Source organism: Hymenobacter frigidus (genome assembly GCF_014640435.1).
In the GTDB taxonomy this organism is placed as follows: domain Bacteria; phylum Bacteroidota; class Bacteroidia; order Cytophagales; family Hymenobacteraceae; genus Hymenobacter; species Hymenobacter frigidus.
The window spans coordinates 1-57,671 of sequence record NZ_BMGY01000025.1 but is presented as its reverse complement, the minus strand read 5'-3'; the positions used below and the strand labels follow the sequence as shown (position 1 = coordinate 57,671).

The 57,671-nt window shown below is 65.0% G+C and carries 45 protein-coding genes, 3 pseudogenes and 1 riboswitch (1 of these 49 running past the window's edge); of the genes and pseudogenes, 32 read left to right on the top strand and 16 right to left on the bottom strand.

Annotation, left to right across the window (positions count from 1 at the left end):
- On the top strand, nucleotides 1-466 hold the end of the coding sequence (locus IEW17_RS13525) for an alpha/beta fold hydrolase (protein WP_188562583.1). 488 nt of this gene lie to the left of the window's left edge; the window shows 466 of its 954 coding nt (coding positions 489-954); its start codon lies off the left edge, out of view; it ends in the stop codon at nucleotides 464-466.
- A gap of 595 nt (nucleotides 467-1,061) precedes the next feature.
- Here the strand turns inward: IEW17_RS13525 and IEW17_RS13520 are convergent.
- From IEW17_RS13520 to IEW17_RS21595, 4 genes and pseudogenes are all read right to left on the bottom strand, one after another.
- A complete protein-coding gene (locus tag IEW17_RS13520) occupies nucleotides 1,062-2,645 on the bottom strand; it encodes an FAD-dependent oxidoreductase (protein WP_188562582.1) in 1,584 nt (527 codons plus the stop codon).
- A 258-nt stretch (nucleotides 2,646-2,903) separates the two neighbouring features.
- Nucleotides 2,904-3,242: a hypothetical protein gene (locus tag IEW17_RS13515; protein ID WP_188562581.1), complete on the bottom strand. Its 339-nt coding sequence runs from the start codon at nucleotides 3,240-3,242 to the stop codon at nucleotides 2,904-2,906.
- 121 nt (nucleotides 3,243-3,363) lie between these two features.
- Nucleotides 3,364-3,708 carry a hypothetical protein gene (locus IEW17_RS13510; protein WP_188562580.1) on the bottom strand — a complete coding sequence of 115 codons (345 nt, stop codon included), beginning with the start codon at nucleotides 3,706-3,708 and terminating at the stop codon, nucleotides 3,364-3,366.
- A 221-nt stretch (nucleotides 3,709-3,929) separates the two neighbouring features.
- Nucleotides 3,930-4,422 (bottom strand): annotated as a pseudogene (locus IEW17_RS21595) (IS701 family transposase); the annotation flags it as partial.
- Between the two features lie 263 nt (nucleotides 4,423-4,685).
- Nucleotides 4,686-4,880: riboswitch (cobalamin riboswitch) on the top strand.
- 126 nt (nucleotides 4,881-5,006) lie between these two features.
- Between IEW17_RS21595 and IEW17_RS13500 the strand changes: the two are divergent.
- The 12 genes from IEW17_RS13500 (at nucleotide 5,007) to IEW17_RS13445 (ending at nucleotide 17,379) form a co-directional block, all read left to right on the top strand.
- On the top strand, nucleotides 5,007-5,312 hold the full coding sequence (locus IEW17_RS13500; RefSeq protein WP_188562578.1) for a (2Fe-2S) ferredoxin domain-containing protein: 306 nt from the start codon (nucleotides 5,007-5,009) through the stop codon (nucleotides 5,310-5,312).
- Between the two features lie 12 nt (nucleotides 5,313-5,324).
- Entirely contained in the window at nucleotides 5,325-6,215 is an 891-nt protein-coding gene (locus tag IEW17_RS13495; protein WP_188562577.1) for an NAD-dependent epimerase/dehydratase family protein, read from the top strand.
- A complete protein-coding gene (gene cobA, locus IEW17_RS13490; RefSeq protein WP_188562576.1) occupies nucleotides 6,202-6,981 on the top strand; it encodes a uroporphyrinogen-III C-methyltransferase in 780 nt (259 codons plus the stop codon). Before IEW17_RS13495 ends, cobA begins: the two co-directional genes overlap by 14 nt.
- Before the next feature lie 18 nt (nucleotides 6,982-6,999).
- Complete coding sequence (locus IEW17_RS13485; protein ID WP_188562575.1) at nucleotides 7,000-7,938, top strand: sirohydrochlorin chelatase; 939 nt, start codon at nucleotides 7,000-7,002, stop codon at nucleotides 7,936-7,938.
- 3 nt (nucleotides 7,939-7,941) lie between these two features.
- Complete coding sequence (gene cobI / locus IEW17_RS13480; protein WP_188562574.1) at nucleotides 7,942-8,670, top strand: precorrin-2 C(20)-methyltransferase; 729 nt, start codon at nucleotides 7,942-7,944, stop codon at nucleotides 8,668-8,670.
- Nucleotides 8,661-10,049 carry a precorrin-3B C(17)-methyltransferase gene (cobJ, locus tag IEW17_RS13475; protein WP_188562573.1) on the top strand — a complete coding sequence of 463 codons (1,389 nt, stop codon included), beginning with the start codon at nucleotides 8,661-8,663 and terminating at the stop codon, nucleotides 10,047-10,049. Before cobI ends, cobJ begins: the two co-directional genes overlap by 10 nt.
- Nucleotides 10,046-11,233, top strand: a complete 1,188-nt coding sequence (cbiE, locus tag IEW17_RS13470; protein ID WP_188562572.1) for a precorrin-6y C5,15-methyltransferase (decarboxylating) subunit CbiE — start codon at nucleotides 10,046-10,048, stop codon at nucleotides 11,231-11,233. Before cobJ ends, cbiE begins: the two co-directional genes overlap by 4 nt.
- Nucleotides 11,234-11,390: 157 nt before the next feature.
- On the top strand, nucleotides 11,391-13,277 hold the full coding sequence (gene cobM / locus IEW17_RS13465; protein WP_188562571.1) for a precorrin-4 C(11)-methyltransferase: 1,887 nt from the start codon (nucleotides 11,391-11,393) through the stop codon (nucleotides 13,275-13,277).
- On the top strand, nucleotides 13,277-14,077 hold the full coding sequence (locus IEW17_RS13460; RefSeq protein WP_188562570.1) for a precorrin-6A/cobalt-precorrin-6A reductase: 801 nt from the start codon (nucleotides 13,277-13,279) through the stop codon (nucleotides 14,075-14,077). Before cobM ends, IEW17_RS13460 begins: the two co-directional genes overlap by 1 nt.
- A complete protein-coding gene (locus tag IEW17_RS13455) occupies nucleotides 14,055-15,218 on the top strand; it encodes a cobalt-precorrin-5B (C(1))-methyltransferase (RefSeq protein ID WP_188562569.1) in 1,164 nt (387 codons plus the stop codon). The genes IEW17_RS13460 and IEW17_RS13455 overlap by 23 nt, the downstream gene beginning before the upstream one ends.
- Nucleotides 15,215-15,919, top strand: coding sequence for a hypothetical protein (locus IEW17_RS13450; RefSeq protein WP_188562568.1), 705 nt, complete (start codon nucleotides 15,215-15,217; stop codon nucleotides 15,917-15,919). The genes IEW17_RS13455 and IEW17_RS13450 overlap by 4 nt, the downstream gene beginning before the upstream one ends.
- Before the next feature lie 401 nt (nucleotides 15,920-16,320).
- Entirely contained in the window at nucleotides 16,321-17,379 is a 1,059-nt protein-coding gene (locus IEW17_RS13445; protein WP_188562567.1) for a DUF1259 domain-containing protein, read from the top strand.
- A 156-nt stretch (nucleotides 17,380-17,535) separates the two neighbouring features.
- Here IEW17_RS13445 and IEW17_RS13440 read toward each other — a convergent pair whose 3' ends face one another.
- The 8 genes from IEW17_RS13440 to cobN form a co-directional block, all read right to left on the bottom strand.
- On the bottom strand, nucleotides 17,536-18,870 hold the full coding sequence (locus tag IEW17_RS13440) for a cobyrinic acid a,c-diamide synthase CobB (protein ID WP_188562566.1): 1,335 nt from the start codon (nucleotides 18,868-18,870) through the stop codon (nucleotides 17,536-17,538).
- Nucleotides 18,871-18,896: 26 nt separating this feature from the next.
- The gene (locus IEW17_RS13435; RefSeq protein WP_188562565.1) at nucleotides 18,897-20,897 is read right to left on the bottom strand and encodes a magnesium chelatase subunit D family protein; all 2,001 of its coding nucleotides are present in this window, start codon (nucleotides 20,895-20,897) and stop codon (nucleotides 18,897-18,899) included.
- 139 nt (nucleotides 20,898-21,036) lie between these two features.
- Nucleotides 21,037-22,245 carry a beta-ketoacyl synthase N-terminal-like domain-containing protein gene (locus IEW17_RS13430; protein WP_188562564.1) on the bottom strand — a complete coding sequence of 403 codons (1,209 nt, stop codon included), beginning with the start codon at nucleotides 22,243-22,245 and terminating at the stop codon, nucleotides 21,037-21,039.
- Nucleotides 22,242-23,540, bottom strand: coding sequence for an adenosylmethionine--8-amino-7-oxononanoate transaminase (gene bioA, locus IEW17_RS13425; RefSeq protein WP_188562563.1), 1,299 nt, complete (start codon nucleotides 23,538-23,540; stop codon nucleotides 22,242-22,244). Before bioA ends, IEW17_RS13430 begins: the two co-directional genes overlap by 4 nt.
- Before the next feature lie 16 nt (nucleotides 23,541-23,556).
- Complete coding sequence (gene bioD / locus IEW17_RS13420; protein ID WP_188562562.1) at nucleotides 23,557-24,225, bottom strand: dethiobiotin synthase; 669 nt, start codon at nucleotides 24,223-24,225, stop codon at nucleotides 23,557-23,559.
- Nucleotides 24,226-24,375: 150 nt separating this feature from the next.
- A complete protein-coding gene (locus IEW17_RS13415) occupies nucleotides 24,376-25,518 on the bottom strand; it encodes an aminotransferase class I/II-fold pyridoxal phosphate-dependent enzyme (RefSeq protein ID WP_188562561.1) in 1,143 nt (380 codons plus the stop codon).
- Nucleotides 25,519-25,540: 22 nt separating this feature from the next.
- Nucleotides 25,541-26,545 carry a biotin synthase BioB gene (gene bioB / locus IEW17_RS13410; protein WP_188562560.1) on the bottom strand — a complete coding sequence of 335 codons (1,005 nt, stop codon included), beginning with the start codon at nucleotides 26,543-26,545 and terminating at the stop codon, nucleotides 25,541-25,543.
- 191 nt (nucleotides 26,546-26,736) lie between these two features.
- Nucleotides 26,737-31,032 carry a cobaltochelatase subunit CobN gene (gene cobN / locus IEW17_RS13405; RefSeq protein WP_188562559.1) on the bottom strand — a complete coding sequence of 1,432 codons (4,296 nt, stop codon included), beginning with the start codon at nucleotides 31,030-31,032 and terminating at the stop codon, nucleotides 26,737-26,739.
- A gap of 263 nt (nucleotides 31,033-31,295) precedes the next feature.
- Here cobN and IEW17_RS13400 point away from each other — a divergent pair, with 263 nt between their 5' ends.
- From IEW17_RS13400 to IEW17_RS13360, 9 genes are all read left to right on the top strand, one after another.
- Nucleotides 31,296-31,928, top strand: coding sequence for a sulfite exporter TauE/SafE family protein (locus IEW17_RS13400; protein ID WP_188562558.1), 633 nt, complete (start codon nucleotides 31,296-31,298; stop codon nucleotides 31,926-31,928).
- 300 nt (nucleotides 31,929-32,228) lie between these two features.
- Nucleotides 32,229-32,762, top strand: a complete 534-nt coding sequence (locus IEW17_RS13395; protein ID WP_188562557.1) for a hypothetical protein — start codon at nucleotides 32,229-32,231, stop codon at nucleotides 32,760-32,762.
- A gap of 527 nt (nucleotides 32,763-33,289) precedes the next feature.
- Nucleotides 33,290-34,585, top strand: coding sequence for a PQQ-dependent sugar dehydrogenase (locus tag IEW17_RS13390; protein ID WP_188562556.1), 1,296 nt, complete (start codon nucleotides 33,290-33,292; stop codon nucleotides 34,583-34,585).
- A gap of 290 nt (nucleotides 34,586-34,875) precedes the next feature.
- The gene (locus IEW17_RS13385; RefSeq protein WP_188562555.1) at nucleotides 34,876-35,838 is read left to right on the top strand and encodes a tyrosine-type recombinase/integrase; all 963 of its coding nucleotides are present in this window, start codon (nucleotides 34,876-34,878) and stop codon (nucleotides 35,836-35,838) included.
- Entirely contained in the window at nucleotides 35,835-36,446 is a 612-nt protein-coding gene (locus IEW17_RS13380) for a murein L,D-transpeptidase catalytic domain-containing protein (protein ID WP_188562554.1), read from the top strand. The genes IEW17_RS13385 and IEW17_RS13380 overlap by 4 nt, the downstream gene beginning before the upstream one ends.
- Nucleotides 36,398-36,784 (top strand): hypothetical protein, encoded by a 387-nt coding sequence (locus IEW17_RS13375; protein ID WP_229748999.1) that lies wholly within the window; start codon nucleotides 36,398-36,400, stop codon nucleotides 36,782-36,784. Before IEW17_RS13380 ends, IEW17_RS13375 begins: the two co-directional genes overlap by 49 nt.
- 377 nt (nucleotides 36,785-37,161) lie before the next feature.
- Nucleotides 37,162-38,196 (top strand): 2Fe-2S iron-sulfur cluster-binding protein, encoded by a 1,035-nt coding sequence (locus tag IEW17_RS21355; protein ID WP_188562552.1) that lies wholly within the window; start codon nucleotides 37,162-37,164, stop codon nucleotides 38,194-38,196.
- A 12-nt stretch (nucleotides 38,197-38,208) separates the two neighbouring features.
- Complete coding sequence (locus tag IEW17_RS13365) at nucleotides 38,209-39,252, top strand: FAD binding domain-containing protein (RefSeq protein WP_188562551.1); 1,044 nt, start codon at nucleotides 38,209-38,211, stop codon at nucleotides 39,250-39,252.
- A 20-nt stretch (nucleotides 39,253-39,272) separates the two neighbouring features.
- Nucleotides 39,273-41,528, top strand: a complete 2,256-nt coding sequence (locus IEW17_RS13360) for a xanthine dehydrogenase family protein molybdopterin-binding subunit (RefSeq protein ID WP_188562550.1) — start codon at nucleotides 39,273-39,275, stop codon at nucleotides 41,526-41,528.
- A 20-nt stretch (nucleotides 41,529-41,548) separates the two neighbouring features.
- On the opposite strand, the gene IEW17_RS13355 is transcribed toward IEW17_RS13360, so the two are convergent.
- A complete protein-coding gene (locus IEW17_RS13355; RefSeq protein ID WP_188562549.1) occupies nucleotides 41,549-41,791 on the bottom strand; it encodes a hypothetical protein in 243 nt (80 codons plus the stop codon).
- A 127-nt stretch (nucleotides 41,792-41,918) separates the two neighbouring features.
- Here IEW17_RS13355 and IEW17_RS13350 point away from each other — a divergent pair, with 127 nt between their 5' ends.
- The 3 genes from IEW17_RS13350 (at nucleotide 41,919) to IEW17_RS13340 (ending at nucleotide 46,888) form a co-directional block, all read left to right on the top strand.
- Entirely contained in the window at nucleotides 41,919-45,644 is a 3,726-nt protein-coding gene (locus IEW17_RS13350) for a PAS domain-containing protein (RefSeq protein WP_188562548.1), read from the top strand.
- Nucleotides 45,645-45,661: 17 nt separating this feature from the next.
- Entirely contained in the window at nucleotides 45,662-46,087 is a 426-nt protein-coding gene (locus tag IEW17_RS13345; RefSeq protein ID WP_188562547.1) for a response regulator, read from the top strand.
- Nucleotides 46,088-46,234: 147 nt separating this feature from the next.
- Nucleotides 46,235-46,888: a hypothetical protein gene (locus IEW17_RS13340; RefSeq protein WP_188562546.1), complete on the top strand. Its 654-nt coding sequence runs from the start codon at nucleotides 46,235-46,237 to the stop codon at nucleotides 46,886-46,888.
- 105 nt (nucleotides 46,889-46,993) lie between these two features.
- Here the strand turns inward: IEW17_RS13340 and IEW17_RS13335 are convergent, their stop codons facing one another.
- Both IEW17_RS13335 and IEW17_RS13330 read right to left on the bottom strand, forming a co-directional pair.
- On the bottom strand, nucleotides 46,994-48,196 hold the full coding sequence (locus tag IEW17_RS13335; protein ID WP_188562545.1) for a PAS domain-containing sensor histidine kinase: 1,203 nt from the start codon (nucleotides 48,194-48,196) through the stop codon (nucleotides 46,994-46,996).
- Nucleotides 48,197-48,511: 315 nt separating this feature from the next.
- Nucleotides 48,512-48,694 carry a M15 family metallopeptidase gene (locus IEW17_RS13330; protein WP_229748996.1) on the bottom strand — a complete coding sequence of 61 codons (183 nt, stop codon included), beginning with the start codon at nucleotides 48,692-48,694 and terminating at the stop codon, nucleotides 48,512-48,514.
- A 101-nt stretch (nucleotides 48,695-48,795) separates the two neighbouring features.
- Between IEW17_RS13330 and IEW17_RS20960 the strand changes: the two are divergent.
- From IEW17_RS20960 to IEW17_RS13295, 7 genes and pseudogenes are all read left to right on the top strand, one after another.
- Nucleotides 48,796-48,921, top strand: a pseudogene (locus tag IEW17_RS20960) (type II toxin-antitoxin system YoeB family toxin); the annotation flags it as partial.
- Nucleotides 48,922-49,363: 442 nt separating this feature from the next.
- Nucleotides 49,364-51,055: a T9SS type A sorting domain-containing protein gene (locus IEW17_RS13320; protein WP_229748995.1), complete on the top strand. Its 1,692-nt coding sequence runs from the start codon at nucleotides 49,364-49,366 to the stop codon at nucleotides 51,053-51,055.
- A gap of 741 nt (nucleotides 51,056-51,796) precedes the next feature.
- Entirely contained in the window at nucleotides 51,797-51,994 is a 198-nt protein-coding gene (locus IEW17_RS13315; protein WP_188562543.1) for a hypothetical protein, read from the top strand.
- Between the two features lie 154 nt (nucleotides 51,995-52,148).
- On the top strand, nucleotides 52,149-52,472 hold the full coding sequence (locus tag IEW17_RS13310; RefSeq protein WP_188562542.1) for a transposase: 324 nt from the start codon (nucleotides 52,149-52,151) through the stop codon (nucleotides 52,470-52,472).
- A complete protein-coding gene (locus IEW17_RS13305) occupies nucleotides 52,469-52,822 on the top strand; it encodes an integrase core domain-containing protein (RefSeq protein ID WP_188562541.1) in 354 nt (117 codons plus the stop codon). Before IEW17_RS13310 ends, IEW17_RS13305 begins: the two co-directional genes overlap by 4 nt.
- 101 nt (nucleotides 52,823-52,923) lie before the next feature.
- On the top strand, nucleotides 52,924-56,145 hold the full coding sequence (locus IEW17_RS13300; protein ID WP_188562540.1) for a WD40/YVTN/BNR-like repeat-containing protein: 3,222 nt from the start codon (nucleotides 52,924-52,926) through the stop codon (nucleotides 56,143-56,145).
- A gap of 136 nt (nucleotides 56,146-56,281) precedes the next feature.
- Nucleotides 56,282-56,884, top strand: a pseudogene (locus IEW17_RS13295) (DUF6572 domain-containing protein).
- Nucleotides 56,885-56,977: 93 nt separating this feature from the next.
- On the opposite strand, the gene IEW17_RS13290 reads toward IEW17_RS13295, so the two are convergent.
- Complete coding sequence (locus IEW17_RS13290) at nucleotides 56,978-57,589, bottom strand: hypothetical protein (RefSeq protein WP_188562538.1); 612 nt, start codon at nucleotides 57,587-57,589, stop codon at nucleotides 56,978-56,980.
- Between the last annotated feature and the right edge of the window lie 82 nt (nucleotides 57,590-57,671).

The following is a 57,671-nucleotide window of genomic DNA, read 5'->3' as shown; positions in this document are numbered from 1 at the left end:
CAGCAACCTCAACACCCTCGTGCACCTGTTCGGGGAGGTGTTCCCGGAAACGATGGCCGCCGAGAAGCAGCAGAAACAACCGCCGGTCGGCGGGCAGGCCGCGGCCGAGGCTGGCTTGCGCACCCATTTTGGCTTGCTCTTTTACTCGGCGGCGCAGCGCGACGCGTACTTTAAAAAGCTCGGCCCCATCCACAACGTCGGCTTAGAGCCGGCGGTGGGGGCGGCCGTGGGAACGGATGCCAGCAAGGCGGACTTTACGCCGAAGCTGGCCGGCTTCACGTTTCCTACGCTGGTGCTGACGGGCCGCTACGACATGAACGTGGCGCCCCTCACCGCCTGGCGCCTGCAACAGGCGATTCCGGGGGCCAAGATTGTGTTTTTCGAGCAGAGCGGGCACTTCCCTTGGTTTGAGGAGCCGGTTAAGTACCGCACGGTGGTGGAGCAGTTTCTGAACGGCCCGCGCTAGCGCCGTTTCAGCCCCGGCGTACTTGGACCGGCCCCGTGAGCAGTTGTGGTCCCGGCGCACTGGACCGACGGGAGACGCACGTTTTTTCTGCTGTCCGTCGTTCCTAAACCGTTCGGCTTCGGCAACTGAAGCCGAACGATTTGGCTTTCTCATAGCAGCCGGGGGATAACCTTACGCTAAGCACTTTGCGATGGAGTCCAGAAAGCCGTAACTTATTCGCCAGGGCCTGCCAATCTAATAACTCAAGAAAACGAGGTTCAGAAAAGCAGGCCATAAGTAAGCAGCCATTTGGTTTATTGGACCTAATTTTTTGACCCGAACTAAAACAGCAATTTTCTCAAAGTGAGCCACATACAATGCAGATTTTATCCTTAGAGCAAGTTTATCTGCCCGCAGCTATAAGAAGGCTCAATAGATGACTTAATGAGATAAAAATGACTTCTAAACGCTGACCTCTGACACCCTAAAAGACCTGCCGGGAATTTCTGTTCTTACGCTTGCGCCAGCCCATACACTCGCCATAAAGTGAGTGGCGACGCGCACAACTAAGGAAGGGACCACAGCGCACCCCCGCATCCCGAGCCGGTCGCGGGCGCTACCGGCCGGCCGGCGGAGCAGGTGTCGGGGGCCGCGGCTGGCCGATGGCGGCCTCGTCGGGCGCCTCCAGCGCCGCTTCGGCCCGCAGGTTGTCTTGGTCGCGCTGCACGCTGGCCACCGCCCGGGTCTGGCCCTGCCGAACGAAGGCCACGTTCCCCGCCCGCTGCGCCAGCGGGCCGTCCACTGCCAGCGTATCCCACTGTTCGGCGTGGCCGGAGTAGCGAATCGAGAGGTCGTAGTGCTTGCTCCAGAAGAAGGGCACCGCGTCGAACCGCTGCCGTTGGCCCAGCAGGTTGCGGGCGGCCGTCTGGCCTTGGCGCTGCGCCACCACCCAGTGCTCCACCCGAATGCGCTCGCCGGTGTGCGGGTCGGGCCAGCGGGCAATATCGCCGGCGGCGTAGATGCCGGGCACGCTGGTTTGCAGGTACTCGTCCACCACCACGCCTCGGTCTAGGGCCAAGCCGGCGGCCTCGGCCAGCGCCAGGCGGGGGCGCACCCCGATGCCCACCACCACCAGGTCGGCGAGCAGCCGTTCGCCGTTTTTGAGCACCACCGCGTCGGCTTCGATGGCGGTGGCGGTCTGCTGCAAATGAAACACGACGCCCTTTTCCTGGTGCAACGCCTGCACCATCGCGCCCAGCTCCGGGCCCAGCACCTTGGCCAGCGGCACTTCGTCGGGGGCCACCACGTGCACTTCCAGCCCCAAGCCCCGCAGCGCGGCCGCCACTTCCAGCCCGATAAAGCTGGCCCCCAGCACCACGGCCCGCCGGGCGTGGGCGGCCCCGGCCATAATCGCGCGGTGGTCGGCCAGGGAGCGCAGTACGTGCACGTGGGGCCGGTCGTGGCCGGGAATGTCCAGCCGCACCGGCTCGGCCCCGGTGGCCAGCAGCAGCGCTTCGTACGGATGGGCGGAGCCGTCGGCCAGCAGCACGCGGCGGCCGCGGACATCCAGGGAGAGTACTTCGCCCTGCACTAAATCGATGCCATGGTCGGCGTAAAAGCCCGCCGGACGCAAAGGAATGTGTTGTTCGTCGTCGGGGGAAAAGCTCTTGGAGAGGTTCGTGCGGTCGTAAGGCACCTCCGCTTCCCCGTCGAGGAGCGTCAGGCGGCCCCGGTAGCCTTCGCGGCGCAGCATCTCGGCGGCGGCGCTGCCGGCCCCACCGGCTCCGACAATCACGATGGTTTTGGGGTGGCCGTTGGGCGCAGCCGTGGCAGGCGACAACGGAGCCAACGGGTCGCGCTCCTGCTTGCCGGTGACGTAGGCCCGCCCGTCGCGGCGCGCCACCGTCCAGCAGGCCAGCGAGTCGAGGGCCGGGGCCCGCAGGGCCTCGCCGGTGCGCAAATTGAAACAGGCGTGGTGCCAGGGGCAGCGCACCGTGTCGCCCACGAGCAGGCCCGTTTCCAGCGGCGCGCCGAAGTGGGTGCAAAGTGCCCCAACGGCCAGCAGCTCGTCGCCGCGCCGCACCAGCAGCACCGGCTCGCCGTGGGCGTGGCCGCGGATTAGGGCCCCTTCGGCCAGGTCGGTGAGGGCGATGCCGGCTGTCCCGAAATCGGGGCCGGGGAGCGGGGGAGTTGCATCCATAAAAAGGGAGGTTGGGAGACGGAGCGGGGGAAATCCGCCGGGAAGAACTGCTGGCTGCTTGCCACGCAGCTAAGCATTTGGGAAGGCGCTCAGATGTGTCAGTGGACCCGGGCCACTATCCCGTCGCGGTAAATGAGATTAAATTCGTGCACGCTGGCACGGTGGCAGCAGCTTTTCAGCTGCCGATGCAGTAGGCCTACGGGCAGTGCACCGGAATGAGGCGGGGCAGGTGGTGGTTCTGCTTCGTGCCCGGCGGGCTTAGCCGAACACGTACACCAGCAGCGTCACGAGGCCGCTCACGGCCAGCAGCGCGTGCAGCCCGGCAATGGGAATCGGCTTGGCTTTGTCGGGCCCGCTGGTGAGAAACATGTAGATGCCGCCCAGGGCCGCGGCGATGAACAGGCCGATGGCCAGCTTGGGGTAGGCCGCGGGATGGGTAAAGGCATAGTACAGCAGCACGAGCAGCCCCGATACGGCCAGCAGCCCGTGGCTGTACACCACCGCTTTCGGCGCGTTTTTCTTCCGGAGCCAGGTGATGAGAATTGTCGCGCCGAGTGTGGCGGCGAGGACGAACAGGGCAATGCTTGCGTACAACATGAGCATGAGGGTTGGTGAAGGGTTGAGTTACTCCTCGGAGTATACCCGGGTTACCACCCTTGTACGGCCGCCGTTACTAAACAGTAATTTTCGGTTCACGAAGCGACGTCCAGGCTGTTTTTCAGCTCTTCGGCAAGCTGGCAGACGAGGCACTAGTGCCCTGGTGGGCGGCAGCCTTGCGCCGGCTGCACGCCGCGCAGCTGGCTCCCGTAGGCCGGCTGCCGGTGGGCAACAGCAGCACCGGGATGCGCAGACGATACGCCCGGGGTTGGGGGTGGTGCGGGTGGAAGAAGCGGCGGGTCAAACAACTCCCGGTAGTGGCCCGCACCAGCAGTTGCGCGGCCTGCTGGTCACAAAACTCGCTGAGGCCTTTGAGGACATCGGCTTCGGGCAGCAATTGGGCCCGGGCGGCGGGAATCTGCGCGCAAGCCGCGCGCAGGTCTTCTTTCAACGGGGCCGGGCCCACGGGGGTGGGTTGGTAAAATTGGTCTTGGTTAAAAGTTTGGTGCCGAAGTTAAGCGAGTAGCTTCCAAACGTGGCATCCACACGCTGAAATCCTGCATTTATAGGTTGTAAGGGCTGTTTGGTCAGGGAAACCTCCCTATTTATGTACATTATGACTCGGCGTCCAGTACGGAGCAAAATGAGCAGAAAACGCGCTAGCTGGGGTTGCGTTAGTAACTGATGTTACGCACGGAGTTGACCGAGTTGGTGGTACATGCCTTTCAGGCCGACGGTATAGAGCTGGGCTTTGAGTCGGAAATGCCCGATGCCGCATTTGAGCTTGAGCACCTCCAGTTTGGTGTAGGCCAGCACGGCGGCAAAGAAATGGGTGGCCTGCGTGGCCAGCGTTTTGGTGGGCGCCTTGCTCATGGACGCATTCTGTTTGAGCGACTTGTGGTATTCTTCCACACAAAAAGCTTGATGCGCTTTTCCACCGTCTCTGGTAAATCGTGGTCAGTTGGGCCTGGTCCAGGTCGGTATCGCTGCTGACCAAATACAACATGCCCTGGCTACCGTCCTGGTTTGCAAAGACTTGCCTGGTGACGAGCACCGCCTGCTGGACGGCGCGCAAATAGACGCGCAGGGGTTGCGTAGCGGGAAACACCAGCGACTACACGGGCTGGAACCGGCTGGCTCCCGCCGAAATCAACCGCGTGGCCCGGCTCAACCATGCCGTGTGCGCGGCGGTGGTCGCCGGGGTTGTGGATTGGCTATGGTGGCAAAGTCGCCGCGCCCGACCGGAGCGGTAGGTCGGTAGCCGCCCGCAGCGGTAGGTTTTGGTCGGCGGTCACGGCGTTGGCGGCCCGCGCTCGTTCAGCTCAGTATGGCCCTCCGTCCGGACCGGTCCCTGCGGTGCTTCGGGAAGCAGTAGCAGCCCGGGACACCGCTGTTTCCAAAAGAAGTAGGGTCAGCATCTCAAAAAAGCCTGGGCCGCCGCTTACCTTTGGGGCGTTCATTGGTGTGCTTTTCTTCGGGAAAGCGCTTAAAAGGGAATCCGGTGCAAATCCGGAGCAGTTCCCGCTGCTGTAAGTTCATGTATTGCATTTGATACCCCAAGCCACTGCAGCCCACCGGCTGCGGGGAGGCCTCACTTGCCGAACGAGTCAGAAGACCTGCCTACGAACTGTACCTCCGCATTGCTTTCGGGAAGAAAGGCCGTGGGGTTACCAGCCCCCGCTCAGCGGGCGGTGCCGGTTGCCTATTGCCTTTTCCCGTGAGTGCGCCCGCTCGATTTTCGAGCCGGGTTAATCTGTACCTGCCATGGGAAAAGACCTCTCTATCGTCCAACGCATTGCCTTCGTCTGCAACGGCGATTCCTGCCTGAAAAAAGGCGCGGAAGACACCACGAAGCAGCTGCGGGCCGTCATTACGACTCATGGGGCGCAGGCGCGGCTGCACACCATCCGCACGCGCTGCACCGACCAGTGCACGCACGGCCCGGTGGTGTTCATTCATCCCGAAGGCACCTGGTACCAACACGTAACGCCCGAGTTGGCCACCCAGCTGGTGGCCCAGCATCTGCTGGCGGGTGAGCCCGTGGCCGAATCCGTTTTTCACCAGGACTAAGCGCGGGGCCTCTTGAACAACGTTTCTGAACATAGTGCCCACTGGCCTACTCAAGCCCCGCCGCCCGCCGACCTCGGGCGAATCAGCGTGCTCGGGGCCGGGTGGCTGGGGCTGCCCCTGGCCCAATACCTGCGTGCCCAGGGCTACTCGGTGCATGCGTCGCGAACTACCGAAGCTGGCGTGGCCGAGCTGGCGGGCCTGGGCCTGAACGCTTTTCAGCTGGTGCTCGACGCCGCCACGGCCCTGCCCGACGGCCCGTTTTGGCACTCGCCCACGCTGGTCGTGACCGTGCCGCCGCAACGGGGCCGGACGGCGGCGGAGCAGCTGGCGCAGTATGCGCCGCTCATTCCCCGGTTGCGCGACAGCGGCGTGCGGCACGTGCTCTACATCAGCTCCACCTCGGTGTATGGTGAGTACAACCAGGTGGCCACCGAGGCGGACCCGGTGGCTCCCGTGCGGGCCGGCGGCCACATCGTGTACCAGCTGGAGCAGCTGCTCCGGGGCGAGCCGGCTTTTCAAACTACGGTGCTGCGCTTTGGCGGGCTGATTGGCTACGACCGGTTGCCCTACAGCGGGACGGCCATCCTGGGCCGCAACCGGGCGCTCGACAGCCCAATGAACGTCATTCACCGGGACGACTGCGTGCGAATCTGCGGCGAGATTGTGCGCCAGCAGGCCTGGGGGCAGGTATTCAACGCCTGCACCGATGAGCACCCCATCCGGCGGGAATACTACGCGGCCGCCGCGCACGCCCAGGGCTTCGCCCTGCCCGACCTGGGGCCCGCGCAGCCGCTGCCGTACAAGGTAGTGAGCTCGGAAAAGCTGAAGGCCGCGCTGGGCTATGAGTTTTTATACCCCAATCCCCTAACCCTTTTTCAGGAGCTTGCCCGTGAGTCCAACTAACGACATCCTGCTGCCCCTGGTTAGCATTGTGGGGGCCGGGCCGGGCGCGGTCGACCTGCTCACGCTGCGGGCGCTGCGCCGGCTCGAGCAGGCCGACGTGGTGCTCTACGACAACCTGGTGTCGGCCGAAATCATGGCTTTGTGCGCGCCCGGGGCCGTGCTCGTCTACGCCGGCAAAAAATACGGCGACCAGCTCGACCCCGAGCAGCGGCAACAGGCCATCAACGAGACCATGGTGGCGCACGCCCGCCAGGGCAAGCGGGTGGTGCGGCTGAAATCCGGCGAGCCGTTCATCTTTGGCCGCGCAGCCGAGGAAATCCGCTACCTGCGTGAGCAGCAAGTGCCCTACGAGGTGGTGCCGGGCCTGACGGCCGGCATCGCGGCCGCCAGCCTCACGCACATTCCCCTCACCGAGCGCAACCACAGCAACGCGGTGCTGCTGTGCACGGCCCATACGGCCAACTACGATTTTGAGCAGCTCGACGCCCTGGCCAACATGCTGCACACGGGCACGACCCTGGTGATGTACATGGGCCTGAGCAACCTGGGCCGCGTGGTGGAAACGCTGCGGGCGGCGGCCGGCCCGGCCGCCATCTACGTGTCGGCCATCTCGGAGGTGTCGGGGCCGGGGCAGCGCCTGGTTACGGCCCTGCTCCCGGACATTGAGGCGGCCCTAGCCGAGGCCAAGCTCCCCATGCCGGTGGTTTTCATCATCGGAAAATACGCCTGCTCGCTCGACGAGGCCGCCGCTTACCTTATTCCTTAACCCTAGTTCCACTACCCCATGTCAAGCAAACAAGGTATTTTGATTTGTGGCCACGGCAGCCGCGACAAGGAAGGCACGACCGGCTTCCAGGAGCTGGTGGCGGGCCTGATTCCGCGCTACCCCGACCGGGTCATCGACTACGGCTTTCTGGAGTTTGCCCACCCGGTGTACGCGGCGGCCGTAGAGCGCATGTACCAGCAGGGCGTGCGCCAAATTACGGCCATCCCGGCCATCCTATTTGCCGGCGGGCACGCCAAGAACGATATCCCGTTCGAGATGAACTCGCTCCAGCAGCAGTACCCGGACCTGAAAATCACCCTGGGCCGGCACCTGGGCATCACGGCCCCGCTGTTGCAGCTTGCCCGGCAGATGGTGGCGCAGGCCGAAGCCGCCCACGCCCCGGTGCCCCGCGAGGAGTGCTGCCTGCTGGTGGTGGGGCGCGGCACCAACGACCCCGACGCTAATTCGGAAGTGGCCAAGCTCACCCGTCTGCTCTGGGAAGGCCTGGGCTTCGGCTTTGCTACCACGGCCTTCATCGGCGTCGCCAAGCCGCTGTTGCAGGACACGCTGCCGCTGCTCGAAAACCTGCCCTACCGGCGAGTGGTGGTGCTGCCCGTGTTTCTCTTTACCGGCGTGCTGCTCAAGCGCATCTACAGCCAGGTGGAAGCCCACGGCGCCACTTCGGCGAAAGAATATCTGTACACCAGCTCCTTCGGCAGCGATGAGCTGCTGCTGCGGGCCGTGGACGAGCGCATCGCCGAAGTCGAGTTCGGCAGCCCCAACATGAACTGCCAGCTCTGCAAGTACCGCACGCAAATGATTGGCTTCGAAGACGAAGTGGGCAAAGAACAGATGGGCCACCACCTCAACGTGAAGGGTATTCTGTTCGAAGAAGAACAGAAGATAGGTGCCAAAAAAGGGCTGCTCCCGAAGCTCAAAAACCTGCTCGGCATCTAGTTCATGGTCCCTATTTCTATTCATCCAGGCAAAATCTACGGCGTCTCGCTCGGTCCCGGCGACCCGGAACTCATCACGGTGAAGGGCTTGCGCGCCTTGCAGCGGGCCGACCTCATTTACTACCCTGGTTCCCAACTGGCCGACGGGCAGCAGAGCAGCTATTCGCTGGCGATACTCCGTCAGCTGGACCTGGACGAAACCCGATTCCGGGGTCTGTTCCTGCCCATGTCTACCGACCGGGCGGCTGCGCTGCAAGGCTACGAGCAGACGTTTCGGCTGGTGCAGGCCGATTACGAGGCGGGCCGCACGGTGGCGTTCGTCAGCGAGGGCGACATTACCTTTTTCAGCACCTTCGCCTACCTGCTCAAGCACCTGCACGCCCACCGGCTGCCGGTGGAAATCATCGCCGGCGTGCCGTCGTTTCTGTTGGCCACGGCCGCGCACCAGGTACCCCTAGCGGTGCTGCGCGAGAAGGTGGCCATCATCCCGCTGCTGGCCAGCGCCGCGGCGCTGGACCAGTACCTGCGCACCTTCGAAACGGTGGTGCTGATAAAGGTGCGCGGTGCCCTGGCCCACGTGCGCCCGGCGGTGGCGGCGGGCCACGCCACGCTGCTCTACGCCGAGAAGCTCGGCACCCCCGACCAGTACCTCAGCACCGACCTCGCGGAGGTGGCGGCGCGGGAGCTTCCCTATTTTTCCCTGCTCATCCTCAAGAGTCTGCTATGCAATTAAGTGTCGTTGGAATTGGCCCCGGCTCAGACGCGTACCTGGTGCCGGCGGCCCTGCACGTGCTGGCTGATGCCGATATCGTGATTGGCTACCACTATTATTTTCAGTTCGTTAGCCACCTGCTCAAGCCGGGCTGCGAATGCATCGGGCGGGAGCTTTCGGAGGAAGAAGCCCGGGCCGAACTGGCCGTGAACAGCTGCCGGCCGAATACCCACGTGGTGGTCATCAGCTCCGGCGATGCCGGCATTTACGCCATGGCTTCGCTGGTGTACGAGTACGCCGCCCGGCAGCAGCGCACCGATATTCAGCTGCAAACCGTGCCCGGCATCAGCGCCTTTCAGGCGGCGGCGGCCCGGCTGGGCGCGCCCATCGGCCACGACTTCTGCTGCCTCTCGCTCTCGGATTTGATGACGCCCTGGGCCACCATCGAAAAGCGCGTGACGGCCGCCGCCACCGGCGATTTTGTGACCTCGCTCTACAACCCGCGCAGCCAGAAGCGCAACTGGCAGCTGGCCCGCCTGCGGGAAATATTCCTGCTGCACCGCGCGCCCGAAACGCCCGTGGCCATCGTGCGGCAGGTCACGCGCCCCGAGGAAACCGTCACCCTCACCACCCTGACCGACCTGACCGTGGAAACTGTGGACATGTTCTGCCTGGTGCTGATTGGTAACTCCCAAACCTACCGCTTCGGCGAGTTTCTGGTGACGCCCCGCGGCTACCTGGCCCGCAAGCCCGTGAGCGGCGAGGAGATTCAGGAGGAGAGCTTTCGGCAAATCCGGGCCCAGCTCCAGCGCGCTGATTTGTCGGCCGCCGACCAGTGGGCGGTGCTGCGCTGCATCCACAGCACCGCCGATTTTGAGTACGAGCAGCTGTATTTCGCGCAGGGCCAGCCCCTCGAACACTGGCAGGCCTACCTGGCCGGGGGCGGCACCGTGGTGACGGACGTGACCATGGTGCAGGCCGGCATCACCCGAGCTTTTCGCGAAAAGTTTGGCGTGTCGGTGCTGTGCTACCTCAACGATGAGCGCGTGGCCGGGCTGGCGGAGCGCGAAGGGCTCACCCGCAGCCAGGCCGGCATGCGTTTGGCCATCGCGGAGCACCCCACCGCGCTGTTCGTGGTCGGCAACGCGCCCACGGCCCTGTTCGAGTTGGTCGACCAGTACCAGGCGGGCCGCTGCCAGCCGGCGGGCATCATCGCCGCGCCAGTCGGCTTCGTGAATGTGGTGGAAGCCAAGCTTCGGCTCAAGAGCATTAAAACCCTGCCGACCGTCATCATCGAAGGGCGCAAGGGCGGCAGCAACGTGGCCGCCAGCATTGTGAACGCAGCCTTTACCCTGCCGCAGGGCGTGGAGCAGGCAGCAACTGCTTTGTTAAACGGATGAGGCATTACACCGTGGTCGGGCTGCCGAATCGGGCGGACGTGGATTTGTCGCTGGAGCTACGCCAGCGGCTGACCGAGCACGCCGTGTTTTCGGGCGGGCGGCGGCATTATGCGCTGGTGCGGCACCTGCTGCCCGCCGGTCACACCTGGATTACCATCGGTGGCGACATGCCGGCGCTGTTTGCGCAGTACCGGGCGGCCCCTGGCCCGATTCTGGTGTTCGCCAGTGGCGACCCGCTTTTTTATGGCATCGTGCGCACCATTCAGGCCCACGACCCGGGGGCTCACCTCGCGATATATCCGTCGTTCAGCAGCGTGCAACGGTTGTGCGCCCACATCTGCCAGCCCTACGAGCAGGTAAAAAATACCTCGGTGCACGGCCGCGACTGGCAGGAGCTGGACCAAGCCCTGCTGCACCAGGAGCCACTTATTGCCGTGCTCACCGATGCCGTGCGCGGCCCGGCGGCCATTGCCGAACGGCTGCTCACTTATCAGTTCGACCATTATGAAATGGTGGTGGGCGAAGACCTCGACGGCCCGCAGCAGCGGGTGGGGTGCTACGCGCTGCCGCAGGTGGCAGCGCGGGATTTTCACGCCCTGAACTGCGTGTTGCTGCGCCAAACCACCGCCCGGCCCCGCCACTGGGGCCTCGACGACTCGCTGTTTGCCGGCCTCCCCGGCCGGCCGGGCATGATGACCAAAAAGGCCATCCGCCTGCTGAGTCTGGCGCAGCTGCAGCTCGCCGGCAAGCGCGTTTTCTGGGACATCGGCTTTTGCACCGGCTCGGTCGCCATCGAGGCCCGGTGCCTGTTTCCGCACCTGCACGTGGTGGCGTTTGAGAAGCGGCCCGAATGCGAGGCCCTCATTGAAACCAATGCGCGCCGCTTGTCGGCCCCCGGCCTGGAGGTGGTGATGGGCGATTTCTTCGCCCTGGACCTGGCCGCTCGCCCCGCCCCCGACGCCGTATTTATCGGCGGGCACGGCAACCGGCTCCCCGAGCTGCTGACCCTGCTCGACGCGCACCTGCCGGCCGGCGCCGCCATCGTCCTCAACGCCGTGCTGGAGCGCAGCCACGCGCAATTTGTGGCGCAGGTGCCCGCGCTGGGCTGGCAGCTACTGCCCCCCGAGCGCATTCAACTCGACCAGCACAACCCAATTTGGGTGTTAACGGCTATTAAACAATAAATAAAAAGAGAAAAGAACGTCATGCTGAGCGCAGCCGAATCATCTCTACTGCTTCGTCCTCACGATTGGGTTACTGCTGCACGCGAGATGCTTCGGCTGCGCTCAGCATGACGTTCTTATTGCCTAAAAACTTGATTTTAAAAACGTAGTAATTCTAATGAAGAAGCCTACCGCCACCGCCATCCTGGCCAGCACCGACCGCGGCGTGCTCCTGGCCGAGCAGCTCCGCCGCGAGCTGGCCGGCAGCCTCGTGTTTTCGACCCGGCCGGCCGTTGGGCTGCCGGCTGTGCAAGCCATTGCGTCCATCGCAGACTTTCTGGCCACCGAATTCGCGAATTACGAAGCCTTTGTTTTCATCGGCGCTCTGGGCATCTGCGTGCGCAGCATTGCGCCCTACGTGCAGGATAAGGCCACCGACCCGGCCGTCATCAACCTCGACGACCACGGGCAATTCGTGCAGCCGGTGCTGTCGGGGCACGTGGGCGGGGCCAACGCGCTGGCCCAGCGCCTGGCGCGGGTGCTGGGAGCGCAGGCCGTCATCACCACGGCCAGCGACTTGCAGGACCTTTGGGCGCTCGACACGCTGGCCGCGCAGTTTCGGTGGCGGGCCGTGCCCAGCGAGCCGCTCAACCAGCTGGTTTCGCGGTTCGTGAACAACGGCCGGACGGCGCTTTTGCTGGAAATTCAGGACGAGGGCACCCGTTGGCTGGAAAAGAGCCGGCCGCCCTTCGTGGACGTTTTCTACAGCCGCGAGGGGGTCGACTGGAGCCCGTACGCGCTGCTGCTGGCCGTGACCTACCGCCCGCTGGCGGTGCCCATCCCGGCGCTCTGCTTTTACGCGCCGGTACTGCACCTGGGCCTGGGCTGCTCGCGCGACATTGAAACCGACCTGCTCGACGCCTCGGTGCGCGAGCAGCTGGCCGCGCACCAGCTGGCCGTGGAGTCGGTGAAGTCCATCGGCTCCATCGACATCAAGTACGACGAAACCGCGTTTATCGCGCTGGCGCAGCGCCTGGACGTACCTCTGCTGACCTACCCGGCCGAGGCGCTCAACTCGAAGACGACGCCCAATCCTTCTGACGTGGTGCTCAGCAAGCTCGGGGTGCCCAGCGTGGGCGAGGCGGCCGCCCTGCTCAGCAGCAGCAACGCGGTACTGCTGCTCGAAAAGCAAAAAGTTACGGTGGCTTCGGGCAAGAAACACACCCTGGCCGTGGCGCTGGAAGCGGCCGCCGAGCGTCGTGGCGTCATTGCCATCGTGGGCGCGGGGCCGGGCGATGCCAGCCTCATCAGCGTGAAGGGCAAGGAATTGCTGGAAGCGGCCGACCTGATTCTCTACGCCGGCAGCCTGGTGCCCGAGCGCCTCACGCACTACGCCAAGTCCGGCGCGGTGGTGCGCGACTCGGCCAGCATGACGCTCGAAGAGCAGCTCAAACTTATGGAAGCCCACTACCGGCGCGGCCACCTCACGGTGCGGCTGCACTCCGGCGACCCCTCCATTTACGGGGCCATTCAGGAGCAGATGTCGGAGTTTGACGACCGGGGCATGGCTTACTTCATCGTGCCGGGCATCTCGGCTTTCCAGGCTGCGGCCGCTAGCTTGAAGTCGGAGTTTACGATTCCGGAAGTGGTGCAAACCATTATCCTGACCCGGGGCGCGGGCAACACGCCGCTGCCGCCCCACGAAAAACTGGAGGAAATGGCCCGGCACCGGGCCACGATGTGCATCTTCCTGAGCGCCACCATCGCCCGGCGCGTGCAGGAGCAGCTGCTCGAACACTACCCCGCCGACACGCCGGTGGCCATTCTCTACCGTGTGAGCTGGGACGACGAGGAAATCTATACCGGCCAGCTGGCTGATATGGCCGCCCTGATTCGCACCCACAAGCTGACCCGCACGGTGCTCATCGTGGTGGGTGCCGCCATTGGCGCGCGCAAAAACCGCTCGCAGCTCTATCACCCCGACTGGAAGCACATTTTCCGCACGGGCAAACCCGCTAAGGTGAAGAAAACCAAGCAACGGGCCGACGACGCCCCCTCAAGCTGATGCCCGCGGCGCTGGCCCTAGGCCCGGTGCTGGTTTTCGGGGGCACCACCGAGGGCCGGCAGGTGGCCGCCTGGCTGGGCCGCACCGACTATCCCTTTTGGTACTCCACCAAAAGCCGGGTGGAAATGGAGCTGCCCGCCAACGGCCAGTACCGCTGCGAAGCTTTCACGGAGGTCTCCCTGGCCGATTTCTGCCGGCAGCACCGGGTTCGGGGCATTGTGCACGCCAGCCACCCGTTTGCCGAGCAGCTGCACGCCACCATCGCCCACGTAAGCCAGCGCCTGGGCCTGCCGGTGGGGCGCGTGGAGCGGGAATATCCTGAGCGCTCCACGCACTCGCTGGTGCACTACGCCGACAGCTACGAAGAAGTAGTGGCCCGCCTGCTCGAAGCGGCTCACGAGCCGGTGCTGGCCCTGAGCGGGGTGCAAACCATCGTGCGGCTGCGCGACTACTGGCAGCAGCGGCGGATGTTGTTTCGGGTGCTGCCCCGTGAGGCGTCGGTGGCGCTGGCCCGGGCGGCGGGGTTTCCGGCCGAGGGCCTCATTCCCGCGTGGCCGGGCGCGGACCTGGACGAGGAAGTACAACTTATCCGGCGCACTGGGGTTCAAGCGGTGGTGACCAAGGAAAGCGGGGAAAGCGGCTTCCTGTCGGTCAAGATTGCGGCGGCCCTGCAAGCCGGAGTGCCTATCTTCATCGTGCGGCGGCCCAGCTTGCCGGCCCACTTTCACAGCATTCGGGGCGAAGCCGAACTACTAGACTTCTTATACGCTTGCACGCATGGGCTTACGGCCGGTTCCTGATGGTCCTTTGCGCTCCGGCTACACCACCGGGGCCTGCGCCACGGCCTGCACCAAAGCGGCGCTGTGGGCGCTGCTGCGCCAGGAAGCGGTGCCGCAGGTGACTATCGCGCTGCCCGGCGGCGAGGAAGTGACCTTCATCCTGAAGGAGTGCACCTTCACCGCATCCCAAGCCTTCTGCTCGACTATCAAAGATGCCGGCGACGACCCCGACGTTACGCACGGGGCCGAAATCGGCTGCACCGTGTCGCTTAATGATACGGGGGAGGTGGTGTTTTTGCCGGGCGAAGGCGTGGGGCTGGTCACGCTGCCGGGCCTGGCCATTGCGGTGGGTGAGCAGGCCATCAACCCCGTGCCCCGCCAGATGATGCGCGCCGTGGTGGCTGAAGTGCTGGCGCAGTGCCACGTTAGCAGCGGGGTGTCCCTCAGTATTTCGGTGGCGAACGGCGCCCAGCTGGCGCAGAAGACGCTGAACGCCCGCCTGGGCATCGTGGGCGGCATTTCCATTCTGGGCACCACCGGCATTGTGAAGCCTTTTTCGGCCGAGGCCTACATTGCCAGCATTGTGCAGGGCATCGATGTGGCCCTGGCCAACGGCCTGACGGAGGTGGTCATCAACTCGGGCGGCCGGAGCGAGAAGCTGCTACGCCACCAGTTTGCGCACCTGCCGGCCGTGGGTTTTATCCAGTACGGCAACTGGATTGGCGAAACGCTGGAAAAAATAGCCGGCTCGCCACTGGCCGCTTTCACCATGGGTATCATGCTGGGCAAAGCCGTGAAGCTGGCCCAGGGCTCCCTGAACACCCACAGCAACCAGTCGAGCTGGGACAAAGAATGGGTGACCGGATTGGCGCATGAGGCGGGCTACCCGGCCGCACGCTGCGCTGCCATCGGAGAGCTGTCCATGGCCGGCCGCCTCACCGAGCTGTTTCCCTTCCGGCCCGCCGAACCCTTCTACGAGGCGCTGGCCCGGCGCTGCTACGGCGTGGTGCATGCCGTGACCGGTCCGCTGCCCTGCCGGCTGGTGCTGATTGACGCGGCCGAACATTCTCTCGCCTACGAATTCGGCTTCGGCCCAAACTTTACCCCACTCGCCCCGTCCGAGGAGCCGTCTGCCGGCCCCGGCTCTTTCGCTACCGCATGATATATCCGCTCCTGATTGACTCCCTGCTGCTGGGCGTGCAGCACTCCTTCGAGCCCGACCACATGGCCGCCGTATCGGTGCTGGCCACCGAGCGGAAGAAGCACAACACCGGCTACGGCAGGCTCATCTGGCGGTCGTCGCAGTGGGCGCTGGGCCATTCGCTCACGCTCATCCTGTTCAGTGGGCTGGCCCTGCTGCTGCGCACGGCCCTGCCGCTGAACCTGTCGCGGTGGGCTGAGCTGGCCGTGGGCCCCCTCATGCTCTGGCTGGGCTGGGAAGCCATCCGGCGAAACCACCAGCTCAAGCGCATGATGGCCGAGCACAAGAAGTTCGCCGAGCATGAGCACATGGTCAACGCCCTGCACCTGCACGGCAGTCAGGGCGAGGAAATTGCCCTGAACGTGCTGAGCCGCTCGTTCTGGGTGGGCATGCTGCACGGGCTGGCCGGCACCGGCGGGGCCTGCGCCGTGGCCCTCACCCTGGCCGCCAAGGACACCGCCACTGCCATCGGTATCATCGCCCTGCAAAGTCTGGGCATCGTGCTGGCCATGACCACCTACAGCTGCGTGATGGCCTTTTCCGTGTCGCGCTTCATCGAGCGCAACCAGCAAGCCTTCAAGCTCATCAACGCCACCGTGGGCGTCCTTTCAATTGCCGTGGGCCTCGTGTGGATTTATAATGGCTTCTTGGGCAAGCAATAGGGACGTAGGCAAGCAATAGGGATTTGATTAAGAGCTTAGCACAACTATGTGACCGACGGCTGGGCAACGGCCCCAGCCAAGATTCATGCTATCAACCCATACTCACAGGAAATTGCGAAAATCAATAAAGGTTATTGCGTTTCTACAGTCGCTCAAAACTCACTTTGCGGCATGCGACAAGTATAAAGTCAAAGGTAAACCGTATTGGAACTGCTACATTCATCGGCTTTTCCATCTTAAGCCACTTCACCCTTATTTTCAGGCAGCACACCGGATAGCGCCCATCAGCTTACCGGAAAGGAAGGCCGCGCACGTAAGGGGTATACCAACAAAAAATCTGTTTGTGCCGCCCCTGGTAGGTTTGCGGTTACTGCCCCGCATCCTCTTTCCGCTGCTACGCCATGACCGACTCCCCCGTTTCCCGCCGCCATGCCCTTCGGGCAGCCGCCCTTTTGGGCACCACCGCGTTATTTAGCGGCCCCGATACCTTCGCCTCCGAGACAGCACTCACCCCGCCGCCCGCTGGCAAAACGCCGGCTCTGAGCGCCGCCGAAATTGCGGCCATCGACGCGGCTATGGGTAAGAAAGGCACCTACGTTGAAGCCCAAGCCACCCACCTCATCGGCCTTCCCCGCAACGATTTAAAAATAAAAATCAAGGGGGAGCCCGTACCCATTGCATTCGGCTTTGGCGGGTGGGTGGCCATCAAGCACACGCTGGATGGTAAATCAGCAATGCTGATGAGCGACACGGTGCTGTTACAGGAAGAAGTCAACCCGCTCATGTCGGCGGCGCTGGCCAACGGGCTAGAAATTGGGGCGGTGCACAACCATTTTTTTTATGAGGAGCCACGCATTTTTTACATGCACGTCTCGGGCATGGGCACCCCGGCCGAGCTAGCCCGAAAGTTTGCCGCGACGCTGAAAGACTCTAAGCTGCTGCCGGCCAATCAGCCCCCGGCCCCTGCGCCCACAGCAGCCCAGGACAATAACGCCATCCCGACCGCCGGCCTGTCTACCGGCAAGGAGCTCTTCGACCTGCCCGCCCTCGATGCCGTGGTGAAGTACAAAGGCACCGTCAACGGCCCAACTTATAAATACACCGTAGGTCGCGATGATTTGCAATCGCTGATGATGAACACGGAAATGACCGCTGCCATCGGCCTGAACTCGTGGGCCGCTTTCGCCGGCAGGCAGGACGATGCTCACATCGCCGGCGACATCGCCATGCTCGAGCACGAAGTCAACCCCGTCATCAAAGCCCTGCGCGCACATAACCTTGAAGTGGTGGCCGTGCACAACCACATGCTCGGCGACACCCCGCGCATGATGTTCTTGCACTACTACGGCCGCGGACCCGCCGCGCAGCTAGCCACCGGCTTCCGGGCCGCCCTCGACCAGCTCGGCAAGGGCAAGCGCCTCGGCGGCATGGAAGGGCTGCGCGGCGACATGAAGCACTAGGCCCCGCCGCTTTTGGATGAGGAAATGGCTCATCCACTACCCTGATGCTCCTGCCCCACGTAAATGCTCCTCGCCGTGCCACCGCCAGCCGCTCCCAAGTCGCTGTGGGCGCTACCTTCTGCGCCTCGGCATTGTTGCCTTTACCTCCCCACTAGGCTACGGGTTGGCGGGCAGGCTAAGCAGCCAGTTAATAAACGCCGGGTTCTCGGCCCAGTACAGGTGCAGGTAGGAGGCGATGGTGTTGTGCTGGCGGTATACTTTGGCCGGCACCTCCACGCCTTTGGCATTCGTGACCCGGGCACCGGAAAGCACTTCCTTCAGCTCCGTGAGGTGCGAATAGTGGAATTCGTGGCCTTGCAGCGTCATGCCATTCCATTGCGCGGTGCGGTAGCCGAGCGTCAGCTTGCTGTTTTCCAGTGATGTGGTGCAGGGCAACACGCCCGCCATGGGGAAGGTCCGGCCCTGGGCATCGGTGAGGGTCTGGCCCAGGTACATCAGGCCGCCGCATTCGGCGTAGGTCGCGCCGCCGCGCTGGCAGTAGGCGGCCACGCTGGCCCGCATGGCGGCGTTGCGGCTGAGGCCTTCGGCAAGCAGCTCGGGGTAGCCGCCGGGCAGGTAGAGCAGGTCGGTTGCGGGTGGAAGGGCTGCGTCCGTCAGGGGGCTGAAATACGTCACCTCCCCTAATTGCGCCAAGACCTGCAGGTTCTGGTGATAAGTGAAGGTGAAGGCGGCATCGCGGGCCACGGCAAACCGGCGCGGCCGGTCGGTCGGAACCACCGGCGCGGGCACGGCGGCCGGCACCGGCGCGGCCCCCCGCGTTATTTCCAGCAGTCGGTCGAGGTCTACGGTTTGGGGCAGCATGTCGGCGAGCTGCCCGATGATGGCCTCGTACTGAATCCCGGCGTCGATGGACAAGCCCAGGTGCCGCGAAGGAATGGCCACCTGCGGGTTGTACGGCAGGTAGCCCAGGGCTTCGACCCCCACATCCTGGCAGGCGTCGCGCAGAAACTGGTAGTGCGAAGCTGAGTTGACAAAGTTAAAAATGGCCCCCACCAGCCGGATGCCGGGGTAGAAGTTTTTGAACCCGAACAGCAGCGGCGCCACCGAGTAGGCCATGGCTTTCGCGTTCACCACCAGCACCACGGGCAGGTCCAGCAGCTCGGCCACGGCGGCGCTGCTGGCCCGCATGCGGTCGGCCCCATCGAAGAGGCCCATCACGCCCTCCACCACGGCCACGTCGGCGGGGGCCGCGTAGCGGGCATACGTTTCGGCCACGTGCGCCTCCGAGGCCATGAAGGTGTCGAGGTTGAGGCTGGGAACCCCGGCGGCCGTGCCGTGGTGCAGGGTATCCAGGTAATCGGGGCCGCACTTGAAGGGCTGCACCGTCAGGCCCCGATTGCGCAGGGCGCGCAGCAGGCCCAGCGTCAGGGTGGTCTTGCCCGAGCCGCTGGACGGCGCGGCAATCAGAAACCGGGAGGACGGTAAGGGCATAAGCGACATCGGTACATGCATTAAGTTTATCCAGCCACCGGCCGGCTGCTCACCGTCAGGATGGCGGTGGTGAGAGCAGCTGCCGAAAGTTCGTCCAGTGGCAGGTACTGCGCCCCGAGGGCGGCTGCCAGCGCTTCGGCCTTGCCCAGGCGCAGGTAGCTGTTGTCGGTGTCGAGCACCAGGGTGGGCACGTTGCGCGCGCGCAGCTGCCCGGCCAGCTGCTGGGTTTGCAGCCCGGCGTCGCCGCCGCCGGGCAGGGGCACGTTGGCTTTGCCGTCGCTGAGCAGCACCAGCAGCGGCTGGAGCCCCTGCGCGTAATCGGCCTGCGCCAGTAGCTGGGCGGCTAGTTGCAGGGCGTGCGGCAGCGGCGTGCGCCCGCCGGTGGGCAAGGCCCGCAGGGCCTGCTCGGCCACGGCTACGCTGCGCGTGGGCGGCAGCAGCACGTGGGCTTCCAGGCCCCGGAAGGCGACCACGGCCACCGTGTCGCGCTGCTGGTAGGCATCGGTAAGCAGGCTTAGCACAGCGCCCTTCACCGCTTCCATCCGACGGCTGGCGCTCATCGAGCCCGAGGCGTCGACCACGAGCAGCAGGAAGGTGCCGCTCTTGCCGCTGCGCACCTGCTGGTGCAGGTCGGCGCGGGTGAGGCGGGCGGCCTCGGGGTCGCGCAGCATGGCCTGCCGCACGGTAGCTTCGAGGGCCAGCTCCGACGGGGCCCGGTCGGGTACGGCCCGCACCGAATGACCCCGGGAGCCCTGCGTGGCCGCGCCGCGCTGACCCAAAGCCGTGGCTTCCGGGTCAGCCGGCCGCGCGGCAGCCACCTTAATGGACCGCGCTGCCACCGAAGCAGCTATTCCGAAAACTTGCTCTTCCACCTCCGCATTGGCGGCCGGATTCCTGGGTTTTTCGCCCGCAGTATCCCCCGCAGTTTCCTTCGGGGCCGGCTGCTCCAACTGCGGCGCCGATGGGGGCGGGGCAGGGGCCGGCTCAGCCTCTGCGTTGGGCTGGGGCGGCGACTCTTGCGCACGCTGCATTAGCTCATCCAGCTCGTCCGACCCATCGTTAGGCCGGGAGGGGTTATCAAAGGGCTTGGCGCGCCGGCGGTGGGCCAGGGCCAGCTCGGCGGCCTGGCGCACGTCGGCCGCCGTGACTTCGGTGCGGCCGGCCAGGGCGGCCAGCGTGAGGGCGGTTTTGTAGAGCACGATATCGGCGCGCAGGCTGGCCACGCCCAGCTCTGTGCACAGCTGGCTGATGAGCGTGAGCAGGCCGTCGGGCATCTGCACGGCGGGCAGCAGCTGGCGGGCCGTGCACAATTGCTGCTGCAGGGCCTGCTGCGCCGCCTGCCACTGCGCCCCGAACGCCACCGGGTCGCGCTCGAAGGCGATGCGCCGCCGCACTACTTCCGTGCGCTCGGCCACTTCGCGCGGGGCCGTTACGTCCACCATCAGCCCGAAGCGGTCCAGAAACTGCGGGCGCAAGCTGCCCTCCTCCGGGTTCATGGTGCCGATGAGCGTGAAGCGCGCCGGATGACTCACCGACAATCCTTCGCGCTGCACAGTGCTTACGCCCATCGCCGCCGCGTCGAGTAACACGTCCACGAGGTGGTCGGGTAGCAGGTTCACCTCATCAATGTAGAGCACCCCGCGGTGGGCAGCCGCCAGCAGGCCGGGCTGCAGCTTTTTTTGGCGGTCGGCCAGCAGGCCTTCCAGGTCCAGGCTGCCCAGCACCCGGTCTTCGGTAGCGCCCAGGGGCAGGTTGACGAAGGGCACGGGCACCTGTTGGGTGACGGCCTCCGGCTGCTGGCAGGCCGGGCACAAGTCCGCCGGGTGGCCGGGCTCGCAGTTGAACGCGCACCCCATTACGGTGGTAACCAGCGGCATTACCTCGGCCAGTCCGCGCACCGCCGTGCTCTTGGCCGTGCCCTTATCGCCCCGAATGAGCACCCCGCCAATGCCCGGATTGACGGCGCACAGCAGCAGCGCCTGCTTCAGGGTGGCTTGGCCGACCAAGGCGGAAAAGGGGTAATTCATACGGAGGATACAGGGCTTGAGCAAAAATGATGAGAGAGCCATTCAGGCCAGGGTAGTTGGGTTACCCCAGGTCGTCCAGGCAAAAATACGGGGCAACTCGCCCATTGTACCCAGGAAGGTGCTTTAGAGTCCCTGCTCCTTACACCACCGAAATCACCGCGCTGGCGGCGTTGCCGCCAAATCCGGCGGCATTCACCAGCACGCGCCGGATGGGGCGGCTGGGAGCCGGCGTCAGGTCAGTGGCAAAGGGGGGGGCCGGCCACGATTGCGTGGCCAGCAGCTGGCAGGCGTAGTCCAGGCTCAGAGCGGCCGATGCGCCCAGCGTGTGGCCCAGCAGCCATTTATTGGAAGTGATATCCGGTAGATTATTTCCAAAAACCGCCCGCATGGCCTGCCGCTCCGCCGCATCGCCGGCCGGGGTGCCGGGGCTGTGCAGCACCACGGCATCGATGGCCGCCGGCGCGCAGTCCGCTTGCGCGAGCGCCATTCGCATGGCCGCCTGAAAGTGGTGCCCCTGGGCGGAAAGGCCGGTCTTACTGCTGATGGCTTCGAAGCCAAACCCCACGCTTTCGAGGCAGAACGCGGGCTGGAATGAGACCTGCCGGGCGCGTTCGGCTTGCAGCGCGGCCCGGCTTACCATCTCCAGCGCAAACACCGCCGCGCCTTCGCCCAACACGAAGGTGGAGGGCTTGCCCGCCCCCGGCCGGCAGGGAAATTGGGTCGCCTCAAAAGGGGAGTAGATGCCCAGGGCCTGCATCTGCGCTAGGGTGAAAGCCGTGAGCGGTGCCTCGGCCCCTCCCGCCAGAAACCGCCCGGCCATGCCAGCCCGCAACCACGCTACGGCGTTGCCCAGCGCCTGAAACGCGCTGCTACAGGTGCTGGAATGGCTAAGGGCCGCCCCATTGGTCGAGCCGGCGTCGAACGCCACCCAGCTCGCCACGTTGCCGAGTGTGGTAAGCGGCGATGCTGCTACCGCCGTGGTACCCGTGGTGAGAAACTCGTGATGGTGGTGCTCCAGGCGGCCGGTAGCGCCCCGCGAAGAGCCGATGCTGACGGCCAGAGTCGCTTCCGGGTGGCTGGCCCAACCGGCCTGAGCGCTGGCCTGCCGGGCGGCCAGGATAGCCAACAGCACCGTGCGGTCGAGTTGCCGGTAGGCTGCGTGCTGCTGGCCTAGCGCTACCAGCTGCTTTTCAGTTTCCTGGGGCAGCGCTGCTACGGGCAGCGCGGCCGGGCCCTGTTGGCGCATGGTAAAGCCGGGGGAAGCCGCCGCAGGCCCTTGGCCGTTGGTGCCCAAGGCGGAAACGCGGCCCCGGCCCCGCAGCAGAATCAGCTCCTCGCGGTTGCTCATGAGGCAGCCACCGGGTTGAGCACCAGCTGGCGCATGGCCCGCAGCGTATCGTAGAGGAGGTCCAGTTCCGCGTCGGTGGTGCAGTAGGGTGGCATCAGGTAAACAACATTGCCCAAGGGCCGCAGGATGACCCGGCGGGCCAGCGCCAGGGCGTATAGCTGGTCGCGCAGGCTGCTGAAGTAGGAAGTGGTGCTTTCTACCGCAAATTCGACGGCCAGTACCGTGCCCAGGTGGCGCACGGCGCGCACCCCCGGCTGGCCCTGCAATTCGTGGGCGACGCGGGCATGGGCCGTGCTGATGCGGACCAGTTGCGCCGCACAGGCGGGGGCTCGGGTTAGCTCCAGACTGGCCAGGGCTGCGGCGCAGGCAATGGGATTGGCCGTGTAGGAGTGGCCGTGGAAAAGGGTTTTCAGCCGGTCTTCGCTCAGAAAAGCGTCGTAGACTGCTGCCGTGCAGGTGGTCAGGCCCAGGGCCATAGTACCGCCCGTCAGGCCTTTAGATAAGCATAGGATGTCGGGTAATTCTGTGAGGTAGTCGCTGGCAAACAGGCGGCCGGTGCGGCCGAAGCCGGTCATCACCTCGTCGGCGATGCAAAGCAGGCCGTGCGCGTGGCAGCGGCGTAGCAGCTCGTCGAGCACGTCGGGGCCGTAGGTCAGCATCCCGGCCGTGCCGAGTAGCAGGGGCTCGAAAATGAAGCCGGCCAAATCGGAACGCCCCGCCAAGGCGTCGAGCTGCGCCAGTACCTCGGCTTCGCGGCCCGGGACGGGCACGTCCAGAAACTCGACATCAAATAGGAACGGGGCAAAAGGGGCCGTGAATGCGCCGCGCCCGCTCACCGACATGGCCCCGAAGGTGTCGCCGTGGTAGGAGTCGCGGAAGCAGAGAAAGGTGCGCCGCTCCGGTTGGCCCTGGTTGTGGAAGTACTGGAGCACCATTTTCAGTGCCACTTCGACGGCCGTGGAGCCATTGTCGGAGTAAAAGACGCGGGCCTGGTTCGGAGGCAGAATTTCCAGCAGCTGCTCGGCCAACTCCACTGCCCCCGGATGCGTGAAGCCCGCGAAAAGCACGTGTTCCAGCGTGTGCAGCTGTTCGCTTACCCGCCGGGCAATGTGCGGATGGGCGTGCCCGTGCAGGTTCACCCACCACGACGAGATGCCGTCGAGGTAGCGGGTTCCGTCTTCGGCCTGCAGCCAGGCGCCTTCGCCCCGCACAATGGGAATGGGCAGCGGCGCGGTCTGCATCTGGGTGTAGGGGTGCCACAGGACGGCATGGTCCCGTTCAGCAAGGGTAGGCATGGGGTAAGAATAAAAGCTAGAGGGAGGGTAAAACTCGGGAGGAAGGCGTGGGAGTAGCTTGCCACGACTGCTCGAACCACGCCCGGAACCCGGCCGCATACCGGGTTACCATTTCGGGCGAAACCGTCGCCTCGACCCGCAAAGGCGGGAGCACGGGGACTGCCGTGTGTTGGCTGATAAACTGCTCGGTAGCGGGCGCAGAGTCGCCGTTGAAAACCAGCCCGCGCACCCGCACGCCCCGGGCGTGCAGCGCTTCCAGAGTCAGCAAGGTGTGGTTGATGCTGCCCAGGTAATGCCGCGACACCACGATGACGGCCAGGTCGAGCTGCACCAGTAAATCGGCCAGCAGAAAACCGGGAGCCAGCGGTACCAATAGCCCGCCCGCCCCTTCCACCACCAGATGGTTGGCCGTGGCAGGTAGCTCAAAATCCTGGGGCCGAATAGTCAGGCCTTCGGCTGCGGCAGCTTTATGCGGCGAGGCGGGCATTTGCAGCCGGTACCGCTCCGGAAAAAAGTGGCTGGTCGGGTTTTGCACCAGCGCCCGCACGGTGGCGGAGTCGGTAGTCGGTTCCAGGCCGGCCTGCACGGGCTTCCAGTAGTCGGCCCGCAGCGCTTCGGTGAGGATGGCCGAAACCACAGTTTTGCCGACATCCGTGCCGATACCGGTAACAAAAAGACGTTCCATAAACCTGAAAATGTAGGGCTTGAGCAGGGGCGGGGTACTCGTTAGATAAGACCTGGAGCAATAGACTTGCTATTCGTTAAAAAACAGCTGTTTAAATATCAGAACGCCAGATAAGCATGACCGTTTTTTTGGCTTGATTAAAACGGCTTTTTAAGCAGTGAAACGGGCGCTTCGGGCAAGCACCGCGGCCAGGCCTTCAATCTGCTCTTCGGTATTGAACGCGTGCACGATAAGGCGCAGTCGCTCGGTGCCGGCCGGCACGGTGGGCGCCACGATGGCCCGCCCGTCGAAGCCCGCGGCCTGGACGGCGGCGGCCAGCTGGCGCACCTGCTCCGGCCCCGGACAGCGGGTAAAAAAGACGGGGTGAATAATGTGGCTGTCGGGGGGTACGCGCAGGCCGGGCAAAGAATGGAGCTGAGCTTTCAAATAATGAGAGAGGTGAAACAGCTTTTCCCGCTCGGCCGCCAAGGCCGGCAACAGGTCGTAGGCGGCGGTGAGGCCGGCGATAGTGAGCGGCGGGAGCGCCGTGGTGTAGATGAATGCCCGGCAGAAATTGACCAGGTAGTCGCGCAGCACGGCGGGCCCCACAATGGCCGCACCCTGGCTACCCAGCGCTTTGCCGAAGGTGAGGATGCGCGCATAAACGGCGTTTTCCAGCCCCAGCTCCACCACCAGACCTCCGCCCAGAGGCCCATAAATACCGTTGGAATGTGCTTCGTCCACCACCAGGTGCAACCCGCGCTGCTGGCACAAAGCGGCCAGCTCGGCCAGTGGGGCCATATCGCCACCCATTGAGTATAAGGCTTCAACGGCGACGAACACGGCCCCGGTAGCGCGTGCCAGCTTACGTTCCAGGTCGGCCAGGTCGTGGTGACGGAAGCTCCAGGCGGTGGCCGGGCTGGCATGGATGCCCTCCTTCACCGAGGCGTGGCTGTCGGCGTCGTACAGAATGGTATCGCCGCGCCGGGGAATGGTGGCGAAGAAGCCCAGATTGGCCGTGTAGCCGGAGTTGAAAAGCAGCGCCGCCTCGGCCCGGTGAAAGTGGGCCAGCCGGCTTTCCAGCGCCTGGGCCGCCACCGAGTCGCCGGTTAGCAGGCGGCTGCCGGTGCTGCCGGCCGCGGCCGCCACCTGCTGCGCCGCCTGCACCGCTGGGTGGCGGCTCAGGCCCAGGTAGTCGTTGGAGCTGAAATCAACCAGCCCGGCCACCGGCGGGGCCAGCGCCCGCCGCGTTCCGCTGGCCTCGCGCTTGGTGAGGGCCGCCGCCAGGCGTTGGTCCAGGGAAAATGATGGCATGCCGATGGAATACGAGCAGGCGCTACGCCACCACGGTTTCCGACCGGCCTAGCACCACTGCCCCTTGCGGTACGTCTTTGAATGACTTGCGGGGCTTCAGGCCGAGCAGGGCAAACATATCCTGGTCGGCGGCAAAGTCGGGGTTGGGCGTCGTCAACAGCTTTTCTCCGCTGAAGATAGAATTGGCCCCGGCCAGAAAGCAGAGCGCCTGCTCGGTGACGGACATTTCCTGGCGGCCCGCCGACAGGCGCACCATGGTGCCGGGCATCAGAATCCGGGCCGTGGCAATCATGCGCAGCATTTCCCACACGTTCACGCGGGGCTGGTCGGCCAGCGGCGTGCCGGCCACGGGCACCAGCGCATTGACCGGTACCGACTCGGGGTGGGCCGGTAGGGTAGCCAGCGTGTGCAGCATGGCAATTCGGTCCTCGTCGGTTTCACCCAAGCCAATGATGCCGCCGCTGCACACCGAAATGCCGGCTTTGCGGACGTGCTCCAGGGTGTTGAGCCGGTCGTCGTAGGTGCGGGTGGTAATGATTTCGCCGTAGTGCGCGGCGCTGGTGTCGAGGTTGTGGTTGTAGGCGTAGAGCCCGGCCTGCTTGAGGCGCTCGGCCTGATACTCGTTGAGCATGCCCAGGGTGCAGCACACTTCCAGCCCCAAGCCATTAACCTGCTCGACCATGCCCAGCACGCGGTCAAAATCGCGGTTATCCCGGATTTCGCGCCACGCGGCTCCCATGCAGAAGCGGGTGCTGCCCGCGTCTTTGGCCCGGCGGGCGGAGTCCAGCACTTCGGCATCGGGCAGCAGCTTGTGGGCTTGCACGCCGGTGTGGTAGCGGGCAGCCTGGGGGCAATAGGAGCAGTCTTCGGGGCAGCCGCCGGTCTTAACGCTCAATAGGGTACAAACCTGGACTTCCCCGGTGGCCTGGTGCTGCTGGTGCACGGCGGCGGCCTGCGTCACCAGTTCCAGTACCGGCTGGTGGTAAATGGCATTTACTTCGGCAAGAGTCCAATTGGTGCGGAGCATAGTAGCGAGTAGTATGGTTGGTATGACATTGCAAATGAGCAGGAGCCCGATAAACAGGCGCTACTTTAGGGCTCAAAGCTACATCACAGGGCAAAAACCAGTCAAAAAAATGATGAAATGGGCCGCTTAGAGGCTATTCTATTAGGTCAAAAAGAGAACGGTCAGGCTCAGCTTATTTTTCGGATAGGTTCTTACTCGTTTCGGGCTTCGAGCAGCGTTTCACTCTGCAGGTACACCTGTTGCAGAGCGGCCAGTATTTCCGGCGACGGGGCGGCCCACAGGCCGCGGTTGGCGGCTTCGAGCAGCCGCTCGGCAATGGCGTTCAGGGCCCAGGGGTTGCTGTCGGCAAAAAACTGCTGCATGCCGGCCGCGAGGGCGTAGGTTTCGGCCACCTGCTCGTACATCCAGTCGTCCACGACGTGCGCCGTGGCATCGTAGCCGAACAGGTAGTCCACGGTGGCCGTTAACTCCAGCCCGCCTTTGTAGCCGTGGCGCTGGATGCCGGCCAGCCACTTGGGGTTGACGACCCGCGAGCGAAACACCCGCAGAACTTCCTCCTTGAGGTCGCGCACGGCGGGCCGGGCGGGGTCCTGGGTGTCGCCGAAATAGTGCTTGGGCTGCTGGCCGGTGAGGCTGCGGATGGTGGCAATCATGCCGCCGTGAAACTGCAGGTAGTCGTCGCTGTCGAAGATGTCGTGCTCGCGGTTGTCCTGGTTGTGCAGGGCCACTTCCACGCCCGAGAGCCGCTGTCGGAACTCGGCGCGGGCCTCCGTGCCGCTTTCGCTGCGGGTGTAGGCGTAGCCGCCCCAGTTCACGTAGGCCTGGGCAAAGTCGGCGTCGGCGTGCCAGTTTTTCTCGTTGATGAGCGGGAGGATGCCAGCGCCGTAGCTGCCCGGCGGCGCTCCGAAAATGCGGTAGGCCGCGCGCTGCTCGGCTTCCTCCACGGGCATTTCCTGAGTCTGTAGCTCGGCCAGGTCGCGGAGGTAGTGCTTGCGCACGAAGTTGTCCTCCAGCGGCTCGTCCAGGGCCAGCACCAGCTGCACGGCATCGTCGAGCAGCTCAATCAGGTGCGGAAAGGCGTCGCGGAAAAAGCCGCTGATGCGCGTTGTCACGTCGATGCGCGGGCGGCCCAGCTCGGGCAGCGGTATCACCTCAACGCCCACCACCCGGCGGCTCTGGGGCTGCCACACGGGCCGCACGCCCAGTAAAGCCAGGATTTCGGCCACGTCGTCGCCGTGGGTGCGCATGGCGCTGGTGCCCCACACGCTCATGCCCACGCTTTCGGGGTAGCGGCCGGTTTCCTTCAGGTGGCGGGCCAGCACCTCGCGGGCCAGCTGCTGGCCCACTTCCCAGGCGGCCTGCGAAGGCAGGGCGCGGGGGTCGACAGCGTAGAAATTGCGCCCGGTGGGCAGAATGTGGGCCATGCCCCGGGTGGGCGCACCGCTGGGTCCGGCCGGCACGTAGCCCCCCGACAGCCCATGCAGCAGGTTGGCCACTTCGTCGTAAGTCTGCGCCAGGTTGGGCAGCAGCTGCTGGCCCACGAAGGTCAGGGTTTGCCGCACGGGCGTCAGGCCAGGGTGGGTTGGCGCTATGTTCAAGCTCTCAAACAACACCTGGTCGAGCGCTGCGGGCCGGAAGCGCTGCTGCTGCCAGGCCAGCAGCAGGTGCTTGGTCAGCTCATCGAGCACTTCCAGGGCGTCGGCGCCGGTAACCACGGGCCGGCCGGCCAGCTCCGCGAATGCGGCGGGGGCGCTGGTGGCCAACTTCGGCCCTTTGGCCGCCAGCAGGTCATCGAGCTCAAAGCCGAACAGGGCCGCCATGCCGGCTTGCAGGCCCGGCACCCCGATGTTGGGCAGCCGGGTCAGCGCCTGCAGCATGTCGACCAAAGCCTCGTCGGTGGGCACCTGCCCGAGAATGTGCAGGCCGTTGCGGATTTGCGCGGCGCCCAGCTCGCAGAGGTAGCCGTCGATGTCCTCGATGAGGTGGGCCACGTCTTTGCCGTCCATTTCGGCCAGGCTCACCGGCACGCCTTCGGGCGAGAGTTCCTCGTCCCAGTCGTGGACGTGGTCGCCGTGGTCGCGGCGCAGCAGCACGGCCAGGTCCTTGTCGAGGTTGGTCTGCTTCACCAGCTCCCAGATTTGCCGTTGCAGCAGCGGCAGCTTGCTGGGGTCGAGGGCCTCCACCTGGTAGTATTCGTCCACGAGCTGGGTGAGCTGCGCCAGCTCGCCGTAGGTATCGGCCGTGGTCATGGGCGGCGTCAGGTGGTCGATAACCACTGCGTGCGCCCGCCGCTTGGCCTGCGAGCCCTCGCCCGGGTCGTTGATGATGAAGGGGTAAAACAAGGGCATGTCGCCCAGGAATGCATCCGGGAAGCAATTTTCCGACAAGCCGATGCCCTTGCCCGGCAGCCACTCCAGGGTGCCGTGCTTGCCCACGTGCACGATGGCGTCGGCACCCCAGCTGTCGCGCAGCCAGCGGTAGAGGGCGTAGTAGTGGTGGGTGGGCGGCAGGTCGGGCTGGTGGTAGATGGCGTCGGGGTCCATGCCGTAGCCGCGGGGCGGCTGCAGCACCACCAGGGCATTGCCCAAGGGCAGGCCGGCCAGGGCAATGTGGCCGTCGTGCACGTAGGTTTCGCCGGGCGGCGGCCCCCACTGCTTCACCATTTTCTGCTGCAAGACCACCGGCAATTCGGCAAACCACGCGGCGTATTGGGCAAAGGGCACCTGGCCGGGCGCGCGCGCCAGCTGCGCGGGCGTCAGGTAGGTTTGGTCGTAGGAGCAGCGGTCCACCAGCTCGTGAATCAGCGCGGTGCCCGTCGGCGGCAGGTCGGCGAGCTGGTAGCCCTCGGCCTGCATGGCGTGCAGCAGCTCGAGCAAAGAGGCCGGCGCGTCGAGCCCCACCGCGTTGCCAATCTGGGAAGCTTTGCTGTTGGAATTGGTGAAGATGAAGGCGATGCGCTTCTCGGCGTTGGGTACGTGCCGCAGCCGGGCGAAGCGCACGGCCAGGCCCGCCACCCGCTCAATGCGGTCGGGCAGCGGCGCGTAGCCGGCGGCTTCGCGGCCTTTTTCCTTGAAGGAGATGGGCACGGTGATGAGGCGGCCGTCGAACTCGGGAATGGCCACGTTCATGGCCGTATCCAAGGGGTTCAGGCCCCGGCCCGACGACTCCCACGGCCCGCGCGCCATGCCGCTCGTGATGGCTTGCAGCACCGGCACGTCCAGCTGCTGCAGTGCCGCCACCGACCAGCCCGCGCTGGTGGGGCCGTCGGGGTTCACGTCGCTCATCGCAAACGATACGGTGTTGACCAGCACATCAATCAGCGGCCCGTCTTCATCCCGAAAAAACCCAAAGGCCAACGGCCAGCCCGAGGCCGCGTCCACGGCCTTGAGCGAGGCGGTGTACACCGGCAACACGTTGACGTCCCGGCTTTCGAGCTCTCGTACCAACGCATCCACGAAGGCCGTGTTGCCGCTAATCCAGTGCGCACGGTAGAACGTGATGCCCACCGTGGGGAGGGTCGGGTCGCGCCGGCGCAGCCAGTCGGCCAGGTCCGCGTTTTCGGGCAAATCGGGATGGTAGAGGCCGTGCTCGGGCAGCGCGGCCGGGGGCGCAAAGCCGAAGCCGGTCAGCAGCAGGTGGTCGGCCAGGAAGTGCAACAGTTCGGTCAGGTTGGCGTGCCCGCCCGCCTGCAAGTAGCCCAGCGCCTCGTGCAGCACGGCCGGCGACACCGTAGACACCGCCGCGAACTCCGGGTTCAGGTCGCCCGCGCCGCTAATTACCAGCAGGTGCTGGCCCTGCGCCTGCGCCCGCCGCACCAGCTCACCAAAACCCGGAATACTGCTGGGCCGCCCCAGAATGCGCAGCACAATCACCCGCGCCGCGCCGATTTCGCGGTCGAGCAGCTGGGCCATGTGCGCCTCGGTTTTGATGGCCAGCAGGTTGATGCCGACCGTTTTGGGAAAGTCGGCGGGCAGTTCCTGCAAGCTGCGGTGCAGCGTGAGCAGGTCGGTGTCGGCGTGGGTGAGGAAGGCAATGCCCTCGGCCAGCACGGGGGACGCCGCGGCGCTGGCAGCCGCTTCGGCCCCGTTCCAGCTGTAGAACTGGAACACGTACTCGGCCAGCTCGGCGGGCGGCGCGAGGTAGGCATCGGCGGCCACCAGACTGTCGAGGTAGTCGAAGATGGCCAGCACCTGCCAGTCGCTGTTGATGGAGTGAAACCAGGTGGAGCGCCCGTCGAAGAGCAGCGTCACCACGTTGGCCAGGGTGCAGGGGCCCAGGCAGCCGCCCTTGGTCATGTGCACCACGTTGCGCAGCTTGCGCCGCAGCCATTCGCTTTTGTACAAATCCACGGGCACGGCCGGGTAGCCCCGGTCGACCCGGCCGCAGCAGCAGGCGTTGTAGCAGTAGGACAAGTGGCCCCGGCGCTGCACCAGGTTGATGGCTTTCCCATCGGGGCGCAACACTCGTTGACGTTTGATTTCGCGCATGCTGCTTTGGGAGGAATGGAGGCGATAGCCTGGGTTATAGGTCGTAGCAGCCAGGGAATTAAAGACCGATTCTGTTAGCGCGCTAAACTGTCGCCCACTCATTATGTTTGCGCAAGTTATTCAGCGCTTGCTGCTGCTACAAGCGGGAGCTGAGTATGTTTGCCCGCTACCGGCCCTTCAACTGCTGGCCGGCCGCGCGCCGCGCCCCTTTCCTTCGCCGCCGCACAAATTAGATTTTACCCGGAAAACCTCTCTGTACTTGCATGTTTAGCCCCCTGTTCCTGGATTCCCTGCTCCTCGGCCTTCAGCACTCCTTTGAGCCCGACCACATGGCGGCCGTGTCGGTGCTGGCCACCGAGCAAAAAGAGGGCACGGGCCGCATGTGGCGCGTTATCTGGCGTTCCTCGCATTGGGCGCTGGGCCATTCGCTTTCGCTGATTTGCTTCGCGGGCCTGATTATCCTATTCAAGTCTTCGGTCTCGCTCCGCATCGTCGAGCAAGTGGAGGTCGTCATAGGGCCGCTGATGATTTGGTTGGGCGTGCTGGCCATCCGGCGCAACTTCCGGCCCTCGTTGCCCGCGGCGCCGGCCAAACCGGCCAGCGGCGTGCTCAGCCGCTCGTTCGGAGTGGGCATGGTGCACGGGCTGGCCGGCACCGGCGGGGCTTGCACCCTTGCCCTCACGCTGGCCGCCCGCAACGTCAGCATGGCCATCTGGCTTATCATGCTGCAAAGCGCGGGCATCATCATATCGATGACGACCTACGGCTGCCTGTTTGCCCTGTCGGCCCGCCGCTTTTCCAGCCAGTGGCGCCCCTCCCTCAAATGGCTCAACTACGTGGTGGGCGGGCTGTCCATCGGCATCGGCGTCTACACGCTGTTTGAAAGCCTGACTTAGAGCCTGACTCAACGCCTGCCTGGGAGCCGCGTGCGCGCCTCCACTTCCTGCCGCCCAGCCCGCCCATGATTCCTCCACGGCTTCTTTGATTATTATTGGGGTTCTCGTTACAACGGGGCGAAAAATTACGTTAAGCCACAAATCGCTGTTTGTCAGCGTGCTTTGTAAGCGTATCGAAAAATGCTCCTATTTTTGAACGGAGCACGTTTACGGCACGACCGTTTTCCTGAACTACAACTCCTGACTTTCTAAACTGCCCGTTGTGTTCTGCTTTACACGGCTCATCTTTCTCCCCATCTGATGCCCTGGAAATACGCGGCTTTCTTTTGCACGCTACTAACCTGCCCCATCCAGCTGATTTCCAAAGACGTGCCTGTACCGCCCGAGCTCGTCCGCAACGCTGTATTTCACCGGTTAGAAGGAGGACCGAGCGGCGAAGCCAAATTCCTGACGGTTATTGTCTCCACCCCGCAGACACCCGGCTTGGCGGGGACTTACGTGCGGCTGCGAGTCTTGGTGGGCCGCCACCCGGGCCCGTATTTGCCGGCAAAAGTGGCAAGCCAAACCGTCCTGGACTTGCTGGTGCGACCGCTCGGGCGGCAAGTTCGGTACTGGCCCGAATTGTTGTCCATTTCGACGGACGGCTCGGTGCCCTGCCAAGCCGAAGAGGCCCCGTTGCTGGACCTGGGCGACACGCTCCACACCGAGCGAAGGGTACGGCACCAGACCTGCCACACCTTCTTGCAGACCCAACTCATTGCCCGCACGCCCCTTCCCGGAACCGCCGACATGCTCTCCCGCTACCTAGTGAGGACCGGGGCGAAGCGCCTTTGACACCGGTACCCCTCTAACCCCAGCAGGCGACCGAAATTTCGCTCGTTTTATAAGGCAAGTATGGAGCAGGCAAAAAGCGGCTTTTACTGTCCTCCTATGCGTCTTTTCGTGCCATCTCACTAATCAATGGCTTGCCTTGGGGATGTCTGTCGGGATAGCGGAACCCCTGCCGGAAATTCTCGCCCCGTTGTAACGAGAACCCCGTGACGGTGTCCATGACGGCGGGGCGGCGAAAGTAAAGAACCCGGCTGTCGCCAAGGGCACGCTGGGACCCGCCGGCCCGCGCGGTGGCACTAGGCCCTGGCGGTCCAGTGCAGCCGCTGAACAGCGTGAACAACAGGAGGGCAAGTACCGGCACTGATTGAGGTTTCTCCAAAGAGCATCCTTGCGCGCTCTTCATTAAACCGGTGCAGCCAAAGGTTACCTGTAAGAAAGAATCCCACCCGGGCAACAGACACAACAACAGTACCCGGCGGGTTGCGTATTTACTGGGGCTTTGTTCCCTGATAAACAGCCACTATATCTTCATGCAACATCCCACCACCCAACGCCGCCTGGCTAGTGCTACCGCCGTCCTGCTACTTGGCTTAGGGGTCGCCTGCAACCGCGCCGGCCAGGAGCAGCGCGTTCAAGCCCCGAAGGACCCGACCGGACAGCCCACAACGCCCAATGGCCTTCCCCCGCTGGAGACCCGGACCGCCAACGCGCCGGAACAGCGGCCAACTTTTCCGGAACAAACCCGGGCCCGTGGGATGCGGTCGGGTCCGGCCTTTGAGGTGACGGTGCTGGCCCGGGGATTAAAGAACCCCTGGGCCGTGGAACCGTTGCCCAACGGCGACGTGCTAATCACGGAAAAGCCGGGCACGCTGCGCATCGTGTCCGCCGCCGGGCAGGTGGGAGACCCCATTACGGGGGTGCCCGCGGTGTACGCCACGGGGCAGGGCGGCCTACTCGACGTGGCGCTTAGCCCCGCCTTTGGCACGGACCAGACGATTTATTGGTCGTTTTCCGAGCCGCGGGGGGCCACGGGCAACGCCACCAGCGTGGCCAAAGGCGTGCTTTCTGCTGACCGCCGGAGCCTGGGCCAGGTGCGGGTCATCTTCCGGGCCCTGCCGGCGTACAACGGCGACCTGCACTACGGTTCCCGCCTCGCGTTTGGGCCCGACGGCCTGCTCTTCCTCAGCCTGGGGGAACGCTCGGACCTGGAAATCCGGCCCCAGGCCCAGCAATTGGACAGCCACATGGGCAAAATTCTGCGCCTGGCCCCCGATGGGCAACCGGCCGCGGGCAATCCCTTTGCCCGGCAGGCCGGCGCGCGGCCCGAAATCTGGACCATGGGGCACCGCAACGTGCAATCGCTGGCCTTCGACGCGCAGGGGCAGCTGTGGTCCGTGGACATGGGCCCGCAAGGCGGCGACGAGCTGAACCGAATCGAAGGGGGCAAAAATTACGGGTGGCCGGTGGTAACCTTTGGCGAGGAATACTCGGGCGCGCCCGTTCCCGACGCCGTGACGACCCAGCCGAATTACGTGGACCCGGTGTATTACTGGGACCCCGTCATTGCGCCGTCGGGTGCGCAGTTTTACACCGGCGACGCATTTCCCGACTGGCGCGGCAACCTGTTTGTCGGCGCCCTCAAGGACCGGGCGTTGGTGCGCTTGCGGCTCGAGGGGGGCCGCGTGACGGGCGAAGAGCGGCTGCTCACCGACCGCAAGCAACGCATCCGCGACGTGCGCCAGGGCCCGGACGGGGCGTTGTATGTCGTCACGGACGAGGCCAACGGCGAAGTGTGGAAGATTGCTCCCCGGGCGGGCCGTCCATGATGCCGCCTTGCGCGGACAATGGCCGCTGCCAGTCGGCAACGCCGGGCTTTTGAGCACCAAGCCACCGGATTGATTCCCGTTCACCATGCGCCCAGCCGTTCCCGGGCCCAGGTTAATCCGCGCGCCCTCACAGGTGTAACAACAGCTTACTTGTGATGCCTAACTCAATTGGCTTGGCACGTTCTCTTAATTTTCAAGATAGGCTCCGATAATGTTTACTTATCGGATGTTAAATGGTAGCTTTGGAACTTGCCCGAAAACGAGTGATTTACTCCTTATATATAGGCTACATGGAAAACCTATTGCTGTCGACTGCTGCTGCTGCCCGGGGGCTTTCGCTGGCGCACCTCTCGGAACATACGGCGCGTTACGTGGAGGCCGGCTTGCAGGGCGCGCCGAATACGGCCAAGGCCTATGCCGGGGACCTCAGGCGCTTCGGGGTCTGGTGCGCCGCGCACGGGTTGGAACCGCTGCCGGCTTCCGTGGATACGCTGGCGGGCTTCGTCACCCACCTAGCCGAAACGGACAAGAAGGTGGCCACCATTCAGCGCCACTGCGCGGCCGTGAGCAAAGCCCACGCGCTGCGAGGCGTCGACTCACCGACCGATGATAAGAAGTTCAAGGTGCTTATGGAAGGCATCGCCCGCCTGAAGGGCATCCGCCAGAAACAGGCCCCGGCGTTTTCCCTGGCGCTCTTCAAGCGCACCGTGAAAAGCATCGATGCCAAAACCGTGGCGGGCCTGCGGGACCGGGTGATTCTCTTGCTCGGATTTACCGGGGCCTTTCGCCGCTCGGAGCTGGCCGCCCTCAACGTGGAGGACTTGAGCTTCTCCGAGGAAGGACTCATCGTGAACCTGGCAAAGAGCAAAACCAACCAGCTGGGGGCCGCCGAGGAGAAGGCCATCTTCTATTCCCCCGAGTTCAAGCTCTGCCCCATCCGTACCTTGCAGGCCTGGGTGCAGCGACTGGACCGGACCACGGGACCGGTGTTCGTATCCTTCCGCAAGGGCGAGCGGCTGACCGACCGGCGGCTTACGGACAAGCACATCAATATCATTGTCCAACGCTATCTCGGGGCCAGTTACACGGCCCACTCGTTACGGGCCTCCTTCGTGACCGTGGCCAAGCTGGCCGGGGCCGATGATTCGGAGGTGATGAACCAGACCAAGCACAAGACCTCGGAGATGATTCGCCGTTACACCCGCCTCGACAACGTGCGCCAGCACAACGCCGCTCAGAAACTCGGGTTATGATTTTTCGATTTACGCTCCTGCGCAACCTTCTACTATTGCTCTTAACAGCTATCGGGGCCTTTGGGGGCGCTTCCTGTCGCGGCAACAAGGAGCCTGATGGCGCCCCTCCGGTCGCCCGCTACGTGAACGAACTGCGTCGGGATGTGCAGCGGGAAGGAAAAAGGTATAACCCCGGCGTCGCCTGCTACGTGGACCTGACCCGCCCCGATAACCGCTACCGCTTCTTTGTGCTGGACTTGACGAGGGGCACCATCCTGGTACAGGGCGTATGCCTCAACGGCGTGACCGACGCGCAGGGCCGGGTAAGGTACTCCAATGAGGTGAACTCCCGGTGCAGCTCGCGTGGCCTGGCACGTATCGGTGAGCGGTACGTGGGAGGATTTGGGCGGGTGTTCCGCCTCTACGGCCTCGATGCCGGCACCCGTAACCTACGCCGACGGGCCGTCGTGCTGCACGCCTGGGCGGGTGTACCAACGGGACCGACTACCGGGCACCCCATTCAAAGCGAGGGCTGCCCGACACGCTGCCTTTCAAGCCCTATCTCTACCACTACCTCTACTTGGCGGCGCTGGATGCGGGCCACGTGGCGCAAGCCGCGCAGTTCTTAGCAACTTATCGCGCGCATCTGCACCGGATGCCGGCGACCCTGCACGAAACGGTGTGGTTGGAGGCGGCTTTTTTTGCCGCGGCCTTCACCCGGGACCTACCCGCGGCCCAGGCCTTTCAGGCGCAAGCGGTTCCCTCCGCGCTCACCACCGGCGATGTGGCCTCCCTTGTAGCGGCCGCGCAGGCCCGCTTAGCCGGGGATGCCCCACGCGCTGGGGCGCAAGCGCAGGCCTCCTTACAAGAATTAGCGCACAACATTGACCGGGACAGCAGTGCCTTTTATGCCGACTGGTTACGCGAAACAATGCACTGGGCCGCAGGGAGAGGGGTCGCACAATAGTAAAAACGGAAAATAACGGCAGGGAGCGTCAGCCGGCAGGGGCAGGTCCACTTGGATTAATTACGGGCGGGGCGTCTCAGAATACGACCGTTACAATGAACGGCCTCATCGCAACCGCCCAATCAGCTGCAAATGCTTTTGGAAAATCAGGCGCCGTAGTAGACGCCGCAGGGCACCCGCGCCCTGATGATTTGCGGTGGGTGGGGCATGCTTTGATTCCGTGGCATTGATAGCAGTCGCGCGCACTCGTAGGGGCCACGAACCCGGGCGCTGAGCAATCCCAAAGCGCTACTGCTCGCTTGGCTTCGGCCTTGTCCTGACCCAACGATGCGGGTTGTGGTGCGTATGCGTTTAAAGACTCACGTAAAGCCATGCGGATGCCCCACGAATCAGCCCCCAACCTGCAAACCGGCGACTTGGCGCCGAACTGCGTGCTGCCCGACGGCTCCCGCCTGTTCGAATGGCGCGGCCGGCCCGTCATCCTGGCTTTCGCCCCCGAAGAATGGGACCCCACGCGGGCCCACCAGAGCGAAATTTTTGCGCGCCTCTCGCGGGAGTTTGGCAGCGGCGCGACTTTTGTCGACACCGCCACCGACGAATGGCACGCGCTGAACTGCCGCGGGGCGCTGGCTGCCCAGTTTGGCGTGGCGGGGCAGCGGGCCCTTTTCTTGCTCGACGAGCGCGGCGTGGTGCGCTGGAAAACCGTGGTAGCGCCCGGCCAGGACCTGAGGGCCGGCCAGGTCCTGGCGGCTTTGGAAGCCCTCCATTCCCCGCCGGCCACGGCTGGTGGAGTAAGTGCTTTGGGCGGCGGACTTTCGCGCCGCACGTTCGTCACGGCCACGCTGGCCGCCGCCGCGCTGCTGCTACTCCCCGGCTGCAGCACCGAATCCACGACCAAAGAGGCCAACAGCGCCGCGGACCCGATGGGCCCGGCCAGTAGCGCCGACACCATTCCCGTCGTGCTGACCATCAACGGCAAAACCCACCGTCTGCAGCTTGACCCGCGCGTTGCCCTGCTGGATGCGCTGCGCGAAAACCTGCACCTCACCGGTACCAAAAAGGGCTGCGACCACGGCCAGTGCGGGGCCTGCACCGTGCACCTCGACGGGCAAAGCGCCCTCTCGTGCCTCACCTTGGCCGTGATGAGCCAGGGCAAGGAAATTACCACCATCGAAGGGCTCTCGACGGGCGAGACGCTGCACCCCATGCAGGCGGCTTTCCTCAAGCACGACGCGTTTCAATGCGGCTACTGCACGCCGGGGCAGATTATGGCGGCCACGGCGCTCTTGCAGGACAAAAACGTGCGGGCCGGCTCGGCCGTCGAAATCCGTGAAGCCATGAGCGGCAACCTCTGCCGCTGCGGCGCTTACCCCAACATCATCGCCGCCATCCAGGAAGTTCAGCGCGCGTAACCCCATTCTGCCATGCATCCTTTCCAGTACCAGCGCGCCGACAGCGCCGACCAGGCCGTGGCCGCCGTGGCCAAAACCCCCGGGGCCACCTTCATTGCCGGCGGCACCTCGCACCTCGACTTGATGAAGGAGGACGTGCACCACCCCAGCCTGCTGGTGGACGTGTCGGCCCTGCCGCTCAAGCAAATTACTGCGTTCGAAGGCGGGGTTCGCATCGGGGCGGGCGTTTCCAACACCGCCGCGGCGTACCACCCCGACCTGCAGCAACGCTACGCGGCCATGAGCGAAGCGCTGCTGGCGGGTGCCTCGGTGCAGATTCGCAACATGGCTTCGATGGCGGGCAACCCGCTGCAGCGCACCCGCTGCCCGTACTTCCGCGACCCGGCCCAGGCCTGCAACAAGCGCACGCCGGGCAGCGGGTGCGCGGCCATCGGCGGCTACAACCACGTGCACGCCCTCTTCGGGGCCTCGAAAGCGTGCATCGCCACGCACCCCAGCGACCTAGCCGTGGCCCTGGCCGCGCTCGATGCCCGCGTGCAAACCACGGGCCCGCGCACCATTGCCTTCCCCGAGTTGCTCCGCTTGCCGGGCGACACGCCCCACCTCGACACCGTGCTGGAGCACGGCGAGTTGATTACGGCCATCGACCTGCCCGCTTTCGCCGGCCGCTCGCACTACCTCAAAGTCCGGGAGCGCGCCTCCTACGCCTACGCGCTGGTGTCGTGCGCCGTGGCCCTGGAAATGGACGGCCCGAAGATTCGGCGGGCGCGGGTGGCGCTGGGCGGGGTGGCGCACAAGCCTTGGCGCGTGGGCCCCGCCGAAGCCCTGCTGGCGGGCCAGCTGCCCACCGAACAACTGTTTCAGGCCGCCGCCAACGCGGCGTTTGCCGACGCCAAGCCGCTCGAACACAACGCCTATAAAATCCCCATGGGCCGCAACCTGATGGTGCGGGCCCTGCTGGAAACCAGCGGCCTGCAGCCCATGCAAGGCCCGGCCGGCACCGCCTTTGCGGCCAGCGTGGGCGGTGTCGCCGGCCGGTTGGCGACTCCCCGTTAATTGCCTTATTCCTTCGACTTATGACAACGCAAGCCACTGGAAAACCGCTCGACCGCGTAGACGGACGCCTCAAAGTCACTGGCGCCGCGCGCTTCACGGCCGAGTGGGACGTACCCAACCTGGCCTACGGCGCGGTGGCGAGCAGCGCCATTGCGCACGGCACGGTGCGTTCCATCGACGTGAGCGCCGCCCGCAAAGCGCCCGGTGTGCTGGCGGTGCTCACCCACGAAAACGCCCCCCGGCTGCAGCCCATTCCGGAGAAAATAGGCGAGACGCAGTTTCGCGGCGAAGGCGGCATCTCCGAAACCCTGCAGCCGCTGCAAACCGCCGCCATCGAGTACGCTGGCCAGCCGCTGGCCGTGGTGGTGGCCGACACCCACGAGCGGGCCCGGTACGCCGCCACACTGGTGCGCGTGGCCTACGAGGAGCGCCCGCCGCAGCTCGCCATGGCCACCGCCAGCCGCAAAACCTTGCCCGAAATGTTTTTGGGCAATAGCAAGGAAAAACTGCAGGTGACGATAGGAAAGCCCAAATCCGCGCTGGCCGCCGCACCGGTGAAGGTGGAACGGGTCTACGAGTCGGCCATTACCCACCACAACCCCATCGAGCAGCTGGCCACCGTCGCGCGCTGGGAAAAGCGCGGCGGGGCCGACTTTCTCACCCTCTACGACACCACCCGCGGCATCGAAGTGCTGCAGGAAGTAATGGCGACGTCGCTGGGCTTGCCCAAGGAAAGCGTGCACATCATCTGCCCGTTCATCGGCGGCGCGTTCGGGTCCAAGGGCTGGCTGTATGCGCCGCCGCTACTCACGGCCATGGCGGCGCGGGCGGTGGGCCGGCCGGTCAAAATAGAGTGGCGCCGGCAGGACATGTTCGCCGTGGCCGGGCAGCGCGCCGCCACCCGGCAAACCCTGGCCTTGGGCGCGACGCGCGCCGGCAAAATCACGGCGCTGCAGCACGATACCCAGACGCATTCCTCGCTGTCCAGCGGCTTCACCGAGCCCTGCGCCCGCCTCACGCGCATGATGTACGCCGTGCCCAACATCAGCTTTACGCACCAGCTTTCGCACCTGCACCTGCCTTCGCCCTGCCCCATGCGCGGGCCGGGCGAAACCGTGGGCAGCTGGGCCCTGGAATGCGCCATGGACGAGCTGGCCACCGAACTCAACCTCGACCCCGTGGAGCTGCGCCTGCGCAACTACGCCGACAAGAACCCCGAAACCGGCAAGCCCTGGAGCAGTAAAAATTTGCGGCAGTGCTACGCCCGAGGCAAGGAGCTCATCGGCTGGGACCAGCGCAACCCCAAGCCGCGCTCCATGCGCGAGGGCACCCAACTCATTGGCTACGGCATGGCCAGCACCATGTACCCGGCGGGCCGCGGCGAGGCCCAGGCCCGCGCCACCATCTTCGCCGACGGGCGCGCCCTGGTGCAAAGCGCCACCCACGAGCTGGGCAACGGCGCTTACACCATCTTCCGCCAAATCAGCGCCGACGCGCTGTCCCTGCCCATCGAGCGGGTGCGGTTTGAGCTGGGCGACTCGGCCCTGCCTTCGGCGCCCACCACCGGCGGCTCCGTTACCACGGCCACCGTGGGCCCGGCCGCGCAAGCGGCGGCGCGCGCCGCCCTGGCAGCGCTCAAAAACCTGGCCGTGCGCGACGCCGAGTCGCCGCTGTTTGGTGCCGCGACCGAAGCCATCGACGCCCAGGAGGGGCGCCTGGTACTCAAAACAAATCCAGCGAAAGGCGAAGAATACGGCGCGATTTTACGCCGAGCTAAGCTGCCTTCCGTCATCGCCATGGGCGGGGCCAAACCGGGCGAAGAAAAGGATAAATACTCGTTCTATTCGTTCGGCGCCGTATTTGCCCAAGTGCGGGTCGACGAGGCCAGCGGCTCCATTCGGGTGGCTCGGCTGTGCGCCGTGTACGACGCGGGCCGGCTGATGAACCCCAAAACGGCGCATTCGCAAATCATCGGGGGCATGGCCATGGGCGTGGGCGCCACCCTGATGGAAGCCACCCACTACGACCCGCGCAACGGCCGCGCCGTGGTCCGCAACTTGGCCGACTACCACGTGCCCAGCTGCGCCGACACGCCCGACATGACCGTGGAATGGCTCAACATTCCCGACCCACACATCAGCGAGCTGGGCGCACGCGGAATCGGCGAAATTGGCTGTGTGGGCACCCCGGCGGCCATTACTAACGCCGTGTTTCACGCCACCGGCCGGCGCCTGCGCTCGCTGCCGCTCACCCCTGACAAGCTGGCCTTTTCGTAGCAGCGGGGGATAAAATTACCCTAAGCAACTTTCCTCCTCCGACGACGGGATGGAAACTTGCTGTTCCATAGCTTTGGGGCCTGCAGCTGCTGGGCCATGCCGCCGTTTTTGTAGCGTTCGGGGCCGCAGTACACGAATTCGTCGTCGTGGGCCGTGGTGTAGGCGGTGTTAAGGCTCACGCGGCGGTTGACGCCGATACCGCGCGGAGCAGCTGCGGCGGGATACTTGGCGAATCCGGGGCCAGGTGCTGCATCGTTTGCCACCGCCTCTTGGGTATGTATCCTGACTCAAAACGAGCGGACCACCTGGCCCGCTCGTTTCGTTTCACGGCTATATTAGCCCTGTGCGACTGACCTTCGTATTGACGACTCCGCCTGCAACGCTGTTTTAATGCCCACAATCCTGCCCTCGCCCGACCTGCTGCCCGTCTTCAACGCCCTGCCCGGCGCCACGCTGTTACTGGCACCGGACCTGCGCATTGTAGCCGCCAGCGACGACTACCTGGCCGCAACCCTCACCGAACGGGCCACCCTCGTCGGGCAGTTCCTCTTCGACGCCTTCCCCGACAACCCACAAACCCCCGAGGCCAACGCCGTGGCCAACGTGCGCGCCTCGCTGGAAACGGTGCTGGCCACCCGCCAGCCGCACGAAATGCCCCCCCAGCACTACGACGTGCCCGACCCCACCCAACCCGGCCACTTTGTGGAGCGCCACTGGCTGCCGCGCCACACGTCCGTGCTCGACGCCGCCGGCCAGGTGCAGTTCATCATCCAGTCCGTGCAGGACATCACCGAGAGCCACCGGGACGGGCAGCAGCTGCGCGAAAGCCAGGCCGGCGAGCAGCAGGCCCGCGCCGACGCCGAGCATCAGCCCCACGAGCTGCGCCACTTCCTGGAGCAGGCGCCCGTGGCCGTGGCCGTCTATCAGGGGCCGGAGTTTCGCGTGGCGCTGGCCAACGCCGCCACCCTCGCCATCTGGGACCGGCCGCTGGCCGCCGTGCAGGGCCGGCCCGTGTTCGAGGTGCTGCCCGAAGCGGCCACGCCGGAGGTGCGGGCCATTTTTGAGCGCGTCTTCACCACCGGCCTCGCCCACACGGCCCACGAGCAGCTCACTTACATCATCCGGCACGGGCAGCGGCAGGAGGTGTACTGGAGCTTCGTGTTTGAGCCCCAGCGCGCGCCCGACGGCCGCATCAGCGGCATTTTCAGCATCGGCACCGACGTGACGGAGCAGGTACTCGCCCGCCAGCAGGTCGAGCGGCTCAACCAGGAGCTGGAGGCGCGGGTGCAGGAGCGCACCGCGCAGCTAAGCCAGCAAAGCCAGCGCCTGGAGCGCTTGTTTATGCAGGCGCCGGCCACCATCTGCCTGCTGGCCGGGCCGGAGCTGGTCTACGAGCTGGTCAACCCCAACTACCAGCAGCACTTCCCCGGCCGCCAGCTGCTGGGCCGGCCCCTGCTCGTCGCGGTGCCGGAGCTAACCGACCACGCCGCGTACCACACCATTCAGCGGGTATTCACTACCGGCGAATCCAACTGGCAGCATGAACTGCACACGCGCCTGGCGCGCCCCAACGACGGCGTGCTCGAGGACCGCTACTGGACCTACGTGCAGCAGCCGCGCTACGACGAACAGGGCGGCATCGATGGCGTCGTGATATTTGGCTTTGAGGTGACGGAGCAGGTCGAGGCCCGCCGGCAAAATGAAGCCCTGCAAGCCCAGGTGCTGGCCGCCGCCCAGCGCCAGGCCCAGGAGCGCGAAGCGTCTTACCACCTCTTCGAACAAACCCCGGCCGCGATTGCGCTGCTGCGCGGCCCGAGGCACTGCTTCGACTTCTACAACGCGGCCTACGGGCGATTCTTTCCCGGCCGCGCCCTGCGGGGCCGCCCCCTGGCCGAGGCCATACCCGAAGCCGTGGAACAAGGGTTTGTCGCGCTGCTCGATACGGTGTTCCAGACCGGCGACACGCACTTTGGCAGCGAAACAGCCTACGTCCTGCCCGCCTTCGGCGACGAGCCGGCGCACACCCGCTACTTTGACTTCACCTACCAGGCGTACCGCGAAGACGGTCAGGTAGCGGGCGTGAGCATATTTACCTACGACGTAACGGAGCAGGTGCACGCCCGGCAGCAAACCGCCGCCCGGCAAGCCGAGGTGCTGGCCAGCACCCAGCGCCAGGCCCAGGAGCGCGCCACCCTCTACCAGGTGTTCGAGGAAACGCCGGCCCTCATCTGCATCCTGCGCGGCCCGGAGCACCGCTACGACTACCTCAACGCCGCCTACCAGCGCCAGTTCGCGGGCCGCGCGCTGGCTGGCCGGCCCGTAGTCGAGGTCTTTCCCGAGACGGTGGCGCAAGGCTTCATTGCCCTGCTCGACGGCGTGTACCGCACCGGCGAAACCTACTTCGGCCAGGAATTGCTGCTCACCATCGAAGCCACCGGCGACGCCCCGGCCCAGGCCGACTACTACAACCTGACCTACCAGGCCTACCGCGAAAACGGCCAGACCGTAGGCATCTGCGCGTTCGCCTACGTCGTCACCGGGCAGGTCGAGGCCCGCCGGCAGAACGAAGCCCTGCAAGCCCAGGTGCTGGCCAACGCCCAGCAGCGGGTGCGGGAGCGCGAAACCCTCTACCAGGTATTCGAGCAGACCCCAGCCCTGGTGGCCCTGCTGCGCACCCCCGGCCATAGCTACGAATACGTCAACCCGGCCTATCAAGCCCTGTTTCCAGGCCGGACGCTGGTGGGCCTTGACGTGGCCGTGGCCGTGCCAGAGGTGCAGGAGCAGGGCCTCCTTGCTCTCCTGGACCGCGTGTACCAGACCGGCGAAACTTACTACACCGACACGCCGTTTGCGGCGACCTCGGCTGCGGGCCAGCCGGGGCCGCCGCAAACGGCGTACTACAACTTCACCTTCCAGGCCTACCACGAAGCCGGGCAGGTCGCCGGTATTTCCACCTTCGCCTACGACGTGACCGAGCAGGTGCTGGCCCGGCAGGAGCGCGAAGCCCAGCGCCAGCGCCTGGAGCGGCTCTTTACGGAGGCCCCGGCCGCCATCTGCATGTTTGCCGGCCCGGAGCTGGTCTTCGAGTTCCTCAACCCGGCCTACCAGCGGGTCTTTGCGGGCCGCCAGCTGTTGGGCCGGTCCTTGCTGGAGGCCCTGCCCGAACTCGCGGGCCAGGCCGGCTATGAGCATCTGCGCCAGGTGTACGAGACGGGCCGCTCGCACGAGGTGCAGGACCTGCTGGTGCCCATCGCCCGCGCCGGCGACGGGGCGCTGGAGGACCACTATTTCAATTACATCATGCAGGCCCGCTACAACGAGCAAGGGCAGGTTGACGGGGTCATCGGGTTTGGGTTCGAAACCACGGCCCAGGTGCTGGCCCGCGAGCGGAACGAGGCCCTCAACCAGGAGCTGACCGCCGCCAACCAGCAGCTCACCCGCACCAACGCCGACCTGGACACCTTCATCTACACGGCCTCCCACGACCTCAAAGCCCCCATCACCAACATCGAGGGCCTGCTCACGGCCCTCAACAAGCGCCTGCCGGCTGCGGCCCCGCCCGTGCCGCACCTGCTTCAACTCATGCAGGGGGCCGTGGAGCGGTTTCAGCGCACCATCGCCCAGCTCACCAACCTCACCCGGCTCCAGCAGGCGCAGCAGCAGCCCGCCGAATCCGTGGACCTGGCCGCCCTCGTCGAGGCCGTGCGCCTCGACCTGGCCCCCCTGCTGGCCGCCGCCCAGGCCCAGGTAATAGTCACCGTGGCCGACTGCCCCACCGTGCGCTTCGCCCCCCAGCACCTGCGCAGCATCGTCTACAACCTGCTCAGCAACGCCGTCAAGTACCACCACCCCGACCGCCCCCCCGTGGTGCGGGTAAGCTGCCGCCCCGGCGCCGGCGCCACCGTGGTGCTGGAAGTGGAAGACAACGGCCTGGGCCTGAGCGAAGGCCAGCAGGCCCGGCTCTTCGGCCTGTTCCAGCGCCTGCACACCCACGTCGAGGGCACGGGCGTGGGCCTGTACATGCTCAAGCGAATCGTTGACAATGCCGACGGCACCATTGCCGTGCGCAGCCAGCTGGGGCGGGGCACCACCTTCACGATAACCCTTCCCGACTAACGCCGTTTCCCGTATCCATGCAAAAGCTCGCCGCCATCCTGCTCGTCGATGACGACTCCACCACCAACTACCTCCACCAGCTGCTGCTCGAAGAACTCGCCGTCGCCGACCAGCTGCTGGTGGCCAAAAACGGCGCCGAAGCCCTGCACATCCTCATGCACGTACTGCCGCCGGCCACCGCCGCCGCCGGTTCGGTCCTGGTTTTGCTCGACGTGAACATGCCCGTGATGAACGGCCTCGAGTTTCTCGAAGCCTACCAGCAGCTGCCGCCGGACCGGCGGCAGGCCGTGGTCATCGTCATGCTCACCACCTCCCTGCACCCGCGCGACCTGGCCCGCCTCCAGGCGCTGCCCGTCGCCGGCCTGGTCAGCAAACCCCTGAGCGAGGAGAAAATCAACGCCATCCTGCGGGAGCATTTTCAGCGCGAGCGGTCTATCCGCTAAGCAGGGGGTTGTTAAACAAACAGGGTAAAACCTCCGACGCGGCGCATTGGGTAGGCTAAATTCATCCTTGACGGGCGTTTTCCGTACCAAGAGTGCCCGGGCGTACCACACGCGTGGCCGTTTAGCTCACGTAAGACTGTCCTGCTCATGAACCGACTGCCCCTGTTGCTGCTCTCCTTGCTCACGGCCGCCTGCCAAAGTCAGCCCGACCGCCCCACGGAGCCGGCCGTCCCGGCGGCCAGCTCCGTTCCGACCGCCCCCAAGCGTGATACCGCGAGTCTCGTCGCCCCGTCCGGGAGCCCGCCAACCCTGGCCCTGGCCGACAATGCGGTCCAGCTGGTGAATGCCAAAACGGGCTCCACCACCACAATTCCGTTGGGCCGGCCGTTTGAACCGCTGGTCCGGACCATAACCAACGTGCTGGGAGAACCGCCCGCCCGCGTGGGCGTGAACGGGGAGTGCGGGGCCGGCCCGCTCAAAATGGCCACCTGGGCCAACGGCCTGACGCTGGCCTTTCGGGAGCAAGACCGCGGCGACGCGTCCCCCGGTCGGGAGTGGCAGTTTGCGGGCTGGTCGCTCAACCCCGGCCGGGGCGCGGGCCGGGCCCCCGCGACCATGGCCGGGGTGGGCCTCGGCACCACCCGGGCCGAAGTGGAAAGCGCGTACGTGATTAAGGTGGTGAAATCGAGCCTGGGCTACGAATTTTCTACCGCGTCGGGCCTGTACGGGCTCTTGGACGGGGCGGGGCCGCAGGCCCGGGTATCGGCGCTGTGGAGCGGCACCAGCTGCGTGTTCCGCTAGGTCGGGGCGGCGGTACGGGGCCCGGTCATTCGGCCGGTTTTGCGAAATGCGGAAGGCCCGCGGCCGGAACTCCTTTATGAAGCGGCGCCGCGTTCCGCCCCGCGCTCAGGCCAGCTCCACGAAGAAGCAGGTGCCCGCGCCCTCCTGGCTTTTCACCCACACCTTGCCGCGGTGCAGCTGCACAATCTGCCGGGTGATGAACAGGCCCAGCCCCGTGGCGGCCTCGCCGCCCACGCCGGGCCGGGCCGTGAGGCTGAACTTCTCGAACAGGTCGGCCTGCAGCGCCGCCGGAATGCCAATGCCCGTGTCGCGCACGCTCAGCAGCGCCCGGCCCTCTCGTTCCCGCAGCGCCACCGTCACGTGGCCTCCGGCGGGCGTAAACTTCAGCGCGTTGCTCACCAGGTTGTCCACCACCCGCCCGAAGGCGTCGGCGTTCAGGTTGGCGCGCACGGGAAGCGGGGGCAGGTCCAGCGCCAGCGCCAGGCCTTTCTCGTGTGCCACCAGGTGGTGCGCCGCCAGCCGACGCTCCAGCAGGGTGCCCAGGTCGGTGGGCTCCTTTTTTAGCCGGTTGGCGTCGAGCGAGCCCAGCAGCAGCACGTCCTGGAGCAGCTTGAAGGTCGTGGCGCAGGCTTGGCGGATAAGGCCCAGGTACTTCACCGCCGCCGGCGCGCTGCCGGCCGCGAGGGGGACCGCCGCCGCGTTCAGCTGGCGCTCCAGTAAGTCCGTCAGCAGCTGAATGTGGCCGATGGGACCCTTCAAATCGTGCATCACCAGGTGCAGAATGGTTTCCTGCGCGTCGTAGAGCCGCTTCAGCGACAGCTCCATCGTCTTGCGCTCGCTGATGTCCTCCAGCTGCGTGTGGCCCAGCTCCTCGTCGCCGTCCAGAAAGCAGATGGACGTGACCTGGCACCAGAGCGGGGAGCCGTCGGCGCGCACCAGGCAGGTTTCCAGCGTGAAGCTCGGCAGCTCGTGCGCCCACAGCCGCTCCTGCCAAAAGCGCCAGTCGTCGCGGTGGTCGGGGTGAGCGAATTCTAACATCCGGTGGCCCACCACGTCCTCCGGGCGGTCGTATTCGAGCATCGCCAGCACGGCCCGGTTGACCTGCCGGATAACCAGGTCGGAGGCAATGATTTGCTGCCCGAACGGCGAGTTGTCGAACACCGTCCGAAACCGCGCCTGCTGCCCCCGGTCGTCCGACTGGCCCGGCTGCGCCTGCGCCCGCACCTGGCCGGCGCGCAGCCGGCGATTTTCCTCGCGCAGGGCCTCCATTTGTCTTTCCGGGGATAAGCTTTCGGCAGCGGTGGGCATAGGAAGGAGACTGTGTTGGGAGCTGAGCAGTGAGCACAAACATACGCCCTGCTGCCCGTTGCAGTTAGGCCCCCCCCAATGCTGTCGCGGTGTCGTTAGCCACCCGGTCGTTCGCGCAACGGTCGGGTAGCGTTTTGCCGGCACGGCCTGTTCTCGCGCGGAGTTGGCGCGGTCGTTTTCGGCGCTTCCCCAGCCCTCCCGCGCGGCGGACGCCAAACGCCGCTAAAAACGCGTTTCACCCAGTATCGATTCAGGCCCCACTTTTTGGCAAACCAAAACGAGCGGACCATCTGGCCCGCCCGTTTCACCTACACCCTACACCTCAAAATGCGGCCGGTCCCTAAACCCCGGCCAGTCCCCACCCCAATGCACCCGCGCATCGGCCGCCTTCATCAGCCGCGCAAACTTGCTCAGCAGCAGCCCCGACCACGACACCGACCCATTGGCCAGCAAAACCGGCTGGGGAAATACACCTTCCCCAGCCAGGTAGAAGTGCAACCCAACGGGCTACGCTGCCGGCGAAAGACTGCAGAAACTGTCCCGGTGGGAGCTTGGAGTAATTTTATCTCCCCGCTGCTGTAAGAAGGCCAAAGCCTGAACCCCTCAAACACGACTTTGCTGGCTTCTGGTCGCGCCGCATTAGCGGGGAGCACCGGCTGATTTACCGCTTTGAGGCCAATCTGATGTATATGCTGCAATGTTGCTTCCACTACACAGCGAAGTAGGAACAAACCCGTTAATGAACGCCAATAGCGTCCGCTAGTGGGCCCTTATCAGACCCTATCCGCAGGACAGTGGCTGTTTAAATCACCCTTTAGGTGAACGAAAAACATCGTCTCGGATTGTTTTTAATATGCCTGTGTCCTTTCAACCTGACGTGTAGCAGCAGAATTGTCTTTTCGTTGAATGGTGGCCTAATTTGTGGCAGCATCCGCTGTCCTTAGGTTCTAACGCTTTCTTTTGAAATATCGAAAAGGAACGGTCGTTTAGGGCTCAAAAGCGCCCTGAGCGGGGCGCAAGAATTCTGCCTCCGGTACCGGCAGCACCCGGCTTTCTTGGGTAAGACAGGCTTGGAAGCATGAAATTATTCCTGCCTGAAGTAGCATATTTACATTTTCCAGTTGGTGTAATTTAATGAAAAAACTTTTCCCATTCTACCGCCCGTCGTTGAAAACGACTGCCCGGGTGTTTCGACCATTGGCCATGTTGGCCGCGCTGCCGGTTGGTGCAGCCTGGGCCCAAGGTCCGGTCATTACCTCCGTGGTGCCCTCGGCCAATGCCTGTGCGGCTGCCCGCAGCGGGGCCGTTACGGTCACGTTCCAAGACCCGCTGGCCGCGATAGCGCCAGTGAGCTTGCAGGTGTTCAGCAGCCAGCGCGGCGGGCGCCGCACGGGCGCCACGCCGGCCGTGCGGTCCGCCAACGCCGTCTCCTTTGCGCCGACGCCCCACCCGTTTGTGGCCGGCGAGCGTGTGCAGGCGACGGTCAGCGCGACCGGCGCAGGGGGCGCCGCCACCAGAAAAGTCCTGCAGTTCACCGCGGCGGCGGGCGGCACGGGTTCCGGCACCTTTCTGCCGGGCCCCGACGTGCCCGTGGGGCGCGGCCCCGCGAACGTGGTGGCGGGCGACGTCGACGGCGATGGCGACCTCGACCTGCTGGCCGCCAACTTCAACACCGAGGTGAGCGTGCTGCTGAACGGCGGCCGCGGCACGTTCAGCAGCGCGCCGAGCGTCACGATGAGCGGGGACATCCGCCACCTGGCCTTGGCCGATGTCGACGGCGACGGCGACCTCGACTTGCTGGCGCCCACGTATGCGAATGGCAGCGGGAACCTGGTGGGCGTGCGCCTGAACGACGGGAGTGGCCGGTTCAGCGGCAGCCAGAACGTGCCCGTGGACCAAGGCCCTTACGGCGTGGCCACCGGCGACGTGGACGGCGACGGTGACCTCGACTTGCTCACGGCCAACAACGCCCGGAGCACCGGCACGGTGAGCGTGCGCCTGAACGACGGAACAGGCACATTTAGCGGCAGCCACAACGTGCCCGTGGGCCGCAACCCCATCAGCGTGGCCGTGGGCGACGTGGACAACGACGGCGACCTCGACCTGCTCACGGCCAACGCCAACAGCCAAACGGCCAGCGTGCGCGTGAACAACGGGGCCGGCGTCTTCGGCGGGGGCCAGGAAGTGCCCGTGGTCGACCCCTTCACCATCGCCGTGGGCGACGTCGATGCCGACGGCGACCTGGACCTGGTCACCGTGGGGCGGGGGGAGCAGGCCAGCGTGCGGCTGAACAACGGAACCGGCACGTTCAGCGGCAGCCAAAATGTGTCCGTGGGCCCCTGGTCTTTTGGCTTGGCGATGGGGGACGTGGACGGCGACGGCGACCTCGACATTGTTTCGGCCAACGCCAACGGCGGCGGGCCCGGCACGGCCAGCGTGCGCTTAAATAACGGCGCCGGCATCTTCAGCGGTAACCAGGAAGTAAGCACTGGCGCCATCACACAAGGAGTAGCCCTGGGCGATATCGACGGCGATGGGGACTTGGATTTGCTTGCTGCTAATTCCACTACTGCGGGCACCATCAGTGTGCGGCTAAACGGCGGCACGGCGGCAGCGGCGGCAGACAGCCGAAATGCCACATTGTTTTCGCTGTTCCCCAACCCGGCCAGCAACGTTGTAACCATTGCCGGGACCGAACCCAACGCCGCGGTGGAGGTATTCGACGCGTTGGGTCGACGCGTAGCAGCTACTCGCGCCGATGCCAGCGGTGCGGTGGTCCTGCAGCTGCCCGCTCGCCTCCCAACGGGCATCTACCTGGTGCGCAGCGGCACGCAATCCGTGCGCCTGGCGGTGGAGTAAACCGCGCGGCTGCGGCCTAAAAAAGGCACCGGCACCGCACGCCTAGTCCTTGCCCAAATCTTGTTTCGTCTTGCTTGAGGTAACGCAAAGCCCCATTTCTGCTGGCTGACCCCGCTTGAAGAGCGGCAAATCAGATACGCAACCGCGCGAAAACGCCCTTCCCGCTACCTGGCCGGGGGCGTTTGAATTCTGGGTAAGGACAAGCGTCGCACGCCGAGGCTTTTTTCAAGTCTCAAGGAGAAAACTCCGCTCTCACATTTAAGGGGCTGAGCTGCTTTTCAGGGCTCAACTTTACGCCGCCCCGGCATGTTCGCGCACGTAGCCGCCCGCAGTGAAGGGGGGCGCACAAAAGTGGAAACGACAAACAACGGTAAGGGGTGCTGGTCCGTCGGGTTTGGGTCTTCCTTGGTTTTTGGCGGGCGGGGCGTGTCGCAAACCGACCGTTCTCTTGGACGAAAAGCCTTTACTGAACGCAGAGGTAAGCCGCTCGTTACTTTTGCGCCATGCGGCACTTGGCTCGGTCTTACGCGTTGCTCGTGCGGTTGATGCTCTTCCACCGGAACCCGAACTACACCCCCCAGGAATGGCGCTGGTACGTCGTGCTAGCCTCGTCCGGCTTGGGCTTGCTCCTGTTCCTGAGCCCGCTCGCTGAGCCCGCTCGCGCTGTGGGTCGGCCGCTACGGGGCACTGATACTACCTGGGCGGCTCTCGACGGCTCCACAAGTCGATCAACTCGGCAGCTTGGGGGCCATCCTGTTGTTCCCCGTGGCGCCGCTGCTGGCCCTGAAATACTGGCTGGTGTTCCGCAGCCGCGGCGTCCAACACCTGCCGGTGCCCGTGGTGTCGTCCGGCCGGTACCGCTTGGCCCTGGGGGCCTTTGTGGTCGCGTGTTTTGCGCTCTTTGTATTCATCACCTCCAGTAACCGGCTCTATCCCTAGTAGGCGCTTAATCATAGCACGCTTTGGCTCCTTATTTTGAACGGAGCGCGTTTACCTTGGGACCCTTTTCTTGAACTGCTCCGTCCCCCTTTGCAAGGTATATTGAGCTGGTCTGGTTAATCTGGACAGAACAGGGTGGTATCTTTCCTTCGTCATGAAAGAGACGCCAAAATCCGACAACCGCCGCACGTACGATGCGGCCTTCCGCGCCGAAGCCTTGCGCCTGGCCGAGCAAAGCCGCTCGACCCAAGCCGCCGCCCGGCTCAATATCGACCCCAAACGCATCTACCAGTGGCAAAAGGCCGCCCAAACGTCAGTTGCGGCTGCATTGGGGGCGGCGCTGGACCCGGCCACGGCCGCCGAACTGCGCCAGCTGCGGGCCCTGGCCCGGCGGCAGGCGCAGGAGCTGGACATTTTAAAAAAAGCCGTCGCCAGCAAACGCTTGAGGCGCGTTATCTCACAGACGCCGGACCAATGAGCCGCTACCGCTTCATCAACGCCGAGCGCGGCCAGTACTGCGGCAACGCCTACCGCGCCCTCTTGCACCGGCACGGGGCCGTACGTTCGCAGAGCCGTCGCGGCGAGTGCTACGACAACGCCCTACCGGGTACGACCCAAGCCGAAAGCCTCTGGTCCCGCCTCAAAACCGAGCTGCTCGAACTCCGCGAGTGGCCCGTGTTTGCCGACCTGGCCGACGCGCCAGCCAGCATCGCCGACTATTTTGACTATTACAATCACGACCGCCTGCACTCCAGTATTGGCTACCAGACGCCGTATCGCGCTCATCAACAATCACTTCAAACCACTGCCCTAAAATGTCCAGCCTAAATGGACCACCTCACCTTTGCCTTTCCGACCCTCCTGCCTCACGGCGTTCAACAGGAGGGACTTTAAATCGGCTTTTTCACTTGTTCTTTTGCTCTCTTACTATGCCCCACCCCTACGCTTCCCTGAAAACAAGTCTCCTCGTGCTGCTCCTGCTGCTGGCGGGCGCGCCGGCGGGCTTCGGCCAATCCAAAACCAAGAGCAAAGGCAAGCCGGGCACGGTGGCCGTGTTCGACTCGGCGCTGTACAATGGACTGAAGTGGCGCTCCATCGGGCCGTACCGGGGCGGGCGCTCGTGCACGGTGACGGGCGTGCCGGGTCAGTCCAACCTCTACTACATGGGCACCACGGGCGGCGGCGTATGGCGCACCAAGGACGGCGGGGGTACCTGGGAAAACATCTCGGACAAGTACTTCGGCGGCTCCATCGGGGCGGTGGCCGTGAGCGAGGCCGACCCCAATGTGCTCTACGTGGGCCAGGGCGAGAAAACGGTGCGTGGCAACGTGTCGTCGGGCTTCGGGGTGTGGAAATCGACGGACGCGGGCAAGACTTGGCAGGCGTCGGGCCTGACGGACTCGCGCCACATCGGCCGCATCCGCATTCACCCCCGCAACCCCGACCTGGTGTACGTGGCCGCCATGGGCGACCTCTACCAGCCCAGCGAGATGCGCGGCGTGTACCGCAGCAAGGACGGCGGCAAAAACTGGGAGCGGGTGCTGTTTGCCAATAAGGACGCGGGCGCCGTGGACCTGACCTTCGACCCCACCAACCCGCGCATCCTGTACGCCACCACCTGGAACGTGCGGCGCACGCCCTACGGCTTCTCGTCGGGCGGGCCGGGCTCGGGGCTGTGGAAAAGCACCGACGGCGGCGACACCTGGCAGGACCTCTCGCGCAACGAGGGCCTGCCCAGGGGCACGCTGGGCATCGGCGCCGTCACGGTGTCGCCGCTGAACGCGAACCGGGTGTGGGCCCTGCTGGAAGCGGCCGAGGGCGGCGTGTTCCGCTCCGACGACGCGGGCCTGACCTGGAAAAAAACCAACGACGACCGCGCCCTGCGCCAGCGCGCCTGGTACTACACCCGCATCTACGCCGACCCCAAGGACGAGGACGTGGTGTATGTCATGAACGTGTCGTACCACAAGAGCAAGGACGGCGGGCGCACCTTCGAGGCCCGCAACGCCCCGCACGGCGACCACCACGACCTGTGGATAGCGCCCGAAAACGCCAGCCGCATGATTATCGCCGACGACGGCGGCGCCCAAATCAGCACCGACGGCGGCCTGAACTGGACGACCAACAACAACCAGCCCACCGGCCAGTTCTACCGCGTGGTCACCGACAACCACTTTCCCTACCGCATCTACGGCGCGCAGCAGGACAACTCCACGGTGCGCATCCTGCACCGCAGCAGCGGCGGCACCATCGCCGAGCGCGACTGGGAAGTGACGGCCGGCTCGGAAAGCGCCCACCTGGCCGTGGACCCCGCCAATCCCGACGTCGTGTACGGCGGCAGCTACGGCGGCCTGCTTACGCGCGTGGACCACGCCACCGACCAGACCCGGGCCATCAACGTGTGGCCCGACAACCCCATGGGCCACGGCGCCGGGGACTCGAAGTACCGCTTCCAGTGGAACTACCCCATCGTGTTTTCGGCCCACGCCCCCCAGAAGCTCTTCACCGGCTCGAACCACCTGCACGTGAGCACCAACGAGGGCCAGTCGTGGACGACCATCAGCCCTGACCTCACGCGCAACGACCCCAAAACCCTGGGCTCGTCGGGCGGGCCGCTCACGCAGGACAACACCAGCGTGGAATACTACGGCACCGTGTTCGCCATTGCCGAGTCGCCGGCCGAAGCAGGCGTCATCTGGACGGGTTCGGACGACGGGCTGGTGCACATGACGCGCGACGAAGGCAAAACCTGGACGAAGGTGACGCCCGCCGGCTTGCCCGAGTGGAGCCAAATCAACAGCCTCGAAGCCCACCCCACCCTCAAAGGCACGGCCTACGTGGCCGCCACCCGCTACAAGGCCGGCGACTTCCGCCCCTACCTCTACCGCACCGCCGACTACGGCAAGACCTGGGTCGCCATTTCGGCCGGCATCCCGGCCACGCATTTCACCCGCGTGGTGCGCGCCGACCCGCGGCGCGCCGGCCTGCTTTACGCCGGCACCGAGTACGGCCTGTACGTGTCGTTCAACGACGGCAGCAGCTGGCAGCCGTTCCAGCTGAACCTGCCCCAGGTGCCCATCACCGACCTCACCCTGAAAAACGACAACCTGATTGCCGCCACCCAGGGCCGCGGCTTCTGGCTGATTGACGACCTCACGCCCCTGCACCAGCTCACGCCCGCCGTAGCCGACAGCAAGGTGCATTTATTTAAACCGCTGGGCAGCTACCGGCTGGAAGGCAGCGGCGGCCCCACCGTACCCAAAACGGCGGGCCAGAACCACCCCGGCGGCGTGCTGCTGCACTACTACCTGGCCCAGAAGCTCGACACCGCCAGCACCCTGAAGCTGGAGCTGGTCGGCCCCGACGGCAAGCTGATTCGGGCCTTCACCAACAAAGCCAAGCCGGTTGAGAAGGATAAAAAACCAGCCACCGGCCCCGACAGAGACCGGTTGGTAACGAAAAAAGGCCTCAACCGCTTCGTGTGGGACATGCGCTACGCCGAAGCCAGCAAGTTCGACGGCATGATACTCTGGGGTGGCGGCACCCAGGGCCCCCGCGCCGTGCCCGGCACCTACCGCGCCCGCCTCACCCTGAACCAAGAGCCCCCGCAGGAAGCCGAAGTGGTGATTCTGCCCGACCCGCGCGCCAAAGCTACCCCGCAGGACCTGCAGGCGCAGTTTGCCTACCTGCAGGACGTGCGCGACAAGCTGAGCGAAACCAACGAGGCCGTGCGCGACATCCGCACCCTGCGCGGCCAGCTCAAGGCCATCACCACGCCGCTGAAGCCCGAGCCCGCCTACCGTGACATTGTGCAGGCCGCCGACGCCCTCGACAAGAAGATGACGGCCATCGAGGAAAGCCTCTACCAAACTAAAAACCGCAGCGACCAGGACCCGCTCAACTACCCTATCCGGCTGAACAACAAGCTGGCCAACCTCGTGGGCCACGCCAGCGAGGGCGACTACGCCCCCACCGAACAGGCCCGCGCCGTGCAAAAGGAGCTGACCGAGCAGATAAACGAGCAGCTCGGCCGCTTCCGCCAGCTGCGCGAGCAGGACGTGCCCGCCCTCAACAAGCTTATTCGCGATAAAGCCGTGGATGTGCTCTCGGTGCCCAAGCCCCGCCCGGCCGCGCCCGCCAGCTCGCTGTGAGGTCGGCCAAGTCTGCCTGAAACCAGCCGGCAGGGGGTGGCTCGGTAAGGCCGGCGGAGGGGCTCCTTCAACTGAACAGAGCGCGACCAAGCCATGACCGTTTGGCTGAACCACACTTGTTGCTACCTTGGCAATAATGAGCATTGAACAAACAGATAAGATTGACTTTATCTCCATCTCCCCTGACGCGGAGGTGGTGCTGACCATCTCAAACCATCTTTCCTAAGACGAGGGCGAACACCTCTCCTTGCTGCAAGACAAAATCAATGCGTATCTGGAGTTTATCCAAAGTGAGCAATTGCTGGAAGATTACCCTGCGGCAGAAGAACACCCAAGGGTAATCAGTGTCATTATGAAATTCGACCCTCCAGCGGAGGCCGGCACGGCGGCCGAGCGGCAGGCCCTGGTGCAGCAGTGGTACCGCACCCGCCTGACCCAAACCCAGCCGCTGCTCTCCCAGTGGCCGGTGCCGCAGGCGCGCACGTACGCCGGCCTGCCGGCGGGGGGGTACCAAGACTTGCAACTGGTAGGTGAGGTGTGCCGCCTCACCTACCGGGTGGCCTTGTCCCCCACTCCGGCAGGGGTGGCGTACCGCCTCTGGGCGTTTAATTACACCCGCGCGGGCTTCGATGCCAGCGGAACGAGCGAGCTTGAAGACTACCTCCGGGTGGCTCCGGGGCCTCATCCCGAACTAGACCGGATGCAGCACCGCCTGCGCGTGGCTTTGGCACACTGGTAGCAGCAGCGCAACGGGTCCACAGTTAGTGTGAACCCTCCTGTTTTTGAACGGAGCGCGTTTACCTTGGGACCGTTTTTGTGAACTCACTTGCGCTTACTCAAGGGGGCGCACGGCGGTAATCATCCACCTTCCTTGCTCCACCGCTAGGCTAAAGGCGAGGTTGGGCCCTTCGCTCATCTGCTGCTCGGTGAAGCGGTACACTACTTGGGCCGTGTCGGCGCCAACTGTCACGCGGGTTGGCTGGCTGTGGAGTACGAGTTGGGTTTGGATGTCTCCGGCTTGGGTATAGAGGATGTGGTCGTAATCCAGCCCGGTAACGAAGCCATCAGTCTGCGGGTGGGCGCGCAACGAATCTGCGCATTGCTGAAAATAACGTCGGTGCGCTTGCAGGTAAACGGGCGATACCGTGCCACTGCTCTGCAACAGGCGCACATAGTCCTCGACCGCGTGAAAGTCAACCGCATACACTTGGGTCGTGTCCTCGTCCAGGCGGGCCGGAACAACCGGCAGGGAGTTAAGCGGGGATTGATGATGCAGGTACCACGTTAAGAAGGCCCGCACGGTCGCCGCGGGCGACTGTGCGGGGCGAACAGCGGGCGGGATGGACGGGGCCGGCGTCTGGGTTTCGGTTTTTGACTCTTGTGGGCCTGAGCAGGCGGTAAGCAGCAAAGCAGTTCCTATGAAGGGCCCTTTTAATTGTTTCATGCGCCTAAAGTACTGGTGAGGTGGTCTAGTAAATCTGGACAGAACAGGGTGGTATCTTTCCTTCGTCATGAAAGACACCTCA

Excerpts from the sequence above, each read along its gene's own strand:
- IEW17_RS13520 (WP_188562582.1), bottom strand. The coding sequence starts at position 2,645 with ATGGATGCAACTCCCCCGCTCCCCGGCCCCGATTTCGGGACAGCCGGC.
- IEW17_RS13515 (WP_188562581.1), bottom strand. The coding sequence starts at position 3,242 with ATGTTGTACGCAAGCATTGCCCTGTTCGTCCTCGCCGCCACACTCGGC.
- IEW17_RS13500 (WP_188562578.1), top strand. The coding sequence starts at position 5,007 with ATGGGAAAAGACCTCTCTATCGTCCAACGCATTGCCTTCGTCTGCAAC.
- IEW17_RS13485 (WP_188562575.1), top strand. The coding sequence starts at position 7,000 with ATGTCAAGCAAACAAGGTATTTTGATTTGTGGCCACGGCAGCCGCGAC.
- cobI (WP_188562574.1), top strand. The coding sequence starts at position 7,942 with ATGGTCCCTATTTCTATTCATCCAGGCAAAATCTACGGCGTCTCGCTC.
- cobJ (WP_188562573.1), top strand. The coding sequence starts at position 8,661 with ATGCAATTAAGTGTCGTTGGAATTGGCCCCGGCTCAGACGCGTACCTG.
- cbiE (WP_188562572.1), top strand. The coding sequence starts at position 10,046 with ATGAGGCATTACACCGTGGTCGGGCTGCCGAATCGGGCGGACGTGGAT.
- cobM (WP_188562571.1), top strand. The coding sequence starts at position 11,391 with ATGAAGAAGCCTACCGCCACCGCCATCCTGGCCAGCACCGACCGCGGC.
- IEW17_RS13460 (WP_188562570.1), top strand. The coding sequence starts at position 13,277 with ATGCCCGCGGCGCTGGCCCTAGGCCCGGTGCTGGTTTTCGGGGGCACC.
- IEW17_RS13455 (WP_188562569.1), top strand. The coding sequence starts at position 14,055 with ATGGGCTTACGGCCGGTTCCTGATGGTCCTTTGCGCTCCGGCTACACC.
- IEW17_RS13450 (WP_188562568.1), top strand. The coding sequence starts at position 15,215 with ATGATATATCCGCTCCTGATTGACTCCCTGCTGCTGGGCGTGCAGCAC.
- IEW17_RS13445 (WP_188562567.1), top strand. The coding sequence starts at position 16,321 with ATGACCGACTCCCCCGTTTCCCGCCGCCATGCCCTTCGGGCAGCCGCC.
- IEW17_RS13440 (WP_188562566.1), bottom strand. The coding sequence starts at position 18,870 with ATGCCCTTACCGTCCTCCCGGTTTCTGATTGCCGCGCCGTCCAGCGGC.
- IEW17_RS13435 (WP_188562565.1), bottom strand. The coding sequence starts at position 20,897 with ATGAATTACCCCTTTTCCGCCTTGGTCGGCCAAGCCACCCTGAAGCAG.
- IEW17_RS13430 (WP_188562564.1), bottom strand. The coding sequence starts at position 22,245 with ATGAGCAACCGCGAGGAGCTGATTCTGCTGCGGGGCCGGGGCCGCGTT.
- bioA (WP_188562563.1), bottom strand. The coding sequence starts at position 23,540 with ATGCCTACCCTTGCTGAACGGGACCATGCCGTCCTGTGGCACCCCTAC.
- bioD (WP_188562562.1), bottom strand. The coding sequence starts at position 24,225 with ATGGAACGTCTTTTTGTTACCGGTATCGGCACGGATGTCGGCAAAACT.
- IEW17_RS13415 (WP_188562561.1), bottom strand. The coding sequence starts at position 25,518 with ATGCCATCATTTTCCCTGGACCAACGCCTGGCGGCGGCCCTCACCAAG.
- bioB (WP_188562560.1), bottom strand. The coding sequence starts at position 26,545 with ATGCTCCGCACCAATTGGACTCTTGCCGAAGTAAATGCCATTTACCAC.
- cobN (WP_188562559.1), bottom strand. The coding sequence starts at position 31,032 with ATGCGCGAAATCAAACGTCAACGAGTGTTGCGCCCCGATGGGAAAGCC.
- IEW17_RS13400 (WP_188562558.1), top strand. The coding sequence starts at position 31,296 with ATGTTTAGCCCCCTGTTCCTGGATTCCCTGCTCCTCGGCCTTCAGCAC.
- IEW17_RS13395 (WP_188562557.1), top strand. The coding sequence starts at position 32,229 with ATGCCCTGGAAATACGCGGCTTTCTTTTGCACGCTACTAACCTGCCCC.
- IEW17_RS13390 (WP_188562556.1), top strand. The coding sequence starts at position 33,290 with ATGCAACATCCCACCACCCAACGCCGCCTGGCTAGTGCTACCGCCGTC.
- IEW17_RS13385 (WP_188562555.1), top strand. The coding sequence starts at position 34,876 with ATGGAAAACCTATTGCTGTCGACTGCTGCTGCTGCCCGGGGGCTTTCG.
- IEW17_RS13380 (WP_188562554.1), top strand. The coding sequence starts at position 35,835 with ATGATTTTTCGATTTACGCTCCTGCGCAACCTTCTACTATTGCTCTTA.
- IEW17_RS21355 (WP_188562552.1), top strand. The coding sequence starts at position 37,162 with ATGCCCCACGAATCAGCCCCCAACCTGCAAACCGGCGACTTGGCGCCG.
- IEW17_RS13365 (WP_188562551.1), top strand. The coding sequence starts at position 38,209 with ATGCATCCTTTCCAGTACCAGCGCGCCGACAGCGCCGACCAGGCCGTG.
- IEW17_RS13360 (WP_188562550.1), top strand. The coding sequence starts at position 39,273 with ATGACAACGCAAGCCACTGGAAAACCGCTCGACCGCGTAGACGGACGC.
- IEW17_RS13350 (WP_188562548.1), top strand. The coding sequence starts at position 41,919 with ATGCCCACAATCCTGCCCTCGCCCGACCTGCTGCCCGTCTTCAACGCC.
- IEW17_RS13345 (WP_188562547.1), top strand. The coding sequence starts at position 45,662 with ATGCAAAAGCTCGCCGCCATCCTGCTCGTCGATGACGACTCCACCACC.
- IEW17_RS13340 (WP_188562546.1), top strand. The coding sequence starts at position 46,235 with ATGAACCGACTGCCCCTGTTGCTGCTCTCCTTGCTCACGGCCGCCTGC.
- IEW17_RS13335 (WP_188562545.1), bottom strand. The coding sequence starts at position 48,196 with ATGCCCACCGCTGCCGAAAGCTTATCCCCGGAAAGACAAATGGAGGCC.
- IEW17_RS13310 (WP_188562542.1), top strand. The coding sequence starts at position 52,149 with ATGAAAGAGACGCCAAAATCCGACAACCGCCGCACGTACGATGCGGCC.
- IEW17_RS13305 (WP_188562541.1), top strand. The coding sequence starts at position 52,469 with ATGAGCCGCTACCGCTTCATCAACGCCGAGCGCGGCCAGTACTGCGGC.
- IEW17_RS13300 (WP_188562540.1), top strand. The coding sequence starts at position 52,924 with ATGCCCCACCCCTACGCTTCCCTGAAAACAAGTCTCCTCGTGCTGCTC.
- IEW17_RS13290 (WP_188562538.1), bottom strand. The coding sequence starts at position 57,589 with ATGAAACAATTAAAAGGGCCCTTCATAGGAACTGCTTTGCTGCTTACC.